Origin of the sequence: Rubricoccus marinus (genome assembly GCF_002257665.1) — a bacterium.
Lineage (GTDB): Bacteria > Bacteroidota > Rhodothermia > Rhodothermales > Rubricoccaceae > Rubricoccus > Rubricoccus marinus.
The window spans coordinates 769,129-826,799 of record NZ_MQWB01000001.1 but is presented as its reverse complement, the minus strand read 5'-3'; the positions used below and the strand labels follow the sequence as shown (position 1 = coordinate 826,799).

Below are 57,671 nucleotides of genomic sequence, written 5' to 3'. Positions count from 1 at the left end.
TCCGCGCTGTCCTTTGCCGCGAGCACGACGGTGCGCGAGGCCTCTGGCGCCTCGACGGCGAACGTCGCGGGCGAGGCGAGCGGGTTGCGCGCGCCGATGCGGAGAGAGTCGCCGTCCAGGCGGACGTGGACGAACTCCGGAAGCGTCGGTGGCACGTCGGCGCTGCACGCCGAGAGAAACAGGAAGAGCAGGAAGGTCCGTCGCATCGCGCCAGATTACGCGAGAGCGAGGAGCGATGGTAGGCCTGTGCCGCCGCGGCACAGAACGCCGCCCCCCGTCCAGCGCTCGCCAGAGGCCTCTGGCGAGCCCGAGACCTACTGTCCCTCGCCTTTCGTGCAGAACCGTGCCTCTGGCGCCAGAGGCACGGCTCATCCCTCCATCGCGCATCCCCTATCCTTCTCCCCCCTACGCCATCGTCAGGCCGCCGTCGACGGCGAGCGACTGGCCGGTGACAGTCCGCGAGAGCGGCGAGGCGAAAAAGAGGACGGCGTCGGCGAACTCCTCTGGCGTGACGGTCTGCTGCAGCGGCGTGCCCTGCCGGACGAACTCGAACACCTCGTCGGAGGTCACCGCGCTGGCGTCCGTCGTCTGGAGCAGGCCGCCGGCCACGAGGTTGACCCGGATGCCGTGGGGACCGAGCTCCTTCGCGAGCGTCCGTGTGAGGCCGACGAGCCCGGCCTTGGCGGCGGTGTAGTCGTGGTACGTCACGACCGGGTTGTACACGAGGTTGGTGCCGATGTGCACGATGGAGCCGCCAGAGGCCTGCTCCCGCATGACGGGCGTGAGCGCCTGCGCGAGGTGGAACGCGGCCCGCACGGCGCCCTCGTACTGGCGGTTGAAGTCCTCCCACTCGGCGGTCTCGATCCCGACGTAGCGCGCGGACGGATCGAAGGAGTAGGACGGCAGCGCGTTCGAGACGGCGATGTCGATGCGGCCGTAACGCTCCTGAATCGCCTCGATCATGCCCTGCACGGCGTCGCGATCGGTCACGTCGGCCCCGTGCGCGAACGCGCGGCCGCCCGCGGCCTCGATCTCGGCCACGACGCCAGAGGCCTTGTCGGCGCTGTGGAGGTAGTTGACGCACACGGCGGCGCCTTCGCGCGCGAGGGCCTTGGCGATGGCGGCACCCGCGCCGCGGCTGGAGCCAGTAACGAGGGCGACGGAATCGGACGAGAGCAGGGGCATACGGACGGATCGGGGGTGAGTAGGCCGTTCGGACCCGCGCCTCTGGCGGCGCGTTCCCCCGCCTTTCCCTCTTCCCCACTATGCCGACCATCGTCATCACCGGCGCGAGCCAAGGCATCGGCCGCGCCGTCGCGCTCGGCTACGCGCGGGCGCCCCAGGCCTCTGGCGTCCGGCTCGCCCTTCTCGCGCGCAACGTCAGAAACCTCGAAGCCGTTGCCGCGGAGTGCCGCGAAGCGGGCGCCGAGGCCGAGGTCTTCGCGTGCGACGTGACCGACGGGGACCAGGTAGCGCGCGCCTCCGGCGAGGTCCTGGACCGCTTTGGCGCGCCCGACATCCTCGTGAACAACGCCGGCGTGTTCGTGCCCGGGACGTTTTTGGAGATCACGCCAGAGGCCTTCCGCTCCCAGATCGAGGTCAACCTCACGAGCGCGTTTCTGGTCACGCAGTCCTTCCTTCCCGCGATGCTGGCCCGGGGCGACGCCGGGGCCTCTGGCGCGGAGGCGGACGCCTCTGGCGACATCGTGTTCATGGCGAGCGTGGCGAGCACGCGCGGGTACCCCGGCGGGGCCGCGTACGGCGCGGCGAAACACGGCCTGCTCGGCCTCGCGCGGACGCTCCGCGAGGAAACCAAGAGCCGGGGCCTCCGCGTCATCACGGTCCTCCCCGGCGCAACGCTCACGCCGTCGTGGGAGGGCGTGGACGTACCGCCGCACCGGCTCATGCCGCCAGAGGCCATCGCGCAGGCCGTCGTCGCCGCGACCTCAATGCCGCGCGGCGCAGTCGTCGAAGAGATCCTGATCCGACCCCAGGAGGGCGACCTGTAGCCGCTGGGTGCTGGGTACCGGGTACTGCGTGAAGCTGCCTCGCGCTTGCCTCTGGCGCCAGCGGCCGGGCGTCTAGAGCCACGGATGGGTCACCGTCGGCGCGTGGCGTTGGGGCCTCTGGCGGATCCGTGGCGGTCCGCGCGTCGTGCACCGCGCCCCCCTTCCAGCCGCCATGACTGTCCAACACGACTCCGCCCACAACCGCTTTACTGCCGATACCGAGCACGGCACCGCCGAACTCGGGTACCGGGCCGGCGGCGGCACCATCGCGTTTGTCCACACGCGCGTCCCCGAGCCCGACCGCGGGCAGGACATCGGCAGCCAGCTGGTTGAGGCCGGGCTCCAGCACGCGCGCGAGAACGACCTCAAGGTGCTTCCCGAGTGCCCGTTTGTCGAGTCGTACATGGAGAGCCACCCCGAGACGCAGGACCTCCTCGCCCGAGGCTAGGACCAGCGGGACTAGCGCCCGAGGCTTCACGCAGAACGCTGCGGGCCTCTTGCGCCAACGCCCGCTCAGGTCGGCATCTTGCGCCATGCCCGACGACCTTTTCGACGCCGCCGCCACCGCTCGCCGCCAACGCTCCGCGCCTCTGGCGGACCGCATGCGCCCCCGCACGCTGGACGAGTTCGCGGGCCAGGGCCACCTCCTCGCACAGGGCAAGCTGCTCCGCCGCGCTGTCGAGGCCGACCGCGTGACGAGCCTCATCCTGTTCGGCCCGCCCGGAACCGGCAAGACCACGCTCGCGAGGATCATCGCGAACACGACGAGCAAGCACTTCGCGAGCCTCAACGCCGTCCTCGCAGGCGTGGCCGACATTCGGGCGCAGATCGACGCCGCGCGCCAGAGGCTCAAGCACCACGGTCAGGGCACGATCCTGTTCGTGGACGAGGTGCACCGCTTCAACAAGTCCCAGCAGGACGCGCTGCTCCCGCACGTCGAGAACGGGACCGTCACGTTTGTCGGCGCGACGACCGAGAACCCGTACTTCGAGGTCAACAAGGCGCTCGTTTCACGCTCGCGCATCTTTGAGCTCCAGCCGCTGACGGAGGCCGACCTGGAGCAGATCGCGCGCCAGGCGCTGGGCGACCCCGACCGTGGCTACGGCCGCCAAAACGTCGTCCTCGCGCCAGAGGCGATGGCGCACCTGGTCAGCACCTCCAACGGCGATGCGCGCTCCATCCTCGGCGCGCTAGAGTTGGCCGTCGAGACGACGCCCCCCGCGGCCTCTGGCGCCATCGAGATCGGCCTGCTGGAGGCCGAGGAATCGATCCAGAAGCGCGCCGTGCTGTACGACAAGGACGGCGACGCGCACTACGACACCATCAGCGCGTTTATCAAGAGCATGCGCGGGTCGGACCCCGACGCGGCGCTGTACTGGATGGCGAAGATGATCTACGCCGGCGAGGACCCGCGCTTCGTCTTCCGCCGGATGCTGATCTTCGCCGGCGAGGACATCGGCATGGCCGACCCCAACGCGATGCGCATGGCCGTCGCCTGCGCCGAGGCGTTCGACCGCGTGGGGATGCCCGAGGGCCGCTTCATGCTCGCCGAGTGCTGCCTCTACCTCGCGACGGCGCCGAAGAGCAACAGCGGATTCGCGTTTTTCTCCGCTCTCGCGCACGTGGAAAAGGAGCGGACCGAGGACCCGCCGAACGCCCTCAAGGACGGCTCGCGAGACAAAAAGGGCCTGGGCCACGGCAAAGGCTACAAGTACCCCCACGCCTATCAGGACCACTACGTGCCGGAGCAGTACCTCCCGGGCGGGATGCAGGGCACGTATTTCTACGAGCCCTCCGACCAGGGCTACGAGGGCCGCTTGCGGGTGCGCCTGGAGCAGTTGCGCGCGCGCGACGAAGCGGAGTCCATCGAGAAGCGCGTGCGGCGCTACGCGGAGGAAGACGCGCCACAGGCGACGGGAACCGAAACCTCTGGCGAGAGCGAGGCGCCAGAGGCCTCTGGCGAGAGCTGAGCCGCACGCGCGCGCTGCCGACGCGCCTCTGGCGCCAGAGGCGCACCCGAGGCACGGGATGTCTCTGGAGACCGATACCTTGGGCCCTACACCAGCCCCCTTCGGATGGACGGCCCGAGCTTCAGCAACGCGATGGCAGTGATCTACCTGCTGGGAGCCACCCAGGGGCTGTTCCTCGCCGCCGTGCTCGCGAGCCGGCACCGCAACGCGCTACCCAACCGGCTGCTCGCCGCAGTCGTGCTCGTGTTCTCGATCGACCTCGCGATGGCGGTGTACCACGCCACGGACGCGAGCGCGGTCGTTCCGGCCCTCATCGGTCTGGACCTGCCGATCGGGTTTCTGTACGGCCCGCTGTTCTATCTCTACGTCCGCACGTTCACAGCCGAGCGCCCGGAGATGAAGCGGACCGACCTGTGGCATCTGGCGCCGTTCGTGCTGCTGTCGCTGTTCCTCGTCCCCTACTACCTTCTGCCCGGCACGGAGAAGCTGGCGCTGCTAAACGACCCCGGAGCGTCGTTCCAGACCGGGGCGTTGACCATCATCAACCCCCTGAAGCTCGTCCACGGCTTCGTCTACATCGCCCTCGTGGTGGCGCTGCTTCGGCGGCACCGCGCCCGGGTGCGCGACCAGGAGGCGCCCGTCGATTCGGTTTCGCTCCGCTGGCTTCGCGCGCTCGCCGTCAGCGTGCTCGCTCTGCTCACAGTCGTCACCGTGCTCTACGCCGCCGGCGTCCGAGACCACGTGCCGACGCTGGGGATGGACCCGAGCGCCATCTACGACGATCTCACCCTTCTCAGCGTGACGGTCTTCGTGTACGCGCTCGGCTACTTCGGCCTGCGCCACCCGAGCCTCTTCGCTCCCGATCCGGCCTCTGGCGCGACGGTACAGGACCATGAGGCTTCACCTGCGCCAGAGGCCCCGTCAGAGCCTGCGTACGCGCGCTCCGGGATGCGGCCGGAGGAAGCGGCACGGCACCGCGAGCGGCTGCTCGCGCTCATGGAAACCGAGCACATCTACCGGCGTGGCGACCTCACGCTGTCAGACCTCGCTGACGCTCTCGGCATCACGCCGCACAACCTCACCGAGGTGCTCAACACGCACCTCGGGCAGAGCTACTACGACTTCGTCAACGGGTACCGCGTGCGCGAGGTACAAGAGCGGCTCGTGGACCCGGCCTGCGCCCACCTGACGGTCTTAGCGATCGGGATGGAGGCAGGGTTCAACGCGAAGTCGTCGTTCAATGCGGCGTTCAAGCGGCTCACCGGCCTGACGCCCTCGGCCTACCGCCAGAGGCAAAACACGGCCGCCTGAGAGTCCAGACCAGCGGGATGGGACCTGATACGGGGTCCAGATGGACGGGCGTGAGCGCTCGCCAGAGGCCTGCCGGGTAGGCTGCGGGACGGCTGCCCCGTCCGGGGATGGGCCGCCCCTCTTGCCCACCTCTCTCCGTGCGCTCTCTCCTGCTGCTCCTGCTTCTCCTTCCGTCTGCCGCGCTCGCGCAGTCGGTGCAAACCATCCGCGGCTCGGTGCTGGACCGCGACACCCGCGCGCCAGTCATCGGCGCGACGGTCCTCGTCGTTGACTCCGAACCTCTGCTGGGGTCTGCGAGCGACACCGACGGGCGCTTCGCCGTGGAGCGCGTCCCGCTCGGCCGACACACTCTCGAAGTCCGCTCCCTCGGGTATGAGTCGCTCCGGCTTCCCAACGTGCTCGTTAGCGCGGGCCAGGAGACCGTTCTGGAGATCGCGCTGTCAGAGGCTGTCCTGGCAGGCGAGGAGGTGGTCGTCAGCGCGGCTCGACTGGACGGTCGGCCTCGCAACGAAATGGCGACGGTGAGCGCCCGCTCGTTTTCAGCTGAGCAGACGAGCCGCTTTGCAGGCGCGGTGGACGACCCCGCCCGGCTCGCGGCGTCTTTCGCGGGCGTCGCGCCCACCGGCAGTGGCATCGCCGACAACGCCATCGCCATCCGTGGCAACGCTCCCAAAGGCGTCCTCTGGCGTCTCGAAGGCGTCGAGATTCCGAACCCCAACCACTTCGCAGGGCTCTCGGTAGCCGGCGGCGGCGGCCTGACGCTCTTCAGTGGGGAGTTGCTGGCAGACTCCGACGTGTTCACGGGCGCCTTCCCGGCTGAGTACGGGAACGCTCTCTCCGGCGTGTTCGAAATGCACTTCCGCACGGGCAACCCCGCCACGCGCGAGCACACGCTGAAAGCGGGACTTATCGGCCTGGAGGTCGCATCTGAGGGTCCGATCCAGATGGGTGCCCCCTCCACGTACCTCGTCAACTATCGGTACTCCACGCTTGGCCTGCTCCTGCCGCTGCTCCCGACCGATGCCGGCGCGACCTACCAGGATCTCTCCTTCAAACTCGCCTTCCCTACCCGAGGCGCCGGACGGTTCGAGCTCTGGGGCATTGGCGGCCTGGACGGGCAAACGCTCGTCGAGAACCCCGACTCCACGACCTGGACCTCGGATTTCTGGGATCGCACCCGCTTCGATGTCGACCTCGGCGTCGGCGCCAGCGGCCTCTCCCACCACCTCGTGCTCGGCACGCGGACCTACCTCCGCACCACGGCGGCCCTCACCGCGCAGCGCACCGAGTGGGACCAGCAGCATTTTTCCGACGACCTCGACCTCCAGCCCGACCTCACGCTGAAGAAAACGACCTCGCGTGCGAGCCTCGGCGCCACGCTCACACACAAGTGGAGCCCCCGCCACCTCACGACCACAGGCGTCAGCCTCCAACGGATCGGGTACGACCTCGACCTCCGGATCGCCCCCGATCAGCAACCGCCTCTGGCGCCCGTGGCCGTCGGGAGCGGGACGAGCGAGTGGCTGGAGGCCTTCGCCCAGTCGCGCCTGACGCTGGCCTCTGGCGTTACGCTGAATGCCGGCGCCCATGCGCAGCACTTCGCCCTGACGGGCCAGACGACGATCGAGCCCCGCGTGGGAGCGTCCTGGGCCTTCGCTAGAGGCCAGGAGATCACGCTCGGGTACGGGCTCCACAGCCAGCGGGAGGACCTGCGGTTCTACCTCGTGCGACCCGATGGCATGTCGGAGCCGAACCGCGACCTCGGACTCGCACGCGCGCACCATCTCGTCGCGGGCTATTCCCGGCAGCTCTCAAACGCGGTCCGCGTGCAGGCCGAGGCCTATGCGCAGCGGCTGTTCGACGTGCCCGTGATCGCCGACAGCTCGTTCTCGCTGCTCAACATCCGCCAGGACTGGACCTTCGCCGAAGCGCTCGTCAACGACGGCGTGGGCGAGAACATCGGGATCGAGATGACCGTGGAGCGGTCCCTGCGCGGCGGCTTCTACGCCCTCGCGACCGGGTCGCTGTACCGGTCGCGCTACCGTGGCGGCGACGGCCTCTGGCGCCCGACACGGTTCGATCAGCGCTACGCGGTGAACGCCCTGGCTGGGCACGAGGTGCGCGTGGGCCGCGCTAACCTGCTAGGCGTCAACGTACGCGTCTCGGCCGTCGGCGGCGAGCGCCGCAGCCCCGTCGACGTCGCGCTCTCGCGTCTGCGCGAGGAGGTCATCTACGACGAGTCGCGTGCCTTCGAAGACCGTAGTCCGGCTTCGTGGGTGGCCGACCTGACGCTGACCTACCGCGTCAACGGACGCCGTGCTGCGCATGTCTGGTCGCTCCAACTCAAGAACGCCCTGCTCGCGAAAGACAGCGCGTGGGACTACGACTTGCGGGTACGCGATGTCGTCGAGATTCGCGAGGGCTACCCGCTCCCGGTGCTGAGCTACGCGCTGGAACTGTAGCGCCAGAGGCCTCTGGCGGAGCGGACGGGCCGGAGGCGCGGTGCCGAAGGTGTGAGTCCGCGCCTCCCCTCAGAACCGGGTGCGGAGCCTCGCGAGAGCCTCTGGCGTGTCGGCGTCCATCGCCACGCCCTCATCGTCGGTCGGGACGCGGACGACGTGCGCGGCGTGGGCCTGGAGAACCGAGCGCGCGCCGTCGTCGCCGCGGACGCGGAGGAGGTCCGGGAGAAACGCGCGGCCGAAGACGACCGGGTGCCCCGGCTGGCCACGATAGATCGGCCGCACGATGGCTTCGGGCGACGCCTCGCGCCAGAGGCGCTCCAGCGTGGCGCGCCGCACGAGCGGCACGTCGCCCAGGAGAACCGCCAGCGCGTCGGCCTCTGGCGAGACCGCTTTAGCGCCTACGGCGAGCGAAGTGCCCATGCCCTCGCGCCACTCGGCGTTGTGGACGGTGCGGAGTCCTACGCCAGAGGCCAGCGATTCGACGGCCTCGCGGTCGTGTCCGGTCACGACGACGGCACTGGTGAACGGCGCGCCAGACGCGAGACGCAGAACGTGCGTCAGGACGGGCTCGCCGCACAGGTCGGCCAGGAGCTTATTCTCGCGCGGCATCCGCGACGACCGGCCCGCGGCGAGGACGAGCGCCGTCAGGTGCTGCACGACGCGGCCTCTGGCGCGGTCACGGCAGTTTGCGCCAGCGGCCTCGCGTAGCGCCCGCGGTCGGCGGCGAGGACCTCGGCAACGATGGCGACGGCGATCTCCTCGGGCGTTTCGGCGCCCAGGTCCAGCCCGACGGGTGCGCGCAGCCTCGCGATGGCCTCTGGCGTAACGCCCGCGTCGGCGAGGTCGGCGCGGAGGCGGGCGGCGCGTCCGCGCGAGCCTAGCGCGCCCACGTAGAACGCGCCAGAGGCGAGAAGTCCGCGCAAGAGCACGCGGTCGCGGAGGTAGACGTGGGTGAGCACAACGGCGGCGGTACGCGCGTCGATCTCGATGTGCTCCTGCACCTCCTCGGCGTGCGTGAGTACCCGGCGCTCGTCGGCCTCAGGAAAGCGCGCGGCCAGTTCCTCGGGCGGGCGTGTGCCGACAAGCGTCGTCGCCCACCCTAGCGCGTACGCGGCGCGAACGAGCGGGACGGCGTCGGGTCCGTGCCCGAAAACGGCCAGGCGGATCGGCGGGCGAACGGGCTCAACGAGAACGTCGGCGCCGTCGAGATGCAACACGGCCGGCCGATGCGGGCCTCTGGCGCCAGAGGCCAGGGCCGAGGCGACGCGCGCGTCGAGCGACGGGGAGAGCGTCGAGCGCGGCGCCTCACCGTCCAGCGCGAGGCGCCGCCGCCCGACGAGCGCGGGATCTTCCGACGCGAAGACCGTCGCGAGCGAGCCGGTGTGGCGCGAGTCCAGCGCGGCGGTCGCCGCCAGGGGCCCGAGTGGGACGTCGGCTCCGGGTAAAACGGGCTCAATCAAGAGCCAGACAGTCCCGTCGCAGCCGCTCCCGAAGCCGAGGACGGCGTCCAGCATCGGGTCGCCGTGGCCCAGCCGGTAGCTCACGAGCAGCGGCTCGCCAGAGGCCAGCGCCTCTCGCGTTTGGTGGATCACCTCGCCCTCCAAACAGCCGCCGCTGACGGCACCGGTCGCCTGCCCATCGCGCTCCACGAGCATCCGGGCGCCCTCGCGCCGATACGCCGAGCCCTCCACGCGCACAACCGTCGCGACGGTGAACGGCTCGCGCCTCTGGCGGAGCACACTCGCGCGGGCGGCGATGTCCTTGAGTTCACGCATGACGGCCTCTGGCGAGAAGATCGGCGCCAGAGGCCAGGGAGAGCGGGGCCGGCACTAGAGGAACTTGTCGAGCGTCGCCGGGAGGTCGAGCGCGCGCACGCCCGTGGCGTGGTAGAGCGCGTTGACGACCGCCGAGGACGTGCCGACGGTCGCGATCTCGCCGACGCCTCTGGCGCCGAGCGGGTTCAGCTTGTAGTCCGGCTCGCCGACGAAGTGCGCCTCGATTTCGGGCGCGTCGCGGTTGGTGACGACGTGGTACTCGGCAAAGGAATCGTTGGCGTAGCGGTGGTAGACCGGGTCCAACACGGCCTCCTCCATCAGCGCCATCCCGATGCCCATCACGACGCCGCCGATGGTCTGCGAGGCGGCCGTCTTGGGGTTGATGACCTTGCCGACATCGTTGACCGCGACCACCTTCTCGACGCGCGGCTCGCCGGTCCGACTGTCCACGCGGACGCGAGCGAACACGCAGCCGTAGGAATGGAAGGCGTAATCCGAGGGCATCAGCATCTGGAGCTTGTTCGGCCCCGAAGACGCCGTCGCCTCGATGGATTCGCCGTGTCGCTTGACGACGTCCATGAGCGGCTCGCGCCCGCCCGGCCCGATGAGTTCGCCGTGCTCCAGCCGCACGTCGCTCGCCTTCGCGCCCGCCAGAGGCGAGGCGTCATCGTCGACGGCCACTTTGATGGCGGACTGCACGGCGGCCTCGCAAGCGGCTTTAACGGCGGGGCCAACCGAGGCCATCGTCATGGAGCCGCCGTGGACGGGCGCGTGCGGGAAGTCGCTATCTCCGAGGGCGAACTCCACCTTCTCCATCGGCAGGCCGAGCGTGTCGGCGGCGACCATCGTCATGGAGACGTAGGTGCCGGGGCCCATGTCCGAGGACGCGCTGTGGATCTGCGCCGTGCCATCAGGGCGGAGCCGAGCCGACGCGCTGGCCTTGAGCCGGTTGGCGGGGTAAAACGCCGACGAGACGCCGAGGCCGATCAGGTCATCACCGTCGCGCATGGAGCGCGGCGCCATCGTGCGGTCGGCCCAGCCGATGCGCTCGGCGCCGAGGTCGTAGGCCTCGGCGAGGTGCTTGGACGAGAACGGCGTGCCCTGCACGTCGTGCGTGGAGTTGTTGCGCCGCCGGAGCTCCAGCGGGTCCATCCCGATCTCGTAGGCGAGGGCGTCCATCGAGAGCTCGAGCGCGTGCGCGCCAGAGGCCTCGCCGGGCGCCCGCATCGATGTCGGGCTCTGGACGTTGAGCGGGACCAACCGGTACGTCGTGCGCAGGTTGGACGTGGCGTAGGCCATGCGCGTGGTGTTGAGCAGGTTCATCGTGTACTCCTCGTACACCGAGGTCTCCTGCCACGCCTCGTGGATCACGCTCTGCAACCGCCCGTCCGCGTCGGCGCCGAGGCGCACGCGGTTGACGTTGTGCGGCCTGTGGCCGACCGAGTTGAACATCTGCTGGCGCGAGAGCACGAGCCGAACGGGCCGTTCCAGCTCGCGCGCGGCCAGGGCGGCCAGAAACGTGTGCGGCCACGTCCGCAGGCCGGAGCCGAAGCCGCCGCCCGTAAACGGCGAGACCACGCGCACGCTGGACTCCTCGACGCCGAGCGCGTCTTCGACAGCGTCCTTCGCCTTGTTGAGCGCGTCCACCTTGAGGTCGATCTCCTGCTCGCGGATGCCAAAGGCCAGCGCGAGCTTTTTGCGCGCGTTGTCCACCCACTGGTTCTTGTCGTGGACCGTGAGGTGGCTGCCCTCCCACCACGCGATCGTCGCGTGCGGCTCGATGGGGTTGTTGACGAGCGTTTTGACCTCGATCTCCAGATCGACCGTGTGCGCCGCCGACTCAAACGCCGCGTCGGGGTCGCCGACGGTGACATCGGCGGGGCGGCCGGTCATCTTGGCGTTCTCGGCGGGCTTCTTCGGCGCCGAGACGCGCGGCGTGTCCTGCTTTTCCTCCGCCAGAGGCCTCTGGCGCGCGGCGTGGAGGTCGGTATCGGCGGGCGTCTCGTCCACGTGCACGCGCACGAGCGTCGCGGCGTGCTCGGCCTCTTCCAACGACTCCGCCACGACGACCGCGACGGCCTGGCCGCTGAAGTAGATCTGGTCGGTTTGGAGCGGGCGGAGCGGGTCGCCCACCTGGGGCTGCACCTGCGGGCGCATGAGCGGCTCCTTGTACGGCAGCTCCGGCGCGTTCTCGTGCGTAAACACGCGGATCACGCCAGAGGCCGCCTCCGCCTCGGCGATGTCGATGGAGGTGATGCGGCCGCTGGCGGCGAACGCGTTGACGATCACGGCGTGGGCCAGTTCGTCGCCGAAGTCCTTGGAGAACTCGGCGGCGTAGGTGGCCTGTCCGGAGACCTTCAGCGGGCCGGTCACGCGCCGCGTGGACTGCCCGATAACGGAGGTGGGGTGCGTGTTCATCGGGCGTCTCCGGTGGCGCGCTGCGCGAGGCCGAGCGCCTTGTTGAGGGCGAGGGCGACGGTGCGCGGGGCGAGGGTGATCTTGAAATCGTTGTGGCCGTAGCCGTTGGCGTCGGCCACGATGGCCTCGCCGGCTTCGCGGAAGGCGTCCTCGGTGGGAGCGCTGCCTCGGAGCAACCCTTCGGCGCCAGAGGCGCGCCAGGGCTTGTGCGCCACGCCGCCGAGGGCGATCCGCACGTCGGCGATCTGGCCGCTGGCGTCCAGCTCGATCCCGGCAGCGACGCTGACGAGCGCGAAGGCGTAGCTCTGCCGGTCGCGGACCTTGACGTAGACCGAGTTGCGGCTCGCGCCAGAGGCCTCAGGAAGCGTGATGGCGGTGATGACGTCGTCGGCACGGAGGACCGTTTCGGCCTCTGGCGAGTCGCCCGGGAGCAGGTGGAAGTCCACGAACGGGATCTCGCGGTCTCCCTGCGAGCCGGTCACGTGGACGGTCGCGTCCAGCGCCGCCATCGCCACGCACATGTCGGACGGGTGCGTCGCGATGCAGTGCTCGCTCTCGCCCAGGATCGCGTGGATGCGGTTGAAGCCCGTCTTGGCAGGGCAGCCGCTGCCGGGCTCCCGCTTGTTGCAGGGGTACTCCGGCTCCATGAAATAGGTGCACCGCGTCCGCTGGAGCACGTTACCGGCGGTCGTGGCGCGGTTGCGGAGCTGCTGCGTGGCGCCGGAGAGCAGCGCCTCGGAGAGCATCCGGTAGTCGCGGCGCACGCGCTCGTCGCTCGCGAGGGCCGTGTTGGAGACGAGCGCGCCGATGCGGAGCCCGCCGCCAGAGGCCTCACCGATGGTGCCGAGCGGCAGGCCGTGCACGTCCACGACGTGATCGGGCGCCTCGACGCCCTTGCGCATCAGGTCTACGAAGTTGGTGCCGCCGCCCATCAGGCGGGCGCCGGGCTCGGCGAGCGCAGCGACGGCGTCGGCGACGCTCGTGGGCCGGGAGTAGGAAAAGGGCGTCATGCGGTCGCGGGCTGGGCGGCACCGGAGGCGACGCGGGAGGTGGAGGCGGCGCCAGAGGCGACCGCGTGGATCGCCTTTCGGATTCCGGGGTAGGCCCCGCAGCGGCAGATGTTGCCGCTCATCCGCTCGGAGATCTCCTCGTCGGAGAGCTCGGCGGCGGAGCACGGCGGCGCGTCCACGTCGATCACGCTGGGGAGGCCTCTGGCGGCCTCGTCCATGAGCGCGACGCTGGAGAGGATCTGACCCGGCGTGCAGTAGCCGCACTGAAAGCCGTCGTGCTCGATAAAGGCGTCTTGGATCGGCGCCAGGGCCTCTGGCGTGCCGATGCCCTCGATCGTCGTGACCTCCTGCCCGTCGCAGCTCACGGCGAGGACGAGGCAGGCGTTGACGCGCTCGCCATCGAGCAGCACCGTGCAAGCGCCGCAGGCGCCCTGGTTGCACCCCTTTTTGGAGCCGGTGAGGTCGAGGTGGAGCCGGAGCAAATCGAGCAGGCTCACGCGCGGGTCGAGATCGAGGCGGTGGGCCTCGCCGTTGACCGTGACCGAGACGCCGACGGTGCGGGGGTCAGACATAGACGGAGGGGAGTGGAGCGGACGAGGACGACGCGTGGCCGTGTGCTTCGGGAGCGGAAACACAGGAGCACGCCTGGGAGCGAATGGACTCCGGCGACGCCAGAGGCTCCAGCGAGACGACAGTCACGGGTTCTGCACAGATGAACGCACTGTGCAGTTCCCGTCAAGGCGAGCCTTCGCGCGGCGCCACTCGCATTCCACGGTCCACCTCTAGCGGGTGGTGACGCAATTCTCTGGCCTCTGGCGCTTAAAGACGCCTCAGCCGATCGCCAGCGCGGTTTCGGTTTCGACGCCCTCCAGCGGGAGCGCGAACCAGAACCGGGTGCCCAACCCTGGCGCGCTCTCGACGCCGCAGGTCCCGCCCAACCGCTCCACGATGCGCCGCACGATGGAGAGGCCGAGCCCGTGGCCCTCGACGGCCTGCGTACCGACCCGCGAGAACGGCACAAACAGCCGCGCCTGCGCCTCTGGCGTCAGGCCCGCACCGTCGTCGTGCACCCAGAACCGCGCGACGCCCCTGTCGGTCGCCTCGGCTCCGAGCGTCACCGTCGGTCCGCCGTACTTGGACGCGTTCGAGAGGTAGTTCATCCAGATCTCCTCCACCCAGGGCGCGTGGCCCAGGACGACGGGCCACGCCGCAGGGCAGGACCACCCAGCGCCAGAGGCCCCTCGGGCGTCCCGGACGCGGTCCATCGCCTCCTGCACGACGCCGCCCATGTTTACCGGGCGCGGCTCTACGTCGGCCTTCCGCACACCCGCCAGAAGCAGCAGCTCGTGCACGATGCTGTCCATCTTGTACGCCGAGCGCACCAGGTCGTCACTCAGCACTCGATGCGTGTCCGTGTCCAGTTCAGGGCCGTCGTCGCGGAGGATCTCGGCGTAGCCCAGGACGCCCTGGATCGAGTTCTTGAGGTCGTGCGCGACGGTGTGGCCAAAGGCGTCGAGTTCGTCGTTCTGGGCGCGGAGCTCCGCGTTCGCGCTGTGGAGGGCGGCGTTGATCCGCCGGAGCTCGGCGCGCTCGGCGCGGCGCTGCGTGACATCGTGCAGGAGCACGAGTTGACCGAATTGGCGCCCGCTCCGGCTTAGAAGGGGCGAGACGCTAAGGTCGAAGTGTGTGGTCACTCCGCCCGCCGTCAGGTGGAACGGGCCGCCGCCAGCGGAGATCGCCTGTTCCAGACGCGGCGCCACCTCCGCCAGAGGCTTCCCGACAGGGGCCACCCCGTCGCCGAGGAGAGCTTTCATCGCCGGGTTCACGTCGATCACGCGGCCTCTGGCGTCGATCGCCATCATCCCATCCGGCAGGCTGTTGACGAGAGCGGCCCGCGCGATCGGTTGCAAATCCAACAAGCGGTACCGCGCGAGGCCCAGGGCAAAGGCGCCTGATGAAACGGCCATCGCGATGGGGCTGAAATCCTTCGCCAGAGGCCCGAGGCCCACCAGAAAGACCACGTTGAACACGACCGGCACCAGCGCGCCTGCCACGATCCACTGCGAAAGCGCGCGCGAGCGAGCGTCGGCGCCCGTGTACGCCCACAGCACCGCCCCGAGCGAGGACAACACGAGCGCCCACGAAAACGCGGACTGCACCCACGCCACCGGTCCCAACGCGTAGGTGACGCGGAAAAAGAGTCCGTCCGGCACAACGTCCACCTCCGACCAGATCAGCCCGTGCGTGTCGTTGGTGAGGCTGAGCAGGCCGTAGACGAAGGCCCAGGCCACGAGCGCCCAGACCACAGTCTGAGCCGCGCGCGAGAAGCGCTCGGTGTAGCTCAGCACAAACGCCACCCAGGCATTCCCGAGTTGGGGCGAGAAGAGCAACGTCCCCTTCGCGAACCACACCGCGGCCTCTGGCGAGGGCGCGACCAGCGAGAGGGAGTCCATCACGAGCCACCCCAGTTCCGCAGCCGAGAACGCCACAAGGGCCCATCCCCCCGCTCGGTCCCGTCGCCGCCACGCCACGAACCCGACCGCCAGCATGAGCACGGCAGCAAGCGGGGCGAGAACAAGAAAGGCGAGGGACTCCAAAGGGTTAGCATCGGGACAGGGGTCTTCATCGGCCCATCCCGTATCCCACTTAATAGGCGGCGCAAACGGTTGCGCTACCGCCTCACCTCCGGGCTCTTGGTCCCCTGGGAACGCCGATGGTTGTTGCAACATAGATCAGAGTCCCATCTCCGCCCGACCATGACCACCCCTCTCTCCCGCCGCGCCGCTCTCAAGGGCCTCGGCGCCTTTGGCGTTGCCGCCGCACTTCCCACCGCCGCGCGCGCCGCCACGTCCGACACGCCCCCCACCGCGGCCGACCACCACACCGTCAGCGCTCACACCTTTGCCGTCGGCGGCGCGACTGTTACCGTGATCCGCGACGCTGGCTTTGTACTTCCGCTTTCAGCCGTCGGCACGAACGTGGCGCCAGAGGCCGTCACGGCGCTCTTGGAGAGCCACGGCCTCCCCACCGATGGCGTCCCGACGGACGTGAGCGTGCTGCTCATCCGCGCCGGGGAGGAAACAGTCCTCGTCGATACCGGGACGGGCGGCGGTGACCTCATGGGCACCATGCGGGCGCTCGGCATCGCGCCAGAGGCCGTCACGCGGGTCGCGATCTCGCACTTCCACGGCGACCACATCGGCGGGCTTGCGCCGGGCGGCACCCCCGCGTTTCCCAACGCGAGCGTTCACTTCCCCGCCCCAGAGATGGCGTTCCTGGACGCCGCCGCTGGCGACAACGAGGGGGCCAGCGCCGCAAAAGCTGCGCTGCAATCGGCCTCCAACGTGCAGACCTACGCCGACGGCGACGAACTCGTCCCGGGCTTTACCGCCGTTGCGGCCCACGGCCACACGCCTGGCCACATGGCCTTCGTCCTGGCCTCTGGCGAGGCGCGCCTGATGATCGTGAGCGACGCCGTAGCACACCCGGCGGCGTTTTTCGCCCACCCGGAATGGCTTTTCGGCTTCGACATGGACGCCCAGGCTGCGACAACGCGGCGGCAGCTTCTCGGCCGCGCCGCAGACGAAAGGGTGCACCTGTTCGCGAGCCACATGCCGTTCCCCGGCATCGGCCGCGTGGGCCGGGACGGGGGAGGCTTCCGCTTTACGCCGGCCCCCTACGCCGCCTAGAGCCGCCCGACCTCTGGCGCGATGCTGCCGAGCGCGCCAGAGGCTCTACTCGTCCTCTGGCGAGGGAGCGCGGCGCACCAAGAAGTACTCCACGCGCGAGGGACTCGCGCGCTCGTCGCGCACGTCGATGTTCTCGGGGACGCGGATGCCTACCCTGACGCTACCCGAGGTGGAGTCCCGCGCGATGTCGGCGTAGTCCACGACTGCGCGTAGGCCCGCGCGCTCCACCTGCGCGTACGCCGCCCCCACCGGCACGCGGTACTCCACCGCCACGCGCTTGGGCTCAAACCGAACGGTCTCGATCCCCGGCGGAAGGTTCTCCACCTCTACGTCCAGCGTGATCTCCCCTCGCGTGAACTCCCCCACGGTCGCCGTCAGGACCGTTGTGGTAATGGAGCGTTCCACGAGGCCAGCCAGCGTGTCCGAAAGCGCGAGCGGCGTCGAGAGGTCGTTCCGCACGTCGTTGCGGACAAACGGGGCCGTCGGCCACGACTGGAAGCTTTCCAGGAGCGCTCGTGATCCCGTGATCCGGACGGTGTCCGGGGTCAGTTGTGGCGTGTTCAAGAGGTCGAACGGCGCGGCGGCGCGAACGGAGCCTCTGAGCCGGATCGGCAGGTCCCGCGTGACGCGTTCGTCCAGGTCCAAGCGGATGGATCGCGGCTGCGCGCCGAGAACGGTCACGCCCGCAGGCAACCCCGACTCCGAAACAGAAGCGGCCACGTCCACGGTCGGCCCGTCAGCGAAAAGGCGCACGCGCGGGGGGCTCCACGTCAGCGAGAGCAGCGCTTCGCCCTGCCCTTGCACGCTAACGCGCGCCGTCTGAGGAGGCCTCTGGCGTAGCGCCTGATCGTCGGGCAGCGCCGCGATCTCCAGCGGCACCTCGATCGTAGTGGTGTACGTCTCCTGCATGGAGAACGTGAACCAGAGCACGAGCGCGACCAAGAAGGACAGGCTCAGCGCGAGCCCGTTGCGACCCGTATCCGGCTCCTCGGACCCACGCCCGTCGGAGCGTGGGAACAGCGTTCGGAGCCGGGTCCGGAGCGACGGGGCGGCCATGGAGGCGCTAGGCGACCTCCGAGAGGTAGGCCACGAGCTCCGCCTTTGTCGCGCGGGCGATCTCGCGGCCCGACATCGCCTCGTCTTGCTGGTCTCTCGCGAGCGAGCGCAACTCGCGGACCGTCATCGACGCGTAGTCCGCGCCAGAGGCCGCATCCGGCGGGCCACTGGCGCCTTCAGTTTCGGAGGCCTTATCGGGCGCTTTGGACGGCGCCGTCTTGGGTTTCCCGGTCTCCGGGAACACGATCGTGCTCAGGAGGCCTTCGCCGGGGCGAGGAATCACGTGCGCTGCGGCGACGCGCCCTACGCGCTCGGCCGCCATGCGGCCCGCGTCCACGGCCGCCTGGACCGCGCCGACCTCCCCCACCACGAAGTGCGTGATGAGGGCGGGGTTGGTGCGCTGCTGCTGGAGGAGCCGCACGGGGGCGGCTTTGAGCATGGCATCGGCCGCCTCGATGGCGGCGACGAGGCCGTGCGTCTCCAACATGCCGAGCGCGCCGATGTCCGAGAACTCGGAGCGGTCCACAGGTCTTTAGGAAGCGTCGGGGAGGATCGCTTCGACTTCCGAGTGCGGGCGTGGGATCACGTGCACCGAGACGAGCTCGCCCACGCGCTCTGCCGCGGCGGCGCCTGCGTCCGTGGATGCCTTGACCGCGCCGACGTCGCCGCGGACCATGACGGTCACGAAACCGCCGCCGATCTGCTCCTTGCCGATGAGGTTCACGCGAGCGGCTTTCACCATCGCGTCGGCGGCTTCGATTGCACCGACGAGCCCGCGGGTCTCGACCATGCCAAGCGCGGCGCCGTAGTCTCCGTCTGCCATTGTGGGGTTCTGCTGAGATTGGGGGGCGCGCCTGCGTGGAGCGCCGGGCAGGCAAGGTACCGCCTCGCGCGCGAGAGCGTCAACGCGCCGCTGGCGCCAGAGGCCAGGGTCGGAAAATCGGGCTCATCTCCACCTCTGGCGCCGGAGAGCGGCCCGAACTTCCCCGTTCTCCCCCTCCCCTGCTATGCTTCGCGACCACACCCTCGCCGTCCTCGGGGCCGGCAACATCGGCAGCGCCCTCGTCGGCGGCCTCTTGCGCGGCGGCGACCTCCCGGCCGATCAGATCCGCGCGACGCGCCGGGGCGAGGCCGCGCGCGAGGCGCTGCGCCAGAGGTTTCCAGGCGTCCACGTCTCCGACGACAACCGCGGCGCGGTCTCGGGCGCGAGCATCGTGATCATCAGCGTAAAGCCGCAGAACGTGGCGGCGCTGATGGAGGAGATCCGGCCGCACGTCGCGCCGGGCACTCTCGTGCTCTCCACGCTTGCCGGCGTGCCGACGGGCGCGCTTTCCCGCGCGCTCGGCCAAGAGCTCCCCGTCGTCCGCGCGATGCCGAACACGCCGGCGCTCGTAGACGAAGGCGCGACGGCCCTGGCCGCTGGCGAATGGGCCGACGAGAGCCACGTCGCGACGGCGCAGGCCGTTTTCGAGGCCGTCGGCATTGTGGAGGTGGTGACGGAGAACCTGATGGACGCCGTGACGGGGCTCTCGGGCAGCGGACCGGCCTACGTGTTCATGCTGATCGAGGGGCTAACGGACGCGGGCGTCAAGCAGGGACTGCCGCGCCCCACGTCCAGCCGCCTCGCGGTGCAGACCGTTCTGGGTGCCGCGCGGCTGGCGCAGGAAACCGGCGAGCACCCCGCCATCCTCCGCGATCAGGTGACCACGCCCGGCGGGACCACCATCGCGGCCGTCGCCGAGCTAGAAAAGCACGGCCTCCGCACCATGATGATCGACGCGGTGCAGATCGCGACCGAGCGCAGCCGCCAGCTCAGCGACCTCGACGGCTAGAAACAAAGAAGCGCCAGAGGTCCCACCACGACACCTCTGGCGCGACCGCCCTGAGCGCTCTACGGGGAGAGCCTCTAGCGGATGCGGATGCGGGCTAGAAATCGATGTCGAAGCGTCCGCCCGTGACCGCGACCGTCTGGCCGTCGCTGTTCCGCGCGGTGAACTCGAAGGAGCCGCTGGCGCCAGAGGCCGAGACGGCGTCCACGGTGATGGAGCCGCTGCCGGCGCCCGGGGCGGCGGTGTAGAGCCGGCTGGTGTCGGTCGGATCGTCGATGCTGAGCTCGGAGTAGGTCGCGATGGTGGCCGTGCCGAGCGCGCCGATCTGGTACGTCTGGCCCGCCTGCGCGCCGGGAAGCGTGATGTTGATCTGCTTCTGGCTGCCGCCCTCGGTCGCGCCGAGGTTGCCGCCGATGGCGAGGGCGCCGCTGGAGAGCTGGCCCTGGACGCAGACCGCGTCGAAGGCGTTGCCCGCGACGGTGGCGCTGAGCGAGCCGCTGGCGAGGTCGCCGCTGCCGCAGTCCGAATCGTCGGAGCCACCAAAGATGGAACAGCCGGAGAAGGCGAGCGCGAAGGCGAGGAGTAGGAGCAGGCGAGGCATGGCTGGAAAAGGCGGGGACCAAGGTCGCTGACGGTGCGCCAGCGCGAGAGTCCCAAGGTGCGCCCCCCGAATCCCCTCGCCCCTCCCCAGAACACGGGAGGCGGCCGTTCCACGCCTCCATCGCGCCGAAAAACGGGGGCCGGGCGTCCCACCACAGTCGCTCGGCCCCCGCTCATTGCTGCCCCGCGATGGGGAGCGCTGGGAGTATCGCCTTAGAAAGTCCGTTTCCAAAGGGATAACGCCCTTCCAGAGATTGTATCCGATCTGAAATACGCCATGTTCACTCGTGCTACACATTGCGAGCTCGTGCCCGCAGCGGGTGAAGAGGTCCCGCGCAGTTCTCCCGAACCCACGGTTCTCCCTGGCGGGCCGAAGCGGGCGCATTGCGCCAGAGGCCTTCCGTGTGCGCCCGGGTCCTCTATACCGGGACGCTGACGCGCACAACGGTCCCGGCCTCCGTCTCTACGTCGAAGCGCCCGCCGATCGCTTCCGTCCGCGCGCGCATCGAGCCCATGCCGAAGCCGGAGACCTCGGCAGCGGCTCCGTCGCCAGAGGCCTCCTCGCCCGGCGCGCGGAACGTGCCATCATCGCGGATCTCGACCGTTACCGCGCCCGCGCTGTGGCGGATCGTGACGGCGATGTGGGCGGCGTCGGCGTGCTTGAGGCTGTTGGTGATGGCCTCGCGCGCGATACGGTAGAGGTGCAGCGCCTGGAGCGGCGAGAGCACGTGCGTGGCGTCGCCGTCGAGCGTGACGGTTGCCACGGGCCGCTCGTGGCCGCGGAGCCTCTGGCGGAGGTCGGCGTCGAGGCGGCTGCGGAAGTCGGCGAGCGTGACGGACTCGTGGTGAAGCGCCCAAACGGTCTCGCGGAGTTGCCGCATGGTCTCGCGCGCGTCCTCCTCAATGCGGTCGATGGCGTCGGCCTCTGGTGGGAACGGGGCGGACTCGCCTGCTCTCCCCCTCTCGCCAGAGGCCCCGACCTCTGCTCGCTCGTCCTGGCCTCTGGCGCGAGACGCCCGGCGGCGCTGCAGGCGCGCCAGCTCGGCGCTGGCGATGAGGCCAGAGAGCTGGCCGCCGACGTGGTCGTGGAGGTCGCGCGAGATCCGCTCGCGCTCGGCCTGGAGGCGCTGCTCTGTTTCGAGCCGCTGCACCTCGGCTCGGAGGCGGCGCTGGCTGGCCTCGCGCACGCCGAGCACGACGAGGGCCAGGAGCCCCGCGCCCGCGGCGAGCCGGAACGCCCACGTCTGCCACCACGCGGGCCGGACTTCGACGGGGATCGTGAGCGCTGCCGGGTTCCATGCCCCGTCGGCGCCAGAGGCGCGGACGCGGAAGGTGTAGCGGCCCGGGCGGAGGTTGGTGTAGGCGGCGGTCCGGCGTGTGCTGGGCGGGCTCCACGCGCTCTCCAGCCCTTCTAGCTGAAACGCGTAGCGGTTGCGGTCCGGGGCGGTAAAGTCCATCGCCGCGACGTCGAACGCGATGGCGGACTGCTGGTGCGTCAGCACGATCGGAGCCGGCGCGCCCGTGGCGGGCACGTCGATCTCGCGCCCGAGCACGCGCACCGCTGTGACAACGGCCTGGGGTGGCCGGGCGTCGCCCGTGATCGCGTCCGGGTTGAACACGGCGAGGCCGCTCAGGCCGCCGAACGCCATGCGGCCGTCGCGGAGCTTGAGAAAGGAGTAGCCGTTGAGTTCCTCACCTGGCAGGCCGTCGTCCGGGCCGAAGGTGTCCATCTCGCCAGAGGCCGGGTCCATCCTGGCGAGGCCGCGGTTGGTGGAGACCCAGAAATCGCCTCTGGCGTCGGGGAGGATGCCGTAGGTAGTGCCATTGGGCAGGCCGTCGGCCTCGGTAATGTGCGCGAAGCGGCCGCCGCCGGCCGTGCTGAGCAAGCGGTTGAGGCCGCCGCCGTAGGTAGTGAGCCAGAGCTCTCCGCGGGCGTCGCGGTAGAACGAGGTGACGTTGTTGTCCGTGAGCGAAGCGGGGTCCTCGGGTCGGTTCTCGAACGACGCGACGCGGCCTCTGGCGGGGTCCACGAGGTCGGCGCCCGAGCCCCAGAGGCTGACCCAGAGGCGGCCGTCGGCCTCGGCGAACACGGTGTAGGCGAGGTCGGACCGGAGCGCGCGGGCGCCGGTCCAGTTCCGCGCGGGGCACACGACCTCTTGCGCCAGAGGCTCGGCGTGGCACGGCCCGCCGCCGTACGTCGCGGCCCAGATGCTGCCGTCCGGCGCGGCGGCGACGTGCGTCACGCTCTCCACGCCTGCGCCGTCCTCGAACGGGACGCGCGCCCAGCGCTCCGTGCCGGGGTCCCGGCGCCAGAGGCCTCGGGCGTCGCCGGTCGCCCAGATTGCGCCCAGGCCGTCCACCGCGACGGCGCGGACGCCGTTCTGCCTCAGCTCCACCGGCCACCCGGGGTCCTGGCTCGCGGCGCCAGTAGCGAGGTCCAAGCGGTTCAGGCCACGGTCGTAGGTGCCCACCCAGAGCGTGCCGTCGCGGTCTTGGGCCATGCCCATCACGTCGTTGGAGGACAGCGCCCCCACCCGGCCGGGATCGGCGGCGAAGCGCTGGAACGGCGTCTGCCGCACCTTGTTGAGCCCCGCGCCCCACGTCCCCGCCCACACGAGCCCGGTGCGGTCTTCCGCGAGCGTGCGGACCCTCTCGGCCGAGATCGAGCCCGGGTCGGTCTCCGACGGGCGGAAAACGGTCCACCGCTCGGTTTGGGGCGGCCGCACATCCATGCGGACGAGGCCGCTCATCGTCGCCACCCAGAGCGCGCCTCTGGCGTCGCGCAGGATGTCCTGCACCGCCACGCCAGGGGTGCCGGTCCCCACGTCCGCAAAGCGCACGGTCCGTCCCGTGCGGGGGTCCAGGCGCGTCAGCCCGGACGTGTCCGTCCCGATCCAGAGCGTCCCGTCGGCGTCGGTCCAGACCGCAGCCACCTGCTCGCCGCCCAGCGTCTCGGCGCCGTAGCGGCGGAGGATCCGGCCGCTGGCGGGCGAGACGCGCAAGAGGCCCTCGTGCGTGGCCACCCAGAGATCGCCAGAGGCGGGGTCCTGCGCGATGTCGGTCACCTCCTGGGCCTCGGCGACGCGGCGGACGCGGGCTGTCGTGAGGTCCACGAGGTCGAGGCCTCGTTCGGTCCCGGCCCACAGCCGCCCGTCGCGGTCTGCGAACAGCGCGCTGATGCGGTCGGCGCTGATCGTCGCCGGGTCCTCCGCCACGTGCCGCAACCGCCGCGCGACGCCAGAGGCCGGGTCCAGCCGGTTCAGGCCCGCGCCGTGCGTGCCCACCCAGATCGCGCCGTCCGGCGTCTCCACGAGGGCGTTCACGAACGACGACGAGAGCGAGCCCAACTCGCCGGGCACGTTGCGGTACGGCGTGAACGTGTAGCCGTCGTAGCGGTCCAGCCCGCCCTCGGTCCCGATCCACAGGAAGCCGTGGCGGTCCTGCACGAGCGCGGTCACGATGGACTGCGCGAGGCCGTCCTCGACGCTCAGCCGGTCAATGCGGACCTCGGCCTCTGGCGCCTGCGCGCGCGCGCCAGCGGCGCACAGGAGCAGGGCGAGGCCGCAGAACGCGAGGCTCAGGCGGGCGCGACGGGGCACGGCGTGGTGGGAAGGGTTTGAAAAATGTAGCCCGCCGGCCTCCGCTTTCGCCACAGGCTGCTACGAAGCAGGGCGTTACCCTCCTGCTCGGCAGACGTGGGCATCTATGTCCACACATCTGGCTTCGACGCCAGAGGCTGTGCCCGAGGACGAGGCGCGCGCCAGAAGTCACGCGCGAGCTCCGCCCGATCGTTTCGCTGTCCTATCGGAAACTGTGCGATGTATGTTGAGGGGTTTCCGCCACAAACCGCGCTTCGCAACCACGGCACGAGTTGGCCTACTACGGCGCTACGAACGCTGCCAATCTTTCCAGGCCGTGCGGGTGGAGGGTTCGGACTCGAACGGCCGCGCGCCCTCGCGGCCTCTGGTGCGCAAACGTCTGATATTCCGTCCCCTCTGCACCCACGTTTCTCATGACCGGCGGATGAGCTCGCGCGTCTCCCTCCACCCCTTCTCGCCGCTGGACGAAGCGCCGTGACCCTCACTCCCCCGACGTGGGCCGAACTCGACGCGGCGCTGAAAGCCGCGCTCGAACTCGGCGCAGAAGATCGCGCGGCGTACCTCGCAGCGCTCCCGCCCGCTCTTTGCAAGCAGCTCGGACCGCTCCTCGACGCAGCCCTGGCGGACCATCCGATTTTGGACAACCCCGGCGCCCTCGTCGAGCTTCTGGCGCCAGAGGATGCGAGCGCGAGCGTGCATGAGGGCGCGCGCGTCGGCCCGTACCGTATCAGCGCGCTCGTCGGCGAGGGCGGGATGGGCCGCGTCTACCGCGCCCACCGCGCCGATGGCGCCTTCGAACAGACCGTCGCGCTCAAGGTCGTCCGCACGACACTCGCCCTCGCCGGCTCCGACGTCGCCGCCCGCCTCCGACGTGAGCGCGTCCTCCTGGCTGCACTGGACCACCCCGGCATCGCGCGGCTCATCGACGGCGGCGAGACCGAGGACGGCGTGCCCTACCTCGTCACCGAGTTCGTAGACGGCGCGCCCATCACGGCCTGGGCCCACGCCAGAGGCCTGGACGTGCAGGCCCGGGTCCGCCTCATTGCCGCCGTCGCCCGCGCGGTGGACCACGCGCACCGCCGCTTCGTCGTCCACCGCGACCTCAAGCCGTCGAACGTGCTCGTCACCGAGCGCGACGGCCCGGACGGCTCGCCAGAGGCCCGGCCCGTCGTGCTGGACTTCGGCATCGCGAAGCTCTTAGAAGAGGGCGCAAACGCGGCCTCTGGCGGAGACACGTACCCGTTGACGCGGACGGGTCTGCGGGTGCTCACGCCTGCCTACGCCGCGCCAGAGCTGTACGACGCCTCGGCTGCGGTGACGACCTCGGCCGACGTGTACGGCCTGGGCGCGTTGCTCTACGAGATCCTGACGGGCGCACGGCCGCATGAGGACACCCTAGCCTCTGGCGCCCCGACGGTGGAGCCCGTGCGCCCGTCCAGGCTCGTCCCGGCGTCCCACCCACGGCGCGCCTCTGGCGACGGGAGCGCCCCGTCAGAGACTTCGCCGCAGGCTCTAAACGCCCGCACGCTCCGCGGGGACCTCGACACGATCTGTCTCAAGGCGCTCCACCTCAATCCCGCTCGGCGCTACAGCACGGCGGCGGACCTCGCAGACGACTTGGACCGCTACCTCACGGGACGGCCCGTAAAGGCCCGGCCGGACTCGGTGGCGTACGTGTTCGGCCGCTTTGCGAAGCGGCACCGGGCGGCGGTCGGAGCGAGCGCCGTTGCGCTTCTGGCGCTCGTGCTCGGACTCGCATTCTCCCTCGTCTCGCTCGCGAACGAACGCGAGGCGGTGGCCGTTGCCGAGACCGCCCGTTCAGAAGCGGAACGCTCCGCACAACGCGCCACCGAAGCCGCGAACCTCCTGGCCGGAATGTTCCAGACCGCGAGCCCGGACTACGCCGAGGGCCGCGAGTTTACGACGCGAGAGGCGCTCGCCGAAGGCGTTGCGCGCGTCGGCCGCGTGGAGGCCCCTGCGCTCCGGGCGTACCTCAACCGTGTGCTGGCGGAGACCTACATCCAGATCGGCGAGCCGCAGACGGCGGATTCCCTCCTTACCGTGTCGCTCGGGCTTCTCGGTAGCGATGCGACTGGCGAAGAGGCCTCTGGCGTCCGTCGTCGCCTGGCCTCGACCCGGGACGCGATGGCTGATTTTGAGAGCGTTCTATCGCTCGGTCAGCGCCTCTACCGCGATCACCGCGGCGAGGACTCGGAATACGAGTTTATCGGCCTGCACTGGATCTCACGCGCGTATTCCGATCTCGGCGAGCACGAAAAGGCCATCGCCACCGCGGAGCGGACCTTAACGATGCTCCGTCCCGGAGCCAGCGGCGCGCGGCAAGAGCGAGCGTGGTCGCGGCTCGGCGAGGCGCTCTTCCTTGCGGGTCGGGTGGAAGAGTCCATCGAGCCACTTGAAACCTCTCTGGGAGTTGCGGTAGCCGAAGCCGGCCGGCGTAACAGCCGCGCCACGCGCGCACTCATGGCGCTCGGCCGCGCCAGAGGCCACCTTGGCCAGATCACGGAGGCGGAGGTCCTTCTCCAAGAGGCCATCGCGTTCGACACGGAGAGGTACGGGGCTGATCACGTTATCTACCCGATCGCGTACCTCGGTGAGGCGCGGCTTTACGCGGGCCAGTACCGCCGCGCCGCGTCCACGTTCGCGTCCGCCGTCGCGGTCGCGGAAAGGCGCATGCCTGCGGATCACCCGGACCTCGGGGAGTGGTACGCGCTCAAGGCGGAGGCGGGCCTCGGGTTCGGCGCGTTCGCGCAAGCGGAGCGAGATGCGAGAGCCGCCCTCGCCATCGCGGAGGCGCACGGCGATACCGCTGCGGCCGACCGCGCCCGGCGCCACCTCGCTGCAGCCACGGGCGGCCGCCCGCCAGAGGCCGCCCGCCGGGCGCAGCAGATCCTCCCCGCACGACGGTAATGCGGTGTCCGACCGACGCCTCCAGCGTTGCGACGGACAAGCCCGCGGCGCGAGCGCCAGAGGCCGAGAGCGCGTACAGAACCTGCCCGAGGCCTCTGACGCGACAGCAAGCGCCCCGCCAGCCGAGGCCGACGGGGCGCTGGTTCGCCAGAGACTCCCACCACAGGGCCTCTGGCGAGTCGTTGTGCTTCACACGGCCTATCACCACTCTGACGACGCCGCGGCTCGCGCCAGAGGCCGTCAGATGCCGCACTCGTAGCCTACGCGCGACGCCCCTCCCCGCACATGGGCACAGACTGCCCATTTTGCCCAGCCTCCGTCAGCCTGCCGTTTGCGCGCCAGGCCCTAGTTTCCCCCACGCTTTCCCCACAAACTCCTGCTCGCTACCCACTCCATAGGCACCGCCGGCCCCGCTCTGCTCGCGCTCCACGGCGGCCTCGGCTGGGATAGCGCCGCCCTCCGCCCCTGGCTGGACCCTCTGGCGGAGCACGCGCGGCTCACGTATGTGGACCTGCTGGGATGCGGCAGCGCCCCCGACCCCGACGACTGGAGCACCGTTGCGCACGGCACGTGGGCCGCTGGCGTCGAGGACGTGCGCCAGAGGTTGGACGAGGCTCGTGGCGGGCACGAGCGGGTGATTTTGTTCGGGCATTCCTACGGCGGCATCATCGCGCTAGAGGCGGCGCTGGCCTACCCCGAGCGCGTAGCGGGCCTCATCCTGTGCGCCACGCCGAGCGCGGCGGCCCACATCCCCGCAGCGGTCGAGCGCGCGCAGGCGCGGGATCTCTCTGCAGATGTGCGCGCCGCGTTGAACGCCGTCCTTTCCGCGCCCCCCACCTCCGACGCTGAGTTCGCGGCGTTGATGCCAGCGCTGCTCCCGCTCTACGCGCACGCTCCCGACGCGCACGACTTCGCGGCCTACGCCGCGGGCATCCGCTTCCGCGCCGCTCCGTGCCGGCGCTCGTTCTACGAACTCCTCGGCGATTACGACGCCCGCCAGAGGCTTGCGGAGATCGCCGCGCCCACGCTCGTTCTCTCCGGGCGCCACGATTGGGTCGCCGCGCCCGCCGACGCCCACGCCGACTTCCTGGCAGGTCTGCCTCTGGCGGAGGGCCACGTGTTCGAGCACAGCGGACACCTCCCGTTCCTGGAAGAGCCCGAGGCGTTCGTGCGCGTCGCCGGCGAGTGGCTGGAGCGCCAAGCCTCTGGCGCTGCCGACTAAACCGTTCGCCTGTGGCTCTTTCTCTCACCTCCGCCGAGCAGCGCCGCGTGGCCGACGCCATCCGCGTTCTCGCCTCGCCTCTGGCGTGCGCCTCCGAAGAGGAGTGGCGCGGCCTCGCCACCGAGCACGCGCGCAGCGCGACGGGCCTGGGCTCCGGTGTGCTCACCATGGCCGACGAGCGGGGCCTGGAAGCGTCCACGGACGGCGTCGATCCCAGCCGGTTGGCCGCCTACGCGCAGTTCTTCCCGCTTCTGGAGAGGTGCGGCGTTCTCGCCAGAGGCCTCCACCTGGGCGTCTGCACCCGCCGCGAGATCTACGGACCCGCCTACGAGCGCCTCGCGCGGACCGCGTACACGCAGGACTTCCTCCCCTCGATCCGCTCGTACGACGCCCTCTCGTTTATCGTCCCGCTCGTCTCGCGCCCCCGCGCCCTCGCCGACGTGGTTCAGCTCACGCTCAGCGTGACCGAGCGCGGCCGGTCGGTCGCGGAGAAGCAGCGCCAACTCGGACACCTTCTCTACCCCGCGCTCACGGCCGGGATCGACGCGTGCACGGCGATGCGAAGCACGCGCTCTCGCCTCTGCGCCACGCTGGACGCAACTGGCCTCGCCTGCCTCGTCGCCGATCGCGCAGGCCGCATCGTCCATCGCACGCCGGGCCTTGTCGCCTTGTGCTCGCGCGAGCCCAAGCGCGAGGCGCTCCTCGCCCTCGCGAGCCGGCTCGCCCTCTCGTTCTGGAGCGAGGCGCCCACGCCGCGCGCCGCGCTCGACGGCTCAGCGGCCACATATGCCCTCTCGGCCACCGAGGTCCACGACGGGCGCGACGCGTACTGCGTCGTCGCGGTCTCGGAGCGCCGCGAGCGCCGGAGCGGGCCTCTGGCGCCAGAGGCCGCCGCCCGCCTCGGCCTCACGCCACGCCAGGCCGAGGTCGCCGTGCTGCTGGCGGAGCGCTGGACCAACCGCGAGATCGCCGCCGCGCTCGCCATTAGCGTGCACACGGCGCGGCACCACGTCGAGGCCGTGCTGGAGCGGCTGGGCGTCCCCCGCGTCGAGGTCGGCCGCGCGATCCGCCCGTTGTAGCGGCCTCTGGCGCCCAACGCAGCGCGCCCCGTCAGCAGAGCCGACGGGGCGCGAGAATCGTCAGAGGCTCCCACGACAGGACCTCAGGCGAACAGGTTACCGCACGACGGTGACGCGGCGGACGGCCGACGCCTCCGGCGTGCTCAGCCGCACGACGTACACGCCCGGCGCGAGTGTGCTCGCGTCCAGCGCCGCCTCGTGGCTTCCCGCGCTGTGCGCGCCAGAGGCCAGGACGGCCACCTCGCGGCCGAGTGCGTCCACTACTGAGACCTCCGCCTCGCCAGAGGACGCGAGCGCGTACGGCACGCGGATCATGCCCCGCGCGGGGTTGGGCGACGGAGCACCGAGCGCGAACCCGGCCTCTGGCGTCGCGTCTGTGCTCACGGCGCTTGCGGGCGCGATGCGGAGCACGAAGCGATCACCGGAGTCTGCCGTGCCGCCGGTCTTGGCCTCTGGCGCCGTGAACGACATCAGGTCGAGGCCGAGTGCGGCGGAGCGCTTAGCGGTCTCGCTCACGTCGAGCGTGAAGGCGTAGGTACCGCTCTCCGCCAGAGGCGTCGCGGTACCGAGCGTGCGGTCCACGAGCGTGGCCGTCCACCCCTCGGGGAGCGCGCCGCTCCACGCGAGGCTCAGCGCCAGAGGCCCGGCGGTGTGGCCTTCAGCGGCGACCGTCAGCGGAACCTCCATCTCGCCAGAGGCCTCTTGCGGCAGCGCGTTCAGCGCCAGAGGCACGGGCTCTGCGCCGATGCTGCTCGTGCTGAGCACCGTGCGCGGGTAGGCCGCTGGCGTGAGACGGTAGGCGTCTAGTACGTCCTCACCCAGCGCGGCCTCTGGCGCCACGGCTACGAACGCGGCGGAAACCGGACCGGCAGCGGTCGAGAGCTCTAGGCGCAGCGGTGTCCGTTCCGTCTTGCCGTATACACCCGGCCCGGGGTCCACGACCGACGCCAGAGGCGCTTCCAGCGTTGGAGACGCAGCGACGGCCTTGGCAAAAAAGCCCTGGAACGCCGGAACGACGCCTCCGGGCAGGTCCCCGCCAATTCCAGCCGTCCACGTCCGGTAGTCGCCGCCGAAGTAGTTCGGGTCGAGGACGTAGATCGTCGGCGTGAGACCGCCGCCACGGATCGTCTCGTCCCAGTCCATGCCGGCCGTGAGCGGGTTACCGAGGAGATTCCAACCTTCCTGGTAGCTGGGCACGCCGAGGTTGTTGGTGTACGTCGGCGCAAAGGTGAACGGGGCGCCACTATTCGTGAACCCGGGATCGGGCACGCTCAGCGTTTTGGGGAAGCCGCCCTGCACGCCAGAGGCGTCGAGGTCATCGTCGGCATAAACGTAGACGTAGGCACCGCGGCCTCTGGCGAACGTAGCGCCCTGGTCGGTGAGGCACGTATATCCGCCCTCGAAGCTCGCGGCGGTCTCGTCGTAGCTGTAGGCGGAACAGCCGCCAGAGGCGTCGTCTGAGTTCTGGAAACCTTGCGTCCAGAGCGGGCCGAGGAGGTCGTCGTAGGTGCCGCCGGTGGGGAGCGCAAGCACGCGGTAATCGCGCACGCCCGTCAGCGTGGCTGTTAATGTGGGCGCGCAGTCCAGACGGGGGAAAGAGAGTCCATTGGTAACGTCTGTCACGAGGACCGGCGAGGCCTCAAGGAAAGCCTCAATGGCATCGGGCGTCGTGGCATCACCAGACTCGATAAGCAGAGCCGCGCAGCCCGCCACGTGCGGGCTTGCCATGCTGGTACCAGAGAGCACCGCCGTTGCACCATCGAACCACGGAGCAACGATGGCGTTGCCCGGGGCAAAGACATCGGTCGTCGAGTTGCTCTGCGAGAAGCCGGTGACACTGTCGTTGTCGTCCGTCGCCCCAACCGAGATCACGTTGCTGATGCAGGCCGGTGCTCCCATCGTCGTTCCGGACCCATTGTTTCCGGCACTCGCCATCGCAATCACGCCATTGGCGCGGAGCGAGTTGATGGCCGCTGCGCCTGCCATGGTAAAGGCCGCTGCGTCGTCACAATCGCCTGCGTACTGCGCGTTCGTTCCCAGGCTCATGTTGATGACCTGAACACCCAGCGCTGGGTTCGCGCTCACAAAATCGAGAGCCGCCACGATTTCGGAGAAGTAGAAAAAGCTGTTGTTGCTGTTGAGGACCTTGATGGCCACAATGTCCGCTCCGGGAGCCACGCCCACAGAGGAAACCGTCCCGCCAGAGGCCACGATACCTGCCACGTGCGTCCCGTGACCGTGGTCGTCTTCGGCTGAACCCGCACCCGTCTGCCGGTCACTGCCGTCGGGGCACTGTCCCACCCCGTTGATGGTGCCGTCGGTATCTAGAAAGCACTCTTGGTGCGCAATGCGCCCTGAGAAGTCCGCGTGGTCGGTGTCGATGCCACTATCGATAACCGCCACGACGATGCCACTGCCGCTGTTGCCCTTCGTCTGGCGCTCGTCGGCGCGGATGAGCGCGACGCTGTCGTCAAGGCCTCCCGAACCGCCCACATCCAGGTCGACCTTGCGCACGTGTGGGTGTGCCAGCAACTGGTCAAGGGCTTTCTTTGAGGTCAGGGTGAGCACGAGCGCGGGGACCGTCTCGTACTGGTGGTGAGTGACATAGCTGCTGGCGCCGAGAGTTGCGAGGACGCTCTCTTGCACGGCGTCAACCTCACGCTTCACGGCGGCAAGATCCGTGAGGTCAACGCGCTTGACGGCTGGCGACTCCAACATGATGACCACACGAGCCTCGCCCCTGGCCTGAAATGCCTGGGCGATCTCTGCCGAAACCACATTTGTCTGAGCCTCTGGCGTGACGGCGAAAGCGAAGAGTAGCGCCAGTGGCGCAAGGAGGTATCGGGGCATGGGTCCGGGAACGAGTCCGCAAGGTGAGAGCCCAGGTAGAGTAGGACTCGGCGATGGAATGAGAGCGCCCCACCGTGAATCCCAGGCGAAGGGGACCAATCATTCCTGTTACGCCCCGACGCGGGCACCACAGAAAACGCCCCGCCAGCCGAAGCCGACGGGGCGCGAGCCGAAGGGCCGGGCCTCTGGCGCTACCGCACCACAGTGATGCGCTGCACCGAGGCCGCCTCTGGCGTCGAGAGACGCACCACGTACACGCCCGGCGCGAGCGCGCCCGCGTCCAGCGTCGCCGTGTGCGCACCAGCTGCGTGGGCGCCAGAGGCCAACGTTGCGACCTCGCGGCCCAGCGCGTCGTAGACCGAGACCCGCGCCTCGCCAGAGGCCGAGAGCGTGTACGGAACCCGTACGAGGCCTCTGGCAGGGTTCGGCGCCGGAGCGCCGAGGCCGAAAGAGGCCTCTGGCGTCTCGCTCGTGCTTACGGCGTTCGCGGGCGTGAGGACCAGCGCGAGGCGGTCGCCAGAGGAAATGGCGCCTCCGCTGGACGCCTTCTCAAGAGAACGTGCCTGCGGGGGCAGCATGTCAAGGCCCAGGCCGCGAGGCCGGACCGCAGACTTGGCGGCCGATGGCACGCCCAGCGTGAGGCGGACCTCGCCTCCGGGTTCGATGACGTGCTGCTCGCCGGTGTGGCGGTCCGTGAGCGTGGCGCTCCAGCCTTCGGGAAGCGCGCCGGTCCAGGTGAGGACCACCTCCAGGTCGCCCGCGGCGTAGCCCTCGGCGGCAATCTCGACGGGGAGCGTGATCTCGCCAGAGGCGTCGGCGGGGAGGGCGTTGATGGCGAGCGGGACGGGGTCGGCGCCGAGCGTCATCGTGGAAACGGTCGCGCGGGGCCAGGCACCGGGCGTCAGGCGGTAGGCGTCACTGTCGTCCTCGCCGAGCGCGGCGCCTTCGGTGGGCGCGACGAACGCTGCGGACATCGGCGTTTCGACGCCATCCGCTGCAACCGCCAGCCCCAGCCGCAGCGACGAGGCCGTAGCAGGCTCGGTCTTTCCGTAGGTACCCGTCTGATCGCCATCGACGCGTGCTGATCGGAAGTTGGACAAAAAGCCCGCCGCATTCATCTTGACGAAGAAACTCTGCATGTACGGAATGATGCCATCGGACAAATCCCCACTAGACGTCCCTGAGCTCCACGAACGGTAGTCGCCACCGAGATAGTTTGGATCGTACACGTACGCTACATCTGAAGCACCCGCCTTTCCGACGGCATCCCAATCCATCGGTGATGGATGTGGATTCCCTACCAGGTGCCATCCTTCCTGGTATGCGGGGCGATCAGGATCGTCCGTGTACGTGAGGATGTAACGACTTGGAATGCTGCCTGTAAATCCATGGGCGGTCAGCGTCTTCGGAAAGCCGCCTTGAACCCCTGGCGTCGTGGGGTCGTCGTCGTTGTAGACGTACGCCATCACACCCCCAAGCACGGGCTGGCCGACGGTCGCATCGGTCACGCACTCGTATCCCTCCCCGAAAGATGCGGCGGTCTCGTTGTAGGTGTAGACCGAGCAGAATCCATCGGCGGGAGTCGGATCGTCTGATCCCAGGAATCCCTGGGTGCGGGTGCCACGCATGAGGTCAGAGACTGGGCCTGCGAATGGGTGAGCCAACATCCGAAAGCCCTGCACGCCTTCCAGATCAGCCACTGCTGGAATCTGGGTGAACGCTTGGGTCCCCCCGGGGAATAATGCCAGGACCCGCCCGTCTTGGAGCCGAATCGCCGCGTCGCTGAACCCCTGTTCTAGAGCGGGTCCGAGTTCCTGACCTTTCTGAGATAACGCAATCGGAAGGTTGGTGGTGGTTTCACCGAAATACACGATCCGGCCGTCCGCAAGTTCAATCACGTTCCAAGGTGGTAACGCGCTTGAGGTTGTGGCAAACGTACCCAACGGTGCTCCGTCTGCAGCGTACGCTAGAATGCGTGTTCCACTGTAGTCCGAGATGAGCACGCGTCCATCTGCGAGTTGATACGGGGCCAGGGTTGAACTAGGCAGGCCGGTTACGAATGAGGCGAGTTCGGTTCCGTTTGGATCGAACGCACGGACGCTACCTGTTCCAGAACCGAACAGCACACGGCCGTCCGACAGTTGCGTAATGCTGAACCCGACGGACCCCGAAGCGAACGTTCCTAGAGACGAGCCATCCGCACCAAAGGAGACAACGTCTCCCTCAAAGGAGCGGGTTACCAGCACCCTCCCGTCCGCGAGTTGCGTGATGCCCCACGGATTTGCGATCGAAGCAAAGGTGCCGAGAAAGGCACCGTCGGAGGCATAGGCGAGGATCGTCCCGGCGCCGCGGTCTGTGATGAGAACGCGACCATCGCTGAGTTGCACGAGGCCGGCGGCACGGCTGAATCCGTTCGCAAAGGGAGCTACGCTCTGGGCAGAAACGGGAGCCGTGAAGAGCAAGGCAGCTAGGAACAGAAAGAGGAATCGCATAGCTGGATGAGAAGTAACGGCATTATGGAGGGGCAAGCCTGATATCGGCACGGTCGGGGAACGGCTTAACCGAACGCGAGCCCGCTTCCATTGCCACCAGAGGCCTCTGGCGGCTTCGCCCTTTCACCCCGGCTCCACCCGCTCGCGCGCTAGCTTCGGCCCTCCCCTGACGCCGCACGTATGTCCGACCCGAAGAACACGCCCACCCCGCCCGCGCCAGAGGCCTCTGGCGCCGCCTACGAGCCCACCGCCGTCGAGGCGAAGTGGTACCCCTTCTGGGAAGACGGTGGGTTCTTCCACGCCGACCCGGAGAAGGTCACGAGCGGAGAGAAAGAGCCGTTCGTGATCCCCATGCCGCCGCCCAACGTGACCGGGCGGTTGCACATGGGCCACGCGCTGCAGGACACCGTCCAGGACCTCCTGATCCGCATGAAGCGGATGCAGGGCTTCGAGGCGCTGTGGATCCCCGGGCAGGACCACGCCGGCATCGCGACGCAGAACGTCGTGGAGCGGACGCTGAAAAAAGAGGGGATGGACCGCAAGGAGATGGGCCGCGAGGCCTTCCTCGAAAAGGTCTGGGACTGGCGCGAGGAGTACGGCGACATCATCCTGCAGCAGAAGCGCCGCATGGGCGACTCCTGCGACTGGCGCTACTCCCGCTTCACGATGGACGAGGGACTCAGCCGCGCCGTGCAGGAGGTGTTCGTGCGGCTCCACGAGCAGGGGCTGGTCTACAAAGGCGAGTACCTCGTCAACTGGGACCCGGAGAACCAGACCGTGATCTCCAACGAGGAGGTGGACAACGTGGAGCGCCCCGGCCACCTCTGGACGATCCGCTACCCGCTCGTAGACGCCTCTGGCGCCGATACGGGCGAGCACGTGATGATCGCGACGACGCGGCCCGAGACGATCCCGGCCGATACGGCCATCGCGGTCCACCCGGACGACGAGCGCTTCCAGCACCTTGTGGGCCAGCGCGTGCGCGTGCCCGTCGGCAACCGGCTCGTGCCCATCATCGCGGACGAGGCCATCAAGATGGACTTCGGCGCGGGCGCGCTCAAGGTCACCCCCGGCCACTCCGAGGTCGACTGGGAGATCGGCAAGCGGCACGACGTGGAGGTGCTCTCCATCATGAACCTCGACGGCACGCTCAACGAGCTCGCCGGCACCTATGCGGGCATGGACCGCGCCGAGGCCAAAAAGCGCATCGTCTCGGATCTGGACGCCGGCGGCTACCTCGTCAAGACCGAGGACTACACCGTTACGACGCCCATCTCGAACCGGAGCAAGGCCGTCATCGAGCCGCTGCTCTCGCCGCAGTGGTACGTGAGCATGGCGCCTCTGGCGGAGAAGGCGCTCGCCGTCGTCAACGACGGGACCGTCAGCTTCCACCCGCCGCGCTGGGCCAACGAGTACCGGCGCTGGATGGAGGACATCCGCGACTGGCCGATCTCGCGCCAGCTCTGGTGGGGCCACCGCATCCCCGTCTGGTACTACACCGACGAAGCGGGCGAGATCGACGAAAGCCGCGACTTCGTGGTCAGCGTGGACTGCCCCGAGCCCGGGATGGTGCAGGACGAGGACGTGCTGGACACGTGGTTCTCGTCCTGGCTCTGGCCCTTCGCCACGCTGGGATGGCCCGACGCCGACGTGCCGACCGAGGGCGCCGCGATGGCCTCGCCAGAGGCGCTCAAGGCGTTCTATCCCGCGAGCGTGCTCGTAAGCGGCTACGACATCCTGTTCTTCTGGATCGCGCGGATGGTGATGGCCGGCGTCCACTTCACGGACGAGGCCCCGTTCACGGACGTGTTCATCACGGGCATGATCAAGGACAAGCAAGGCCGCTGGATGTCGAAGTCGCTCGGCAACGGCATCGACCCGCTGGACATGATCGAGCAGTACGGCGCCGACGCGGTCCGCTTCACGCTTTCGGTCCTCTGCGCCCAGGGCCAGGACATCAAGCTGGACCCCGCCAAGTTTGAGGGCGGGCGCAACTTCGCCAACAAGGTCTGGAACGCCAGCCGCGTCTTCGGCCGCTTTATCCCGACCGACGACGCGGGCCGCCCGACGGCCACGCCGGGCCGCCAGAGGCCGTTCGCGGACCTCGACCTGGTGGAGCGTTGGATCGTGACGCGCTTCGCGCAGACCGTGGCGAGCGTGGACGAGAGCCTCGCGCGCTTCCGCATCAGCGAGGCCGCGCAGACCGTCTACGACTTCGTCTGGAACGACTTCTGCGACTGGTACCTGGAGCTCATCAAGCCCGAGCGCGACGAAGCGGGCGAGGTGCAAGACATGGAGGCGGAGCCTCTGGCGCTGGCCGTCGAGGTCTTTGAGGGCGCGCTGAAGTTGCTCCACCCGTTCATGCCGTTCCTGACCGAGGAGCTGTGGTGGAAGCAGCGCCCGCGCGAAAACGCCGACGCGCTGATCGCTGCGAGCTGGCCCACGCCAGAGGCCGGCGAGCAGGACGAGGACGCCGTCGCGCTGTTCGCGATGGTGCAGGACCTGACCACCGCCGTCCGCCAAGTGCGCGCGCAGTACGGCGTCTCCCCCAGCAAGCCTCTGGCGGCGACGATCTCCGTCGGCGGTGAGGACGCGGCGGCTACGGCCGAAGCGCTCGAAACCGTGCGCGGCTACATCGAGCGGCTCGCGCGCGTGGACCGGCTCACGATCGCGCCAGAGGCCGAGAAGCCGGCCGCCAGCGCGGCGGTCGTCGTGGAGCGCCACCAGGTGTTCGTGCCTCTGGCGGGCATGATCGACCTGGACGCCGAGCGCGAACGCCTCGCGGGCGAGATCTCGAACAAGCGGAAGTTCCTGGGCTCCGTGGAGGGCAAGCTGCGCAACGAGGCCTTCGTCGCGCGCGCGCCAGAGGCGGTCGTGGCGAAGGAGAAGCAGAAGGCCGCCGACGCGAAGGCCGAAATCGCAGCACTCGAGGCCAACCTGGCAGATCTCGGGTAGCGCCTCGTCCGGTTCCCCCTATCGGACCGGACCGGACGGGCTCGGCTCGTCGGTGCTCCAGATCAGAAAGCGCGTGGAGCCGCGCGTGGCCCTGCAGCGGTTGCCGAGCGCGGTCCGTACTGGCGGGTAGCCTCTGGCGCCAGAGGCCTCGCCTCTCTCGGACGGCCGCGCACGCCTGCGGCTGTCCCCTGCGTTTCCCCTCTCCCCACCCGTCTATCCATGCGCTCTCTCCTGCTCCTCGTCGCCCTCACGCTTGCCGGCTGCGCCCAGACGCGCGTCGGCCCCGCCACCAATCTCGCCCAGGCGCGTGCGCGCTGGGAGGCCTCTGGCGCCGACACGTACACGATGACGCTCCACCGGTCGTGCTTCTGCCCGGAGGACTACCGCGGCCCGTTCGATGTCCGCGTCGAGGACGATGCGGTCGCGTCCGTCCAGTTCCAGGACCAGGCGCTCCCGACGGACCGCGTGGTGACGATCGACGCGCTTTTCGAGCTGCTCGCGGAGGCGTACGCCAGCGGCGCCGCCCGCGTAGACGTGACCTACGACCCCGAGTTGGGCTTCCCTGCCACGCTCTACATCGACCGGAACGAGATGATCGCCGACGAGGAAGTGGGCTACACCGTGACGGACGTAATGCTGCGGTAAGCCCTTCGGGGCCTGCGGTTGCGCCCGGTTTTCGCCATCTACCCACGCTGCCGGCCTCTAGATTCGGCTCGTTCCCTCGCGAGGGGCCTGTTTCAGGTCCCGGGCACCGCGCCGGGGGGGTCCCCCGTTGTCGCTCCCGGAATCTCACCCCCTCCGATGCTGAAGTACTTCGCTGCCCTGTGCCTCACTCTCGCGCTCCTGCCTCTGGCGGGCTGCGGCGAAGACGAGCCGACCGGCCAGATCCAGGTCACCGACCTCCGCCTTATCCGCCAACAAGTCGGGTACCCCGAGCTTTCCGGCCTCGTCGTCAACGGGACGGATCGCGCGATCGTGGCCGACCTGGGCGTGCGCCTGCTCGGCTCCGAGAACCTGCCGATCGGCGACCTAGAGCGGTTCACGGTCAACAACGTGGCCCCTGGCGATTCCGCCCGGTTCCGCCGCCGCCTGGACGTGGACGCCCGGGGCGCGCGGCTGGACTACGTGATCCCCGGCTGATGGCCGCGCGGGCCTCTGGCGCCAGAGGCCCGGCCTCCTGGCGCATGCTTTAGGCGGCGGCTCGCCTCGCCGAAGGCGTCCGCGCCAAATCCGGTTGCCGAGCGACCCATTCCAGAATGGGCTCGCGGGATTGCTCGTAGCCCGTGGCTGCGATCTCTTCGTACGGCTCGAAATCGAGGAGACCTGCGTGGATGTCGAGCACCACGGTCACGTCCGTGCGCGTCGAGTTGAGGTCGCTCAGCGGGGCGCTGCCCACGAAAAGTGTACGCGTGAGCACCCGGCTCAGGGTCGGGAGGCGGAGCGAGCGCGCGAACGGGTTGATCTGCCGCCAGAGGCCACGCCAGCCGGAGTGCCCCGTCAGCATGTCGTACTCGCGGGGTGTGGTGCCGCCAGCGGCGATCCGCGCGCCGATGACGCGGTCGCTGCCGCTCTTGCGCACCATCACGTCCACGGGGAAGTTGTTGAGCACGCCGCCGTCCACGAACAGCTCCCCGTCCTCCACCACGGGCGAAAAGATGCCCGGCACGGCGATGGACTTCCGGACGGCCAGCCACACCGGCCCGCGCTCGATCACGACCGACTCGCCGCGCGTGAGGTTGACCGCCATCGCGAAGTACGGCACCCAGAGGTCCTCGATCTGCTGATCGCCGTAGAGCGCCTGGCAAGCCGCCGTCAGCCTGTGGGAGGCGTTCATAGCCACGACGGGAAGCGTCCGGTCGAAGAGCCGGCGGTTGTCCGCGAAGTCCGCGCACTCCAACAGGAGCTGGCTCGTGGGCATCTCTGTCGCGCGCTTGGCGCCGATCAAGGCGCCGAAGCTGGCCCCCCCGACGTAGTCCACCGGCACCCCGGCTTCCTCCAGGACGCGGAACAGCCCGACGTGCGCGTAGCCTCTGGCGCCGCCGCCGCCGAGCACGAGGCCGACGGCCGTCCCCGTGATGTGCCGCGCGAGGCGTGCGACGTGGGCGCCGTCGCCCTCGCGGACGTGATAGTGCGTGTAGCCGGGCCGCGGCTCTAGCCAGCGAAGCGTGTGAGATGGCGCCTCCGTGGACGGCGGATGCCACAGCACCAAGCGGCGGTCTGCGCGCGAGCCGGAGTCGGCCAATCGGCGCTCGGCGGCACTCGGCGCGGGGTCGGCGTCGGTCCTCGCGACGAAGAAGACGCTATCGGAGCGGCTAATGCAGCGGGCGCTCCACGGGCTCCAGTCGGCGTCGGCGAGGAAGACGAGCGTCTCGGCTTCCGCTTCCTGCTCGTTGAGCCACTGCACCATGACGGCATGCAACGGGTCGCCCTGCCGCGTTTCGGCAGTCCCCTCCCCGAGCGCCCGCTCTGCGGCCTCCTTGCAGATCAGCCGCGCCCGGCCTGTCCGGTTCAGCTCCGCGACCAGAGCCTCCGCCAGAGGCCGGACGTCCAGCCCGTCGTGTGTGGGCATCAGCGTCACCGTCAGCGTGGGCGGCGCGAGCGAGGCGGAGCCGTGCGTGTGGGCGCGCCTCTGGCGCTCGGCGAGCTGGCGCGTGAGCGAGAACAGGATGGCGGGGTGCGCGGCCACGAGCTCGGTAAACAGCTCGCGTCCGATCTCGACGTAGGAGGTCTGCCGCACGGCCACGACCGACGCCGAGCGCGGCGCGTCGGTCATCAGGGCGAACTCGCCGACGGCTTCGCCTGCGCCCGCCTCACCCACGACGAACGTGCTCCCATCGGGCCGCTCCACCTCGAATAGCACGCGCCCGCTCACAATGATGTACATCGAGTTCCCCTCGTCGCCCTGGCGGCAGACGGCCTCGCCGCTCTCCAGCGTCCGCCAGAGGACGCGCTGCTGCAAGTCGTGCAACGCGCTCACGTCGATCGACGAGCCGAAGAGGCGCTGGAACGCGGTGGTCAGGAGCACACGTTGCCACCGCGGGACGGCCTCTTGCGCGAGCGCGCGGTCCAACGCCGGCGACTCGTGGCGGAGCCGCTCGAAGGCCTCGCGCGGCAGGCGCCAGAGGCGCGTGGGGGCGGCGGCGCGGACGCCCGCTGTGCGCGGCTGGCCAGTTAGGAGTCCCATCTCTCCGACCACGCCACCGGCCTCCACCTGCGCTACCACTTTGGGGCCGGCAGCCCCTTGCACGAGCACGTCCAGTGTGCCCTCGCGGACAACGTAAAGCGCGTCAGGGGCGTCGTTTTGCGCGAATAGCGCGTCGCCAGAGGCGAGGTCGACGGCGTCGAAATCCTCCCGGTGATCCGAGAGGGCGGTCTGAAGCCAAAGCGGCAGAGCGGTGGGATCGGGCATGGCCCCAAGATTATCACCAAAGACGCAAGCGGGCTCGCGAGAGGCTCAACTCGGCTTGCGCCAGCAGGCCCCGGGCGGGACCTTCGCGCTTCTCCTTACACCCCGTTATGCTCCGCGTCGTCCAGTTCGGCCTCGGCCCCATCGGCCAGGCCTGCGCCCGCCTCGTCCTCCAACGCTCCGACCTCCAGCTCGTCGGCGCCCTCGACCTCCACCCCGACCGCGTCGGCCGCGACATCGGCGACGTGCTCGGCCAAGACGCCTCTGGCGTGACCGTGCGCGATGACGCGTCGGAGGCGCTTGCGGAGCTCAAGCCGGACGTGGTCCTCCACACCACGATCTCGTTCCTGCCCGCGATCGAGGAGCAGCTTATGACGTGCATCGAGGCCGGCGCGCACGTCGTCTCGTCGTCCGAGGAGCTGTTCTGGCCCTTCGCGCGCGACGAGGCGTTCTCGCGCCGGATCGACGAGGCCGCACGCGCCAGAGGCGTCGCCGTGGTCGGCACGGGCGTCAACCCCGGTTTCGTGATGGACCTGCTGCCCGTCGTGCTCAGCGGCGTGTGTGCCAGCGTGGACCGCGTGGACGTGTCGCGCTCGGTCGACGCCGGCCGCCGCCGCGGGCCGCTGCAGAAAAAGGTCGGCGCCGGGCTGACCGAGTCCGAGTTCCGCGCCAAGGAAGAGGCCGGCGGCTTTGGTCACATCGGCATGATCGAGAGCGCGCGCGCCCTCGCGGCCGGCATGGGCTGGAACGACGCCGAGTTCTCCGAGACCTTTGGCCCTCACATGGCGATGACGGCCCACACGACTGAGCACGCGACGGTCGAGCCCGGCCAGGTGGCGGGCATCCACCAGACCGCCGAGGTCCGCACCGGCGGCGTGCTCCGCGCCACCCTCACGCTCACGATGGCCGTCGGCGCCAAGGACGAGGACCGCGTGAGCATCGCCGGCGACCCGCCCATGGAAGTCGTCGTGGAAGGCGGCACGTTCGGCGACACCGCGACCGTCGCGGCCGTCGTGAACAGCGTCCCGCGCGTGGCGGCCTCGCGGCCGGGCCTCCGGACCATGCTGGACCTCCCCGCCGCCGCCGTTTCGCCTCTGGCGTAGACGCTCACGCGCCGCGTCCGGCCTCTGGCGCCAGAGGCCGGACACTCATCCCTTTTTAGGAGCGGGCAACGCGAGCGGCGGTGGCGAGATGGCCTCTAGCAGCATGGTCTCCAACTCCGGGATATGCGGGCGAATGATGTCTTGGCCGGCCTCCATCAGCCGGCGCTGCAGCTCAGGCATCAGACGGAGCGACTTCTGCCCGATTGGCGTGCGGTACCACGCGATGAGCTCCCGTATCTCGGCCTCGGTGTACACGTCCGAGTAGATCGCGATCTGCGCGGCCTCCACCTCCGCCCAGGGGTAATACCGGGCGTAGAACTCGTCCACGACGGCACGGTGCTCTCGAATGGCGGCGTTGTTTTCTGCAATGGCGTCGGTCAACATCACCAGAACGCGCTCATGCGTCTCTTCCGCTCCGGTAAGAGCGAGCAACTCGCGGACGGCTTCCTCAGTGGCTTCGGAGGTCTGAGCAAAGGGCGCCAGAGGCGCGAAGAGCGCGAGGAAGAGGACCAGGTGTTTCATCGCTTCCAGAAGCCGGGCGTGAAGAGGAGCAGGACCGTAAAGATCTCCAGACGGCCCGCCATCATGAGCAGCGAGAGCACCCATTTGCCCACTTCGGGCACGTGCGTGTAGTTCTCCGTCGGCCCCATCGTGCCAAAGGCCGGTCCCACGTTGCCCACGCACGAGAACGTGGACGTAAAGGCGCTCATCCAGTCCAGGCCGAGAAAGGCCATCGCGAGCGTGCCCAGCCCGATCAGGCCGATGTAGAGCACGATAAACGAGAGCACGTTGCGCATAATGCCGTCCGGGACCACGCGGTGGTCCAGCCGGATGGGCAGGATGGCCTGCGGGTGCACAAGCTGGCGCATCTCGCGGAACGAGTTCTTGAGGATCAGCAGCACGCGGACCACCTTGACGCCGCCGCCGGTGCTGCCGGCCATACCGCCCACGAAGAACAGCGCGAGCAGGACGCCCACCGCCAGAGGCGGCCACACCTCGTAATCGGCCGTGCCGAAGCCCGTTGTGGTGATGATGGCGGCGGCCTGGAAAGCGGAGTAGCGCAGCGCGTCGGCGAACGAATCGTAGGTGATGACCTCACGGCCGCGGATCTCAGTCGGCTCGGTGCCCGCGCCGCCGCCGATGTCATCCCCGCCCGCACGCGGCGCGTCGGTCGTGACCGACTCGGACACGTCCACGCCGCCGCCCTCTGGCGCCGTCTCGCCAGAGGCCAGGACCACCTGGCCGTTGAGCGTGACGGGGCTGGGGAGGAGGTTGTTCGTCGGGCTCCAAAGCGAGAACGTCAGCAGCGCCGTCGCGCCCAGCACGATGGCGAAGTAGACGCGGAGCTCCTCGTTCTTCCAGAGGACCGATACGTTGCGGTGGAGGAGCTGGTAGTGGAGGGCGAAGTTCATGCCCGCCAGCAGCATGAAAATGGTGATCACCCAGTCGATGTACGCCGACCCGTACTGGCCCACGCTGCCGTTCTCCGTCGAGAAGCCGCCTGTGGCCAGCGTTGCGAACGCGTGGTTGACGGCGTCGAACACGCTCATCACCGGCAGGAGGAGGAGCACCTGAATAAAGGTGAGGCCGACGTAAATGGCCCACAGCCTCTTCGCCGTCTCGGTCACGCGCGGCGTGAGCTTGTCGGCGCTCGGGCCGGGCACCTCAGCCTTGAACAGCTGCATGCCGCCCACGCCCAGCATGGGGAGCACGGCGATCGCGAGGACGACCACGCCCATGCCGCCCAGCCAGTGCGTGAGGCTCCGCCAGAACAGGAAGCTGTTGGGCACAGCCTCAATGGCGGGCGTGTCGGCCCCGCCCAGGATCGTGGCACCCGTCGTGGTAAAGCCGCTCATGACCTCGAAAAAGGCGTCGGACATCGAGTCCAGCACGCCGGTCATCACCCACGGCAGCGCGCCGACGAGGGAGAGCACCCACCACGCCGTCGCCACGATCGCGAAGCCCTCGCGCACGCGGAGCTCCCCCTTCGGGCGGTACGCGGCCCAGAGCCCGCCGCCGAGCGCGACCGAGCCGGCCGCGGTCACGGCGAAGCCCCACCACTCGGCCTCGCCGTAGGCCAGCGCCACGCCCATCGGCGCCAGCAGCGACACGCCGAGCGCCCCGAGAAGGGCGCCGAGCACGCCCGCGATGGACTTGTAATCGAGAGTCACGAAATGGAGTAGTCGGTGGCCTCTTGCGCCAGAGGCGGGTGGGTACCCGGGCGGGTACGGAGTGTGGGGTACGGGGTACGCTTCTGCGCGAGCGCCCAAGGCCTCTCGCGGAGTGAGGTCGGCGCGTCCGGCGCACCCGAGGGATCCATGCGACAGGTGCTCGCGCGCTGGACAGACCTCTGGCGCTCACGGCATGTAGGCCCCATTCCTCCGTTCGGTCTGGAGCCGGTTCCGCTACGCTCGCTCAGGGTGGGAATGAGGGGCGACCACAACGATGCCGACGCCTTCACACGAGGCGACGGGAATCGACGGAGGCCCCTGACGCCGCCACGTGCCTCACCTGTGGAGTACCCGGTACTCCGCGCCCTGCACCGCGCCAGAGGCCGCGCCCCGCTCACCGGCCCGCGAACAGCGCCTCGACGTCGCCCACGCGCTCGGGCGTGGCGAAAACGATCACGCGGGTGCCGGGCTGCACCACGGTCTGGCCCGTCGCGATCTCGACGCGGTCGCCGACCACGGCGCCCACGAGGACGCCAGAGGGCAGCTTGAGCGTCATCAGCGGCCCGCGCGTAATGCGAGAGCCGGGGTCGGCCACGAGTTCGAGGATCTCGGCGTCGAGGCCCTGCACGGTGGCGACGGAGCGGACGTGGGCGCCGCGCAAGAAGCGCAGCACCTCGCGGCTGACGGCCAGCTTCTGGCTTACGGCCGCGTCCAGGCCAATCGTCTGCGCGACGGGGATGTAGGAGCTCTTGGAGAGCAGCGCGACGGTTTTCTTGACGCCGAGGTGCTTGGCCATGAGGCACGAGACGAGGTTGGACTCCTCGTCCGCCGTCACGGCCACCACGGCGTCGGTTTCGGCGAGGCCTTCGCGCGCCAGGAAGTCGATGTCGGCGGGGTCTCCGTGGAGCACGAGCACGCCCTCCAGCTTTTCGGCCAACGCCTCAGCGCGGCTACGGCTGGACTCGACGAGCTTGACCTGCATCTCAAAAGCGTCGCGCCCTCGGCCCGTCCGCACGGCGAGCCCGGCGGCGACGCGCGCGCCGACGTTCGTGCCGCCGAGGATCATCGCGCTGCGGAGCTTGCCAGCTTCCTTGCCCAGCAGGTGTGCCACCTGGCCGACCTGCCCGCTCGGGACGAGGACGAACACCTGATCGTTGCGCTGGATGGTCGCCTTGCCGCTCGGCACGATGGTGCGGACGCCTCTGGCGATGCCCATGACGCGGAACGCGAGGTGGCTGCCCACCTGCGCCAGCTGGGCCAGCGTCATGCCGATCACCTGCGACTCCGGGTCCACGCGCAGGCCCACGAGTTGGACGCGATCGCCGCAGAAGTCCACCACGTCGGTCGCCGAGGCGCGGCGGAGCAGCGAGATGACCTCGTTGGCCGTGGACTGCTCCGGGTGGATGATGTGGTCGATCCCGAAGTCGGCGAGCTTCATCACGGCGTCGTCGCCGGTGAACTCGCCGGAGCGGACGCGCGCAATCGTGACGGTCGCGTCGGGGGACTTCCCCACGCGCTCGGCCATCATCGAGGCGATGATGTTCACCTCGTCCACGTCGGTCACGGCCACCAAGAGGTCCGCGTCCAGGATCCGCGCCTCGTGCAGCGTGGCCACGCTCGTGCCGGACCCCTCGATGGCGAGCACGTCGAGCGTTTCGCGGACGTTCGCGACCCGCTCCGCGTTGGTGTCGATAACCGTCACGTCGTGACGCTGGAGGGAGAGCATCCGGGCAACGTCGTAGCCGACGTCTCCGGCGCCGACGATGATGGCGCGCATGGGGGCTATGGGGAGCGGCCGGAAGCTACTCGCGCGGACGCGGGGCGCCAGAGGCCTCTGGCGGGATTCGCCGTGCGGTCCCACGCCGGGCCTCGGGCGCCAGCGGCCCGCCCGGAGGGCCACGGCGCGCGCCCGGAGCCTCTGGCGCACGAGCCGCGTAGGCGGCGCCCTCTCCCCCATCCCATGACAGACCTCCCCATCCTCCACACGTCCCGCATCCCCGTCCGCTGGGGCGACATGGACGCCCTCGGCCACGTCAACAACGCGCGCTACTTCACCTACGCCGAGCAGGCCCGCATCGAGTGGATGCACAGCGCGCTCGACGGCGACTGGTCGGAGTCCGGCCCCATCCTGGCCTCCATCTCCGCCGACTTCAAGCGGCCCATCGTGCACCCGGCGACGGTCGAGGTGCAGGTGCTCGGCGGCGAGCCCGGCCGGTCCTCGCTCAAGCAGCCGTACCGCTTGCTCGTGGACGGCGAGGTCATGTGCGAGATGACCGGCGTGATCGTGTGGGTCTCGCGCGAGACGGGCCGGCCGGTTTCGCTGCCGGAGCCGATCCGGGCCGCGGCCACGGGCGCGCCCTGACGCGCCCTGGCCTCTGGCGCCAGAGGCCAGGCGGGTTACGCGTAGAGGCCCGCGAGGAACGCGGCGTCGAGCCCGGGGTCCGTCAGCGGCCAGGACTCCGTGGAGCCTGGCGGCAACGTGGTATCGGTGTAGGCGACAAGCGAGAGATCGTGGAGCCCGACGCTGAACGTAACCGGCGCCTGCTCACTCATGGCCGCACGGATGCGCCTCTCGGCGAGCGCCATCCGGGCCTCTGGCGCGCCAGAGGCGACGAGACCAATGCGGAAAAAGAAGTCATCGTCGGTGCTCGCAGGCGTGGGGTGGTATCGGTGAAGGATGCCGAAGCGCTGCGCCTCGCGGCGGATAGAGTCGAGCGGCCGGACGCCAGAGACTTCCTGCGTAGCGCGCGCCGGCTTCTGGCGCGGAACGGGCCAACCGACGAGGACGGCGGTCTCGCCTCGGACGGCCACGGAGCCTTCATACGGCGAGGGACCGCGGCTGAGGTGGGGCAGCTCGCCCTCCCGGAAGCCTCCGAGTTGGATGCGCATCGGGAGGTGCGCGCTCGCCCGCAGGTGGCGGACGAACCCGGCAATGTCCATCGGCTCGTCGCGCCCGCGAAGCTGTGCAAAGGCGGCGTTGCCAATCGCGCCCACCGCGTGCCGCTCCAGGCCGACGATCGTCGCGTGCACCTGCTCCATCGCGTAGGGCGTGAACGCCTCACCCAGAACGCCCGCAGCGATCCGCTGGCACGTGCCGACGAGTTCCACGAACGCCGGGCTCCGCTTCTCGCCGTAGAGCGCCACGAGGGTGAGTTGACGGGGCATCGCGAGGGCGGCCTCTGGCGCCAGAGGCGGCTACAGGAGGAAGTCGGTGACGACAGCAAGGCCGACGAGAGCGAGGCCAGCGCCGAACAGGCCAAACGCGAGGTACATCAGACGCTGCTCGTTGGCAGACGTGCGGTTCATCTTGAGCTTCGCCAGCCAGCCGCCGTCAGGCTTGAGCGTCTGGGTGCCCTGCGCGAGCCGCTCCACGAGCACCTGCTGCGTTTGGAGCGCGAAAAGCGCCGCGAGGAACAGCGCAATCACGCCGCCGACAAGGACGGCCTGCTGCTCCGAGTCCGCGAACACGGTCTGCATAAGCGTCACCGTGCCGCCCGCCGCCGCGAGCGAGAGCGTCGAGAGCTGGCGGAGGAAGTCGAAGAACAGCTGCGCCACCATGTCGGCCGAGACCTCGGGCTCAGCAGTCGGCTCTTCTGCAGGGGGAGAAGTGTCCATCAGACGCGTTCGGGATCAGGAATCGGGTCGCCAGAGGCCGCACGATACGAAGCCGTCCCGGGCCTCTGGCGACGCGCCTACTTCTCCTCGTGGTAGTCCTCCTCGGCGTTGATCTGCCAGACCGCGGCGGGATCGCGCGCGCCCGCCACCCACTGGTCCACGACCGTCATGGCCGTCAGCATGGAGTGGTCCTGGTTGTTGTAGCGGTGCATGCCGTTGCGCCCGACCGGCGCGAGGTTCTCGATCCCGTCCAGCCAGGCCTGCAGCTCGCCGATGCGGTCGTACGTGCCGAAGTAGGCCGGGTAGGCCTTCGGCATCCGCACGACGACGCTGCCGTGCACGTCGCCTCTGGCGGCGAGGCCGATGTCCGCCAGCTCACCCGAGGCGAACGTTTCGAGGTCGGCGTCGGACATGCGCCAGAGGTCGTCGCCCTCGTTGACGAAGTACTCGGCGCCGACCCACGCCTTGGTCGGGTCCGCCACCATGTACGGGCTCCAGTTGTTGAACACCTGCAGGCGGCCGACGCGCACGCCGGGCTCCTGGATGTAAATCCAGTTGTCCTCCAGCCAGTCCGGGTCCTGCGGCGTGGCGCCCGCGAGGCGGTCCATGAGCAGACCCACGATGAGAAAGTCGCGGTAGACGAGCCCCTCGGCCACTTCGCGGGCCTCTGGCGCGACAGGACCATCTACGCAACTGACGAGCGTACGGAGCGGCATCGTGGAGACCACCAGCGCGGGCTCCTCGAAGGTGACGCGCTCGCCGCCAGAGGCCTCTTGCGCGGTCGCCGAAACGCGCGTGATGCGGCCATCCTCCAGGCCGAGTTCGTCCACGCGGGTGTTGAAGCGGATCTCGCCGCCCGCGTTCTCGACCTGCCGCGCGACCTCCTCCCACATCTCGCCCGGCCCGCGGCGCGGGTACAAGAAACGCTCGATCAGGCTCGTCTCCGTCCCCTTCTGCCCCGCCGTCTTGTCCCGCCCCACGATGTTGCGGAGGAAGTGCAGGATGGCGGTCGTGACCGAGAGCCCCTTGACGCGCTGCGCGCCCCACTCGGCCGGGATCTCATCGCACGGCACGCCCCAGACTTTCTCCGTGTAGTCGCGGAAAAACGTGGCGTAGAGCTCGTGCCCGAAGCGGTCGATAAAGAAGTCCTCCAGCGTGACGACCGGCCTCTTGCGGCGGAGCCTCTGGCGCACGTAAGAGCCGCCGATGCGGGCCGTGCGGCGCACGCCGAGCTTGCGGAGCGTGGCGGGCGAGAGCGAGATCGGGTAGTCGAAAAAGTGCCCACCGTGGACGATGCGCGAGAGGCGTGGGCGGAGCATCATCGCGGGCACCTCCGGCGCCAGAGGCCCAGCGCTCTCCAGCGCGATCTCGCGGGACTTGCCCTGGTACGCGATGTCCGCCACGCCCGAGGCCTCTGGCGGGAGCACGTCCAGCCACCAGTGCATCACGCGGTCGGACTTGCTGAAAAAGCGGTGCCCGCCGATGTCGATGCGGTTGCCCTCGTGGACGACCGTCTGCGAGATCCCGCCGATCGCGTCGGTGGCTTCCAGCACGACCACCTTCAGGTCCGTGCGGCGGGAGAGTTCGAGCGCGGCCGTCAGCCCCGCGGGTCCGGCGCCGATCACGACGGCGGTTTTCGGCTGGCTCATGCGGCGGGGTGTCGGAAGCGGGAGCGGAACTGGTCCCACGCCCAGGGAAGCGCGAGAAGGAGGATCGGGACGACGGCCAGCCGGTACCGCGCCGCGCCCACCGGCCCGGTCACGAACGCGACGTAGGCGACGAGCAGGAAGCACCACGCGCGCACCTCGGGGGAGACCGGCCCGCGCCAGCACCACACGAGAAAGGCGACGGCGACCGCCGCGTTCCAGAGCGTGAGGAGCCCGAGCACGAGCGCCAGAGGCCACGGCTGGTTGCCCAGGAATCTCGCCAGAGGCGCGGCCCCGCGCGAGGCCGCGTCCATTGCCCCGGTCGATCCCACGGGGAGTTCGAAGAACAGCGCGAGGTCGTAGCGGCCAGGATCGAGCGCGAACGCGGCGACGCCGGTCATGTGGACGGCGGCGTACGCCAGCGGCCGCTCGAAAACGGCGGCCTTCGCCGTGGCCGCGGTGCGCCTCTGGCGCTCGGCGTAGGTCGGGATCACGGCCAGGCGCGCGTCGGTGGCCTCGTACTCGGCCTCGTCGCCGGTGCGGAGCATCGCGCGGCGGGCGTTCTGCTGCCAGAGGTTCTGCGTTTGCAGGCTCGTCACCTCGGCGTGGCCCGTCTGCGTGCCGTGCGCGGCCGCGAACCCCAGCGCGAGGAGCGGGATCAACCAAGCCAGCGCGACCGGCCAGTAGCCTCTGGCGCCGGAAGCGTGTGCTGCGAGGCCGGAGGCGAGCGCGGCGTCGCCAGAGGCCGTGCGTTGGGCGCGCCACAGCATCCAGCCCGTCAGTGATGCGGCGACGGGCCAGAAGTAGAGCAGCACGGGCTTGAGCAGGAACGCGGCGGCCAGGACGACATGCACGAGCGCCAGATCGCGCGGCCTCTGGCGCTCCGAAAACGCGACAACGCGCTCGGTCGCGACGAACAGGAGCGCCGCGAATGGGAGATCCGCCAGCGGCACCTGCGCCGCGATCCACCATGCGGGCGCGAGCGCGATGCCGAGCGCCAGAGGCCGCCAGCGGTCTGGCCCGAGACGCGCGGCGACGCGCCAGAGGCCCCACGCGAGGCCCAGCGCGAGAAGGCTCTGGACCAGCGCCAGAAGCTCAGGCGCGCGGCTGACGGCGCGGATCGGCGCCAACAGCGCCCCGTAGCCCGGTAGGCGCCGGCTCGCGAGCCGTGGATCGTCGCGCGTGGCCTCTGGCGTGTCGGTGGACCAGCCGCGGCCGGCGAGGAGGTTGTCGGCCTGCGCCGTGTAGTCCTCGGTGTCGCCCCAGCCGCTCGGCTCGGCGAGGGCTCCCCAGGTCCACGCCGCCGCCAGCAACAGCCCCACGAGGAGGAGGTAGAGCGTGGGCGGGCGCGGGATCACAGGGGCGGAAGGTGGGAGGCGAAGCTAGCCAGGGCACCCGGGACGTGGCGCGGCTCCAGGCTCTCACGGCCTCTGGCGCCAGAGGCGGCGCGGAACCCTGGACCGGGGTCCAGAGCGTTCACCCCCTATGACCGATGTTCTTTCCCCTCCCGCCCCCTCGGCAGAGGCCTCTGCCGACGCCTCCGAAACCCACACGATCCGCGTCGAGGGCATGACGTGTGCCTCGTGCGTAGCGCGCGTCGAGCGCGTGCTGAGCCGCGCCGAGGGCGTCGAAGCCGCCAACGTCAACCTCGCGACCGAGCGCGCTACGGTCCGCGCCAGAGGCCTGACTGACGCCGAGTTGGTCGCGAAGATTGAGAAGGCCGGCTACAGCGCGTCGGTGCAGACGGACGGCAGCGCACAGGCCGCAGCGGCGGCGCGAGAGGCCGAGGACCGCAAGCTCGCGCGGCGCCTGTGGCTGGCCGTCGCGCTGACCATTCCCATCTGGCTGCTGGAGATGGTGCCGATGATGGTCCCGCCTCTGGCGGCATGGCTGGACGCCACGCTGGGCATGCAGACGATCCGACTGCTGCTCTTTGCGCTGGGCACGGCCGTGCAGTTCGGCCCCGGCCTCGGGTTTTACAAAAAGGGCTGGGCGGCGCTGCGCGGCCTCTCGCCGGACATGGACTCGCTCGTCATGATCGGCACGAGTGCGGCCTACGCGTACTCGGTCGTCGCCACGTTCGCGCCCGGGGTGCTCCCCGCAGGCGCCGACCACGTCTATTACGAGGCCGCGGCGACGATCATCACGCTTATCCTCGCGGGCCGCTTTATGGAGCATCGCGCCAAAGGCCGCGCCGGGAGCGCCATCCGCGCGCTCTTGGACCTGCAGCCGCCAGAGGCCGTCGTCGTGCGCGGCATGGAGGAGGACGTGATCCCCGCCGCGAGCGTGCTGCCCGGCGAGACCGTCCGCGTCCGCCCCGGTGGCAAGATCCCGGTCGATGGCGAAGTCATCGAGGGCCGCTCCTACGTGGACGAGTCGGCGATGACGGGCGAGCCGACGCCCGTCGCACGAGAAGCGGGCGACCGCGTGGCCGCGGGGACCATCAACGGGACGGGCACGCTGCTCGTCCGCGCGACCCACACCGGGCGGGAGACGGCGCTGGCACAGATCGTCCGCATGGTGGAGGACGCGCAGGGCTCGAAGCCGCCCATCCAGGCGCTCGCGGACCGCGTGGTGCGCGTGTTCGTGCCCGTCGTGCTCGGCATTGGGCTGCTCACCTTCGCGGTCTGGCTCCTCATCGGCCCCAGCCCTTCCTTGACGTACGCGCTCGTCGCCAGCGTCTCGGTCCTGATCATCGCGTGCCCGTGCGCGATGGGCATCGCGACGCCGATCTCGGTCCTCGTCGGGACCGGTCGCGCGGCACAGGCGGGCGTATTCGTGCGCGAGGGCGCCGGCCTCCAAGCCCTCGCCGAAGCCGACGTGGTCCTCTTCGACAAGACCGGCACCCTCACCGAAGGCCGCCCCGCCGTGACCGACGTGGTCCCGCTCGCGGGGACGCCACAAGCCAACCTCCTGCCTCTGGCGGCGGTCGTCGAGCAGGGCAGCGAGCACCCCATTGCGCGGGCGATCGTGGAGGCCGCTGGCAGCGGCGCGCGCGCAATGCCCGGCCCGGCCTCTGGCGCCAGAGGCGACGGCGAGCCCTCTCAACCCGCGGCCCCTCGCGGCACCCTGAGCGCCACCAACTTTGAAGCCATTCCCGGCTTTGGCGTGCAGGCGGACGTGGACGGCCGGCGCGTCGCCATCGGCGCGTTGCGGCTGTTGGAGCGGCTCGGTATCTCCGCGCCAGAGGCGGCACAGGCGCAGGCCGACGCCCTCGCGCGCGACGGCAAAACGCCTGTCTGGCTCGCCGTGGACGGCCGCGCCGAAGCGCTCATCGCCGTGGCGGACCCCATCAAGCCCGGCGCGCGCGAGGCACTGGACGCGCTCCGCGCCAGAGGTCTCCGCCTCGCGATGGTCACCGGCGACGCCAGAGGCACGGCCGAGGCCGTCGCGCGGCAACTCGGCATCACCGAGGTTTACGCCGAAACGCTGCCCGCCGACAAGGCCGACGTGGTGCGCCGCCTCCAGGCCTCTGGCGAGAACGCCGATGCCTCTGGCGCCGCCCGCCGCGTCGCGTTCGTGGGCGACGGTATCAACGACGCGCCCGCCCTCGCGGTGGCCGACGCAGGCGTCGCCATCGGGACCGGGACCGACGTGGCGATCGAGGCCGGCGACATCGTGCTGTTGCGCGGCGACATCGCGGGCGTGGACCGCGCCATCGGCCTCGCGCGCGCCACGCTGCGCACGATCAAGCAAAACCTGTTCTGGGCGTTCGCCTACAACGTGATCCTGATTCCGGTCGCGGCAGGCGTGCTGTTCCCGGCCTTCGGCGTGCTGCTCTCGCCCATGCTAGCCGCGGGCGCGATGGTGTTCTCGGACCTCTTCGTGATCGGCAACGCGCTGCGGCTGCGCACGGCCTGAGGACCTGACGCCAAAGGCTTCTGACGGGAGTGCTCTCTGGCGAGCGCATAGACCGATCATAACAGTGAATGAACCTGTCAACTATGTGATCGCCTCCTACACTGTTTGCCAGCGGATTCAGTCTTCCTCGACACTTTTGCAGGGCACGGCCGCGACTCACTCACAGAAATGAGTAATCAATCGTAAGGGCCCTGCGGTTCAACTCGACTGCTATCGAATCGGGCCCTCCGTCTTTCCATCTGCTTGGGAACACCAACCGCTCTTTGTCGAGCGCGTAGGTCTCGCGCATCTCAGGGTCCGACACGATCAGTCTCCTGAAGACTGGGTATAGCAAATAGTTGTCCTGGACGTATCCAGGTCTGACCGTGACTTCCATCGTCGAGTCGTTTGGGAAGCGCAGTTCAGTCTCGTTGATCCATTGACCGTGCTGGGGCTCGAGGATCGTGCGGGTCCACGTGTACCGGAGGAGATCCTCCTGGCCGAGCGCGCTGTCCGGTGGAAGAGAGACCGCAGGATGGAAGTCGTAGTAGTCCTTCTGCCTATCGGAGTAGTAGTCGTCCCAGAAGGCCCGGCAGTACCAGAGGTAAAACGCGACCACGACTCCGAGGGCCAGCGCTATGGTAGTTATTCGCCAGAGCATGGTCGAGCAGAGGTGGGCGGAACGGATGAGCGCTGAGCCGCAGCGCACGCTGGGCTGGTAGGGCGCGTTCAGATTACTCCTCTGGCGCCAGAGGCCTCCGGCGCTACAGCGGGCGTTCCTCGTCGTAGTAGAGCGCGACCTCCTCCACGCGGTCCGTGCGGCCGAGTGCGTCCGTTAGCGCGGGCGCGTCCTCCGTGCGCCGCAGCGTGACGAGAAAGCCGAGGTCCAGGCGCCCGCCCTCGCCGGAGCGGGCGTGGAGCAGGCGGTGCCGCCGCGCGTAGCGCGCGAGCACGGCGTCCCACGGCGCGGCCTCTGGCGCCGCGGTGCCGCTGTCCTCGCCAGAGGCCGACTCGCTAGAGGCCACGATCTCGACCAAGTACTCCAGCTTGCGAGAGGCGCCGAAGCCGGAGCGCCCGAGCAGCCACAGCGTCGCGCCGACAAAGACCGTGGCGAGGATGGCGAGGCGGTGGAAGCCGACGCCAGCGGCCAGCCCGATGGCGAGCACGAGGAAGATGAACACCAGGTCCTGCGTGTCCTTGACCGCCGTCCGGAAGCGGATAATGGACATCGCGCCGACGAGGCCGAATGCCCGCGCGAGGTTGTTGCCGATCGCCATGATGACGATGGACGTGATCATCGCGAGGGTCACCAGCGAGGCCACGAACGTTGTCGAGTAGCTCGTGCCGCGGTAGGACCACCGGTAGATCAGCGAGATGGCCAGGCCGCACAAGAGCGCCACCAAGAGGTTCGCCACGATCTGACTCGTCGCCAGAGGCAACGTCGAGAACGGGTCGTTGAGATCGAAGGGCATGGCCTCTGGCGGGAACGGTGGGAGGTTAGCGCGAGAGGGCGCGGACGGCCGGCGCGCCGAAGCGCCACGGTGCGGCTTCAACTTCGGCTTCCAGGCCGAGCCCGTACTTGGAGAGCGCCTGCTGGCGGAGCCCCAGCGAGGCCGTCACGGCGCGCATCCAGGACGGAAACGCGCGGTCGTACTTGACCTCCAGGATGAAGTGGCCCGCCAGGAGCGGCCTCTGGCGCTCGGCGTAGAGCCCGGCGAGGTCGGGGCCGAGGCGGGGGAAGGCGGACACGCGCAAGCGGCGGTCGAACGTGATGCGCAGCGACGGGTCCACGCGGCCGACGTGCGGCTCGCGGTCGTACGCGACGAGGAGGACGGGGTGGCGGTGCTCGGCGCGGAGGCGGAACAGGAACCGCTCGGCCGCCTCGCGCGAGGCCTCTGGCGCCGCACTCAGCGGGGCGCCCGCGAGCAGCGCCGCGGCCTCTGGTGCCGACATCCGCGCGCGGTCTTTCCAGACCGCCGAGTTCTCCTTCCGCTTCACCTCCAGAAAGACCGGGCCCGAGCCCGGCGCGTCGTAGGCGCGCACGCGGACCTTGCGGCGGATCTCGTCGCCGGACTCCTTCTCGGCCCAGTCGCGCAGGCCGGGCGTGTCGAAGTACACGCTCCGCACGGTGTAGCCTCTGGCGCCAGAGGCGCGGTCCGAGGCGTGCGCGTCGGCCTGCACGTAGGGCGCGATGCGGGCCGCGAGGCGGTGGCGGTCGGCCTCGCGGACGAGGTATTTCAGTTCGCGGCGCACGCGGGGCTTACCAGCGGAAGAGGTCGCGGAGCGCGCGTTGCACGTGCTGCAACGGCGTCATCGGCGCGGACTCCACAGCACACGCCACGAGCAGGCCTGGAACCAAGTGCTCGGCGCCCGAGACGACCTCGGCGGTCGCGACGAGGTACGCCTGACCGGCGCGCGGCGCGGCGGCCTCGCGCACGTCCACGATCCGCGCCAGGGGCGGCGCCTCGCCAGAGGCCGTCTTGAGCACCACCGTGCGGCCGGCGCGCACGCGGTCGCGGTCGGTCCAGCGGACCGGCAGGAGCACGTGGTACGCCGAGGTGTCGGCCACGAGCAAGAGCGTGTCGGGAGAGAACACGCGGCCGACGCGGCCCGAGATGGGCGAGACGAGCGTGCCCATCTGCTCTCGCTCCAGCAGCGAACGCGCCTCGCGCTCCAGCGCCCCGATCCGGGCGCGCACCACGCCGGCTTCCTCTGGCCTCTCGCCCGAAGTCGCCACCTGCACGCGCGCCTCGGCCGTCGCCCTCTGCGCCTGGGCACTCGCGCGCCGGGCCTCGGCGAGCCGCACCGCCGCCTCGGCGTCATCCAGCGCCTGCGCCGAGGTCAGGCCGTCTGCAAAGAGGTTCCTCTGGCGCTCGGCTGTCGCCTTGGCGCGCGCCACCTCGGCCTCCGCCTGTCCCCTCTCGGCCTCCGCCTCGCGCACGCCGCGCCGTGCTGCCTCCACCACTTCTGGCTTGGCGCCCGCCCCGGTCCGCCGCAACTCGGCCTCCGCCTGCTCGATTTCCCCGCGGACGGCCGCCAGCCGCAGCGCCGCCTCGCCAGAGGCCAGCATCCCCACGTTCTCCCCCGCCTCGACGGCCTCTTGCGACGCCGCAGGGCCCAGCTCGAACCGGACGGCGTCGCCGCGCGCGGGCTCGGCGGCAAACGTCGTGGAGACGGCGCCCGTGCGGTGGTCGCGAAGCGTGGCGGTCACGGCGCCAGAGGCTGTCCGCACGAGCACCCACTCCTGCGCCGGGAGCACGCGCCCGACGCCCTCGACCCGGTCGGGCAACTCCACCGGCGCGAACACGAGCGCGATCGCCGCCACCGCAAGACCGCTGGCGACGAGCACGCCGGCGCGGCCGCGCTGGCGGAAGCCGGGGACGGAGCGGGATCTCATGCGGTCGGGACGGAAAGCGGGCCTCTGGCGGGGAAAACGCGGGGCAATCCGCCGGAGCCCCAAGTTAGGGAACCGTTACGAAGGGCGTTCCCCGGCGTTCTGACACGGCGCGCTGGCGCTACCGGCGCACGACGACGAGTGGACGCGAGAACGTGCCGAGCGCTCCGCTGGCGACGAGGAAGTATGTCCCCGTCGCGAGGCCCGCCGTCTGCACGGTGACCGTCCGGGTGCCGCCATCCACTGGCCCCTCGAACACGGTCCGCACGAGGCGGCCCTGCGCGTCCACAAGGTCCAGGCGGATGCGGTCGGCAGAGCCCGTCGTGAGCGTGACCTGCGCGTCGCCAGAGGCCGGCGAGGGCCACGGGCGCGAGAGCACGACCGCCGGGCCCGGCCCGGGCGCGCCGAGGCCTCTGGCGAGGGCGCCGTCCATCCACGCCGCACGGCGGCGCGTGAACGCCTTGAGGTAGCGCACGTCCTCGGCGTAGGTCTCCCCCACGTACGCGTTGCCCCACACCGGCTTCCCCACCGTCGGCCACCGCTCGAAGTTGCGGGCGCTCGCCTCCGCGATCTCGCCCACGGTCTCGTCCACGAGGGCGTCCAGCGAGTCTGGCGCCAGAGGCCCGGCGCGGAGCTCGGTCCAGCGCGTCTTCATCGCGGCCTGGAACGGCTCGCTCCGGGCCATGCGCGCCCACCAGAACGGGATCGGGATGCCGTCGGCGCGGTCGTCCCAGTCGAACTGGAAACCGCGGTGATCCGCACCGCCACCGAAGCTCGCGTTGCCCAGCGCGAGGTTGAAGTCCCAGACGGGGCCGGCCTTGAGCCGCCCGTCCACGCTGTCTTTGTCTTTGTGGAGGTACGTGCTCGCGCGGTAGCCGTCGATGTTCTTGGTCACCTCGTTGAGGATCACGACGTCCACGAACGAGCCCAGGTCCACCAGCGGCAGGAAGCCTCTGGCGGGGTCGTCGTAGTTCTCCGTGGCGACGGCCTGCTCAAAAGCGGTGATGGTGCGCTCGATGTAGGCCGCCTGCTCCGGCGCGATCTCCTCTGGCGAGGGCTCGTGGTACTCCCAGCGCACCCGCCGGCCGAACGGGTACGGCGGCGGCAGCGGCGAGTCCCACCCGCCGACCTCGCCGCCCGCGGCCTTGTCCACCTTGACGATGTAGCCGCCCGTGAGGTCGTCGCCAGAGGTCTCGTCGGGGTTGAGCGTCGCGATGTCCACGCGGTCCCCGTCGCGCTTGA

At 69.9% G+C, this 57,671-nt stretch carries 44 protein-coding genes (2 of these 44 only partly in view); 16 read left to right on the top strand and 28 right to left on the bottom strand.

Translation table 11 applies throughout. The features are described 5' to 3' along the window. Together BSZ36_RS03235 and BSZ36_RS03230 are read right to left on the bottom strand one after the other, a co-directional pair. Positions 1 to 206, bottom strand: the 5' end (the start) of a protein-coding gene (locus BSZ36_RS03235) for a M23 family metallopeptidase (protein WP_094545959.1). It extends 580 nt beyond the left edge of the window; 206 of the gene's 786 nt are visible here — the first part of the coding sequence; the start codon lies at positions 204 to 206; its stop codon lies beyond the left edge, outside the window. Positions 207 to 405: 199 nt separating this feature from the next. Then, complete coding sequence (locus tag BSZ36_RS03230; RefSeq protein ID WP_094545957.1) at positions 406 to 1,185, bottom strand: 3-oxoacyl-ACP reductase; 780 nt, start codon at positions 1,183 to 1,185, stop codon at positions 406 to 408. Positions 1,186 to 1,265: 80 nt separating this feature from the next. Here BSZ36_RS03230 and BSZ36_RS03225 point away from each other — a divergent pair, with 80 nt between their 5' ends. From BSZ36_RS03225 to BSZ36_RS03205, 5 genes are all read left to right on the top strand, one after another. Next, positions 1,266 to 2,009, top strand: a complete 744-nt coding sequence (locus tag BSZ36_RS03225; RefSeq protein WP_094545955.1) for an SDR family oxidoreductase — start codon at positions 1,266 to 1,268, stop codon at positions 2,007 to 2,009. A gap of 172 nt (positions 2,010 to 2,181) precedes the next feature. Beyond that, positions 2,182 to 2,457: a GNAT family N-acetyltransferase gene (locus tag BSZ36_RS03220; RefSeq protein ID WP_094545953.1), complete on the top strand. Its 276-nt coding sequence runs from the start codon at positions 2,182 to 2,184 to the stop codon at positions 2,455 to 2,457. Between the two features lie 85 nt (positions 2,458 to 2,542). Further along, positions 2,543 to 3,979 carry an AAA family ATPase gene (locus BSZ36_RS03215; RefSeq protein ID WP_094545951.1) on the top strand — a complete coding sequence of 479 codons (1,437 nt, stop codon included), beginning with the start codon at positions 2,543 to 2,545 and terminating at the stop codon, positions 3,977 to 3,979. Positions 3,980 to 4,084: 105 nt separating this feature from the next. Then, positions 4,085 to 5,290: a helix-turn-helix domain-containing protein gene (locus tag BSZ36_RS03210; RefSeq protein WP_094545949.1), complete on the top strand. Its 1,206-nt coding sequence runs from the start codon at positions 4,085 to 4,087 to the stop codon at positions 5,288 to 5,290. A 137-nt stretch (positions 5,291 to 5,427) separates the two neighbouring features. Next, the gene (locus BSZ36_RS03205) at positions 5,428 to 7,752 is read left to right on the top strand and encodes a TonB-dependent receptor (RefSeq protein ID WP_179270992.1); all 2,325 of its coding nucleotides are present in this window, start codon (positions 5,428 to 5,430) and stop codon (positions 7,750 to 7,752) included. Positions 7,753 to 7,821: 69 nt separating this feature from the next. On the opposite strand, the gene BSZ36_RS03200 is transcribed toward BSZ36_RS03205, so the two are convergent. The 6 genes from BSZ36_RS03200 to BSZ36_RS03175 form a co-directional block, all read right to left on the bottom strand. Further along, positions 7,822 to 8,409 (bottom strand): nucleotidyltransferase family protein, encoded by a 588-nt coding sequence (locus BSZ36_RS03200; protein WP_094545945.1) that lies wholly within the window; start codon positions 8,407 to 8,409, stop codon positions 7,822 to 7,824. Beyond that, entirely contained in the window at positions 8,397 to 9,527 is a 1,131-nt protein-coding gene (locus BSZ36_RS03195; RefSeq protein WP_094545943.1) for an XdhC family protein, read from the bottom strand. The genes BSZ36_RS03200 and BSZ36_RS03195 overlap by 13 nt, the downstream gene beginning before the upstream one ends. 54 nt (positions 9,528 to 9,581) lie before the next feature. Beyond that, positions 9,582 to 11,945, bottom strand: coding sequence for a xanthine dehydrogenase family protein molybdopterin-binding subunit (locus tag BSZ36_RS03190; RefSeq protein ID WP_094545941.1), 2,364 nt, complete (start codon positions 11,943 to 11,945; stop codon positions 9,582 to 9,584). Beyond that, complete coding sequence (locus BSZ36_RS03185; RefSeq protein ID WP_094545939.1) at positions 11,942 to 12,955, bottom strand: FAD binding domain-containing protein; 1,014 nt, start codon at positions 12,953 to 12,955, stop codon at positions 11,942 to 11,944. Before BSZ36_RS03185 ends, BSZ36_RS03190 begins: the two co-directional genes overlap by 4 nt. Next, the gene (locus BSZ36_RS03180) at positions 12,952 to 13,527 is read right to left on the bottom strand and encodes a (2Fe-2S)-binding protein (protein ID WP_094545937.1); all 576 of its coding nucleotides are present in this window, start codon (positions 13,525 to 13,527) and stop codon (positions 12,952 to 12,954) included. The genes BSZ36_RS03185 and BSZ36_RS03180 overlap by 4 nt, the downstream gene beginning before the upstream one ends. 258 nt (positions 13,528 to 13,785) lie before the next feature. Beyond that, positions 13,786 to 15,552, bottom strand: a complete 1,767-nt coding sequence (locus BSZ36_RS03175) for a sensor histidine kinase (RefSeq protein ID WP_179270991.1) — start codon at positions 15,550 to 15,552, stop codon at positions 13,786 to 13,788. Positions 15,553 to 15,711: 159 nt separating this feature from the next. Between BSZ36_RS03175 and BSZ36_RS03170 the strand changes: the two genes are divergently transcribed. Then, positions 15,712 to 16,644, top strand: coding sequence for an MBL fold metallo-hydrolase (locus BSZ36_RS03170; protein ID WP_094545933.1), 933 nt, complete (start codon positions 15,712 to 15,714; stop codon positions 16,642 to 16,644). Positions 16,645 to 16,689: 45 nt separating this feature from the next. Here the strand turns inward: BSZ36_RS03170 and BSZ36_RS03165 are convergent, their stop codons facing one another. From BSZ36_RS03165 to eutM, 3 genes are read right to left on the bottom strand one after another with little or no spacing between them, the layout of a single operon-like run. After that, positions 16,690 to 17,700, bottom strand: a complete 1,011-nt coding sequence (locus BSZ36_RS03165; protein ID WP_094545931.1) for a CdaR family protein — start codon at positions 17,698 to 17,700, stop codon at positions 16,690 to 16,692. Between the two features lie 7 nt (positions 17,701 to 17,707). Further along, positions 17,708 to 18,226, bottom strand: coding sequence for a BMC domain-containing protein (locus tag BSZ36_RS19970; RefSeq protein WP_281253129.1), 519 nt, complete (start codon positions 18,224 to 18,226; stop codon positions 17,708 to 17,710). Between the two features lie 6 nt (positions 18,227 to 18,232). Then, the gene (gene eutM, locus BSZ36_RS03155) at positions 18,233 to 18,523 is read right to left on the bottom strand and encodes an ethanolamine utilization microcompartment protein EutM (RefSeq protein WP_094545929.1); all 291 of its coding nucleotides are present in this window, start codon (positions 18,521 to 18,523) and stop codon (positions 18,233 to 18,235) included. Positions 18,524 to 18,707: 184 nt separating this feature from the next. On the opposite strand from eutM, the gene proC reads away from it, so the two are divergent. Then, on the top strand, positions 18,708 to 19,532 hold the full coding sequence (gene proC, locus BSZ36_RS03150) for a pyrroline-5-carboxylate reductase (RefSeq protein WP_094545927.1): 825 nt from the start codon (positions 18,708 to 18,710) through the stop codon (positions 19,530 to 19,532). Positions 19,533 to 19,626: 94 nt separating this feature from the next. On the opposite strand, the gene BSZ36_RS03145 is transcribed toward proC, so the two are convergent. Together BSZ36_RS03145 and BSZ36_RS03140 are read right to left on the bottom strand one after the other, a co-directional pair. Further along, positions 19,627 to 20,130, bottom strand: coding sequence for a DUF6252 domain-containing protein (locus BSZ36_RS03145; protein WP_094545925.1), 504 nt, complete (start codon positions 20,128 to 20,130; stop codon positions 19,627 to 19,629). A gap of 418 nt (positions 20,131 to 20,548) precedes the next feature. Beyond that, positions 20,549 to 23,728, bottom strand: a complete 3,180-nt coding sequence (locus BSZ36_RS03140; RefSeq protein WP_179270990.1) for a sensor histidine kinase — start codon at positions 23,726 to 23,728, stop codon at positions 20,549 to 20,551. A 474-nt stretch (positions 23,729 to 24,202) separates the two neighbouring features. Between BSZ36_RS03140 and BSZ36_RS03135 the strand changes: the two genes are divergently transcribed. The 3 genes from BSZ36_RS03135 (at position 24,203) to BSZ36_RS03125 (ending at position 28,957) form a co-directional block, all read left to right on the top strand. After that, positions 24,203 to 26,656: a protein kinase domain-containing protein gene (locus BSZ36_RS03135; protein WP_094545921.1), complete on the top strand. Its 2,454-nt coding sequence runs from the start codon at positions 24,203 to 24,205 to the stop codon at positions 26,654 to 26,656. Positions 26,657 to 27,032: 376 nt separating this feature from the next. After that, entirely contained in the window at positions 27,033 to 27,878 is an 846-nt protein-coding gene (locus BSZ36_RS03130) for an alpha/beta fold hydrolase (protein ID WP_094545919.1), read from the top strand. Between the two features lie 11 nt (positions 27,879 to 27,889). Beyond that, a complete protein-coding gene (locus BSZ36_RS03125) occupies positions 27,890 to 28,957 on the top strand; it encodes a helix-turn-helix transcriptional regulator (protein ID WP_094545917.1) in 1,068 nt (355 codons plus the stop codon). A 96-nt stretch (positions 28,958 to 29,053) separates the two neighbouring features. On the opposite strand, the gene BSZ36_RS03120 is transcribed toward BSZ36_RS03125, so the two are convergent. Continuing rightward, the gene (locus BSZ36_RS03120; RefSeq protein WP_094545915.1) at positions 29,054 to 31,807 is read right to left on the bottom strand and encodes a S8 family serine peptidase; all 2,754 of its coding nucleotides are present in this window, start codon (positions 31,805 to 31,807) and stop codon (positions 29,054 to 29,056) included. Between the two features lie 191 nt (positions 31,808 to 31,998). After that, entirely contained in the window at positions 31,999 to 33,435 is a 1,437-nt protein-coding gene (locus BSZ36_RS19210) for a T9SS type A sorting domain-containing protein (RefSeq protein ID WP_179270989.1), read from the bottom strand. Between the two features lie 1,044 nt (positions 33,436 to 34,479). On the opposite strand from BSZ36_RS19210, the gene BSZ36_RS03110 reads away from it, so the two are divergent. From BSZ36_RS03110 to BSZ36_RS03100, 3 genes are all read left to right on the top strand, one after another. After that, the gene (locus tag BSZ36_RS03110; RefSeq protein ID WP_094545911.1) at positions 34,480 to 37,254 is read left to right on the top strand and encodes a valine--tRNA ligase; all 2,775 of its coding nucleotides are present in this window, start codon (positions 34,480 to 34,482) and stop codon (positions 37,252 to 37,254) included. 219 nt (positions 37,255 to 37,473) lie between these two features. Further along, positions 37,474 to 37,899 (top strand): DUF6174 domain-containing protein, encoded by a 426-nt coding sequence (locus tag BSZ36_RS03105; protein ID WP_094545909.1) that lies wholly within the window; start codon positions 37,474 to 37,476, stop codon positions 37,897 to 37,899. Between the two features lie 156 nt (positions 37,900 to 38,055). Further along, positions 38,056 to 38,394 (top strand): hypothetical protein, encoded by a 339-nt coding sequence (locus BSZ36_RS03100; protein WP_094545906.1) that lies wholly within the window; start codon positions 38,056 to 38,058, stop codon positions 38,392 to 38,394. A gap of 49 nt (positions 38,395 to 38,443) precedes the next feature. Here BSZ36_RS03100 and BSZ36_RS03095 read toward each other — a convergent pair whose 3' ends face one another. Then, positions 38,444 to 40,663 carry a cyclic nucleotide-binding domain-containing protein gene (locus BSZ36_RS03095; protein WP_094545904.1) on the bottom strand — a complete coding sequence of 740 codons (2,220 nt, stop codon included), beginning with the start codon at positions 40,661 to 40,663 and terminating at the stop codon, positions 38,444 to 38,446. Positions 40,664 to 40,770: 107 nt separating this feature from the next. On the opposite strand from BSZ36_RS03095, the gene BSZ36_RS03090 reads away from it, so the two are divergent. Continuing rightward, a complete protein-coding gene (locus BSZ36_RS03090) occupies positions 40,771 to 41,763 on the top strand; it encodes an NAD(P)H-dependent amine dehydrogenase family protein (RefSeq protein ID WP_094545902.1) in 993 nt (330 codons plus the stop codon). Between the two features lie 45 nt (positions 41,764 to 41,808). Here BSZ36_RS03090 and BSZ36_RS03085 read toward each other — a convergent pair whose 3' ends face one another. From BSZ36_RS03085 to trkA, 3 genes are all read right to left on the bottom strand, one after another. Further along, positions 41,809 to 42,285 carry a DUF2059 domain-containing protein gene (locus BSZ36_RS03085; RefSeq protein ID WP_179270988.1) on the bottom strand — a complete coding sequence of 159 codons (477 nt, stop codon included), beginning with the start codon at positions 42,283 to 42,285 and terminating at the stop codon, positions 41,809 to 41,811. Then, positions 42,282 to 43,934: a TrkH family potassium uptake protein gene (locus tag BSZ36_RS03080; RefSeq protein WP_094545898.1), complete on the bottom strand. Its 1,653-nt coding sequence runs from the start codon at positions 43,932 to 43,934 to the stop codon at positions 42,282 to 42,284. Before BSZ36_RS03080 ends, BSZ36_RS03085 begins: the two co-directional genes overlap by 4 nt. Before the next feature lie 394 nt (positions 43,935 to 44,328). Next, a complete protein-coding gene (gene trkA / locus BSZ36_RS03075) occupies positions 44,329 to 45,711 on the bottom strand; it encodes a Trk system potassium transporter TrkA (RefSeq protein WP_094545896.1) in 1,383 nt (460 codons plus the stop codon). 183 nt (positions 45,712 to 45,894) lie between these two features. Here trkA and BSZ36_RS03070 point away from each other — a divergent pair, with 183 nt between their 5' ends. Next, on the top strand, positions 45,895 to 46,296 hold the full coding sequence (locus BSZ36_RS03070) for an acyl-CoA thioesterase (protein ID WP_094545894.1): 402 nt from the start codon (positions 45,895 to 45,897) through the stop codon (positions 46,294 to 46,296). 35 nt (positions 46,297 to 46,331) lie between these two features. Here the strand turns inward: BSZ36_RS03070 and BSZ36_RS03065 are convergent, their stop codons facing one another. From BSZ36_RS03065 to BSZ36_RS03050, 4 genes are all read right to left on the bottom strand, one after another. Continuing rightward, complete coding sequence (locus BSZ36_RS03065) at positions 46,332 to 47,099, bottom strand: hypothetical protein (protein ID WP_094545892.1); 768 nt, start codon at positions 47,097 to 47,099, stop codon at positions 46,332 to 46,334. A gap of 30 nt (positions 47,100 to 47,129) precedes the next feature. Continuing rightward, the gene (locus tag BSZ36_RS03060; protein ID WP_143536733.1) at positions 47,130 to 47,549 is read right to left on the bottom strand and encodes a hypothetical protein; all 420 of its coding nucleotides are present in this window, start codon (positions 47,547 to 47,549) and stop codon (positions 47,130 to 47,132) included. 77 nt (positions 47,550 to 47,626) lie between these two features. Beyond that, positions 47,627 to 49,198 carry an NAD(P)/FAD-dependent oxidoreductase gene (locus BSZ36_RS03055; RefSeq protein WP_094545888.1) on the bottom strand — a complete coding sequence of 524 codons (1,572 nt, stop codon included), beginning with the start codon at positions 49,196 to 49,198 and terminating at the stop codon, positions 47,627 to 47,629. After that, complete coding sequence (locus BSZ36_RS03050) at positions 49,195 to 50,553, bottom strand: hypothetical protein (protein ID WP_094545886.1); 1,359 nt, start codon at positions 50,551 to 50,553, stop codon at positions 49,195 to 49,197. Before BSZ36_RS03050 ends, BSZ36_RS03055 begins: the two co-directional genes overlap by 4 nt. 127 nt (positions 50,554 to 50,680) lie before the next feature. Between BSZ36_RS03050 and BSZ36_RS03045 the strand changes: the two genes are divergently transcribed. Next, positions 50,681 to 53,056: a heavy metal translocating P-type ATPase gene (locus BSZ36_RS03045; protein WP_094545884.1), complete on the top strand. Its 2,376-nt coding sequence runs from the start codon at positions 50,681 to 50,683 to the stop codon at positions 53,054 to 53,056. 160 nt (positions 53,057 to 53,216) lie between these two features. On the opposite strand, the gene BSZ36_RS03040 is transcribed toward BSZ36_RS03045, so the two are convergent. From BSZ36_RS03040 to BSZ36_RS03020, 5 genes are all read right to left on the bottom strand, one after another. Next, positions 53,217 to 53,696: a DEAD/DEAH box helicase family protein gene (locus tag BSZ36_RS03040; RefSeq protein WP_094545882.1), complete on the bottom strand. Its 480-nt coding sequence runs from the start codon at positions 53,694 to 53,696 to the stop codon at positions 53,217 to 53,219. 103 nt (positions 53,697 to 53,799) lie between these two features. Further along, positions 53,800 to 54,507, bottom strand: coding sequence for a DUF4956 domain-containing protein (locus tag BSZ36_RS03035; RefSeq protein ID WP_094545880.1), 708 nt, complete (start codon positions 54,505 to 54,507; stop codon positions 53,800 to 53,802). Positions 54,508 to 54,532: 25 nt separating this feature from the next. Then, complete coding sequence (locus tag BSZ36_RS03030; RefSeq protein WP_094545878.1) at positions 54,533 to 55,288, bottom strand: polyphosphate polymerase domain-containing protein; 756 nt, start codon at positions 55,286 to 55,288, stop codon at positions 54,533 to 54,535. Between the two features lie 7 nt (positions 55,289 to 55,295). Then, entirely contained in the window at positions 55,296 to 56,432 is a 1,137-nt protein-coding gene (locus BSZ36_RS03025; RefSeq protein ID WP_094545876.1) for an HlyD family secretion protein, read from the bottom strand. A gap of 118 nt (positions 56,433 to 56,550) precedes the next feature. Next, positions 56,551 to 57,671: the 3' portion of a CotH kinase family protein gene (locus BSZ36_RS03020; protein ID WP_179270987.1), read on the bottom strand. 529 nt of this gene lie beyond the right edge of the window; only the last 1,121 of its 1,650 coding nucleotides appear in the window; the start codon falls outside the window, past its right edge — the gene reads right to left on this strand; it ends in the stop codon at positions 56,551 to 56,553.

Bases quoted from the DNA above. Each gene is read 5' to 3' on its own strand.
- BSZ36_RS03230 (WP_094545957.1), bottom strand. From the start codon at position 1,185: ATGCCCCTGCTCTCGTCCGATTCCGTCGCCCTCGTTACTGGCTCCAGC.
- BSZ36_RS03225 (WP_094545955.1), top strand. From the start codon at position 1,266: ATGCCGACCATCGTCATCACCGGCGCGAGCCAAGGCATCGGCCGCGCC.
- BSZ36_RS03220 (WP_094545953.1), top strand. From the start codon at position 2,182: ATGACTGTCCAACACGACTCCGCCCACAACCGCTTTACTGCCGATACC.
- BSZ36_RS03215 (WP_094545951.1), top strand. From the start codon at position 2,543: ATGCCCGACGACCTTTTCGACGCCGCCGCCACCGCTCGCCGCCAACGC.
- BSZ36_RS03210 (WP_094545949.1), top strand. From the start codon at position 4,085: ATGGACGGCCCGAGCTTCAGCAACGCGATGGCAGTGATCTACCTGCTG.
- BSZ36_RS03195 (WP_094545943.1), bottom strand. From the start codon at position 9,527: ATGCGTGAACTCAAGGACATCGCCGCCCGCGCGAGTGTGCTCCGCCAG.
- BSZ36_RS03190 (WP_094545941.1), bottom strand. From the start codon at position 11,945: ATGAACACGCACCCCACCTCCGTTATCGGGCAGTCCACGCGGCGCGTG.
- BSZ36_RS03185 (WP_094545939.1), bottom strand. From the start codon at position 12,955: ATGACGCCCTTTTCCTACTCCCGGCCCACGAGCGTCGCCGACGCCGTC.
- BSZ36_RS03180 (WP_094545937.1), bottom strand. From the start codon at position 13,527: ATGTCTGACCCCCGCACCGTCGGCGTCTCGGTCACGGTCAACGGCGAG.
- BSZ36_RS03170 (WP_094545933.1), top strand. From the start codon at position 15,712: ATGACCACCCCTCTCTCCCGCCGCGCCGCTCTCAAGGGCCTCGGCGCC.
- BSZ36_RS03165 (WP_094545931.1), bottom strand. From the start codon at position 17,700: ATGGCCGCCCCGTCGCTCCGGACCCGGCTCCGAACGCTGTTCCCACGC.
- eutM (WP_094545929.1), bottom strand. From the start codon at position 18,523: ATGGCAGACGGAGACTACGGCGCCGCGCTTGGCATGGTCGAGACCCGC.
- proC (WP_094545927.1), top strand. From the start codon at position 18,708: ATGCTTCGCGACCACACCCTCGCCGTCCTCGGGGCCGGCAACATCGGC.
- BSZ36_RS03145 (WP_094545925.1), bottom strand. From the start codon at position 20,130: ATGCCTCGCCTGCTCCTACTCCTCGCCTTCGCGCTCGCCTTCTCCGGC.
- BSZ36_RS03120 (WP_094545915.1), bottom strand. From the start codon at position 31,807: ATGCCCCGATACCTCCTTGCGCCACTGGCGCTACTCTTCGCTTTCGCC.
- BSZ36_RS19210 (WP_179270989.1), bottom strand. From the start codon at position 33,435: ATGCGTGGCACCCGCACCCAGGGATTCCTGGGATCAGACGATCCGACT.
- BSZ36_RS03110 (WP_094545911.1), top strand. From the start codon at position 34,480: ATGTCCGACCCGAAGAACACGCCCACCCCGCCCGCGCCAGAGGCCTCT.
- BSZ36_RS03105 (WP_094545909.1), top strand. From the start codon at position 37,474: ATGCGCTCTCTCCTGCTCCTCGTCGCCCTCACGCTTGCCGGCTGCGCC.
- BSZ36_RS03100 (WP_094545906.1), top strand. From the start codon at position 38,056: ATGCTGAAGTACTTCGCTGCCCTGTGCCTCACTCTCGCGCTCCTGCCT.
- BSZ36_RS03095 (WP_094545904.1), bottom strand. From the start codon at position 40,663: ATGCCCGATCCCACCGCTCTGCCGCTTTGGCTTCAGACCGCCCTCTCG.
- BSZ36_RS03090 (WP_094545902.1), top strand. From the start codon at position 40,771: ATGCTCCGCGTCGTCCAGTTCGGCCTCGGCCCCATCGGCCAGGCCTGC.
- BSZ36_RS03085 (WP_179270988.1), bottom strand. From the start codon at position 42,285: ATGAAACACCTGGTCCTCTTCCTCGCGCTCTTCGCGCCTCTGGCGCCC.
- trkA (WP_094545896.1), bottom strand. From the start codon at position 45,711: ATGCGCGCCATCATCGTCGGCGCCGGAGACGTCGGCTACGACGTTGCC.
- BSZ36_RS03070 (WP_094545894.1), top strand. From the start codon at position 45,895: ATGACAGACCTCCCCATCCTCCACACGTCCCGCATCCCCGTCCGCTGG.
- BSZ36_RS03065 (WP_094545892.1), bottom strand. From the start codon at position 47,099: ATGCCCCGTCAACTCACCCTCGTGGCGCTCTACGGCGAGAAGCGGAGC.
- BSZ36_RS03060 (WP_143536733.1), bottom strand. From the start codon at position 47,549: ATGGACACTTCTCCCCCTGCAGAAGAGCCGACTGCTGAGCCCGAGGTC.
- BSZ36_RS03055 (WP_094545888.1), bottom strand. From the start codon at position 49,198: ATGAGCCAGCCGAAAACCGCCGTCGTGATCGGCGCCGGACCCGCGGGG.
- BSZ36_RS03045 (WP_094545884.1), top strand. From the start codon at position 50,681: ATGACCGATGTTCTTTCCCCTCCCGCCCCCTCGGCAGAGGCCTCTGCC.
- BSZ36_RS03040 (WP_094545882.1), bottom strand. From the start codon at position 53,696: ATGCTCTGGCGAATAACTACCATAGCGCTGGCCCTCGGAGTCGTGGTC.
- BSZ36_RS03035 (WP_094545880.1), bottom strand. From the start codon at position 54,507: ATGCCCTTCGATCTCAACGACCCGTTCTCGACGTTGCCTCTGGCGACG.
- BSZ36_RS03025 (WP_094545876.1), bottom strand. From the start codon at position 56,432: ATGAGATCCCGCTCCGTCCCCGGCTTCCGCCAGCGCGGCCGCGCCGGC.